Raw genomic sequence first — 55412 nt, forward strand, 5'->3', positions numbered from 1 at the left:
GCACCGCTGCCCGATGGGCCCTTGGGCCTGTGGCAAGCTCGGGATCACAAACACCGACTACTGGGACGTGACATTGTGCAGAAAACATCGTTGACCGCGCTCGCAAGAACCGAATTGGAAGCGGCCCTGACCGCTCCCAGCGGACGAAGTGCAAAGACCGTGTACGGCGGTCACGAGCACCTGCTTCGCCAGACCGTGATCGCTCTTCGGGCGGGTGAAAAGCTGGCCGAACACGAGAATCCGGGCGAAGCGACCGTGCAGGTGCTGCACGGTCGCGTGATGCTCACGGCGGGTGACGACTCCTGGTCGGGGTGGGATGGCGACTTGATCACCATTCCGAACTCACGCCATTCGCTGACGGCGGTGGAGGATTCGACCATCTTGCTCACCGTGGTCAAGCATCGGTAAGTCGTGCAAGCCAGTTAGGCCGCAGCTTCACCACTCGAGATCGCGCCGTATGAGGCCCTGACGAGGATGGGGATGTGATCTGAGGAGCCGCGCGGCATGGTCTGCACATCCTCGATCGTGAAGCCCTGCGACGTTACGAAGTCGAAGTGGCCGCGGAAGAACTTGTACGCCGTATACGTCTGGCGGTCGCTCAAGGTCAGGTCGTAGCCGGATTTCGCGACCCGGTTGGACAGCCCGTCCTTGAAGAGCGGGTAGTTGTAGTCACCGACCATGAGGATGGGCACGCCTGAACCGAGTTCCTGCAGCAACTCGTGAGCGGCCTTGATCTGCTTACGGCGAAGCGAGTTGAGTGCCGTCAGCGGCGCGGCATGGAACGATGCGAGCACAAGTTCGTGCCCCGAGTCCCGGTCGAGCAGCTTGGTGCCGACGAGTCGTTCCGGGGTCGGCGTGAAGATCAGGTCATGGAGCGATTTCTTCAACTCGAAAGACTTGCTTGCTATCTGCTCGTATCGGTCTTTGCGGTAGTACACCGCAAGACCCAGCCTGTTGCGCTTAGTTGAATCGGCGAGGTGGAGGTTGCCGATCTCGGCCGGCAATTCAGACGCAATGCATTCCTGAAGGCAGAGAGCGTCGAGGTCTGGTGTCTTCGCGAGTTCCGCGAGTTCGATGCTCGCCCGGTTCTTGCGGAGGTTGTAACTAATGACGCGGATCACGATGCTGAATCCCTCTTTCCTCACGCGAAGACACCAGCTTAAGGTGTCTACGTCTATTCGAAGTCACCGACTCGAGCGACTGGTTATTTTCGGGCCTCGATGAAGGCTCGCTCGCCCCTGGACACAAATGATCCATGCTGGGCGATGTGCTCGTGCATCGCGCGCAACCTGTCGCGGTACTTCTCCGCCGAGAAGTCGGGCACGGTCCAGATCACCTTGCGCAGGAAAACGACCACCGCTGCAACGTCAAAGAATTCCAGGCGCGGCGACTCCTGTCGGAGGTCGACGACAGCGAGTCCCGCCGCCCGCGCACCAGTTTCCAGCCGTTCGATCGTAGAAACGGGATCGACCCATTGCGGGCCCATCATGAACTCGTACAGGTCACGATTGGTTCCATGACCGACCTGTTGGGAGAGAAAAGTACCTCCCGGTCGAAGCACCCGGGCGATTTCGGTCCAGGGGGTGATGGTGGGCAGTCGCGACATCACCACATCGAACGTCTCGTCCTCGTACGGCAGCGGTGCGTCATTGGCGACCTCGGCCACGCTTCCGCCGAGCGGTGCGAGCCGCGCCCTGGCGATGGCCAGGTTGGGAGGCCAGGCCTCGGTGGCGGCGATCACGTCTGGTTTGTTGACGGCCCGGTTGAGGGCAAAGGAGTACACCTCAGCGCCGCCGGTCTCAATGTCGAGGCTGGCGCTGGCCGCACTGAGCCGCGCCGAGGCCATCGTCGCGTAGCCCCAGGACGTGCGTTGCTCGGTGGCGCGACCGTGAAACCACGAGAAATCCCAGCCGTCGACATCGACAGACTCACCCTCAGCCAGAAGTTCGTCGAACGTCACGATGTCAACGTTAGCTCTGGTGTCAGACGAACCGAACGCCATCCGCGACACGCGTGCGGACGTCGAAGAGCTCGTTGCCGCCGATGGGCGCAGACCCCGGGATTCCCTGGCGCAGCAGCATCGCGAGGGACGTCTGAGTCACAGCGAGGGTGGCGGCACCGCGCACGCTGCCCAGTTGCGTAACGGACTCGGCGAGTGCGTCATCCGGAAGCACGATGACCAGTCCGGTGAATCGCACCCGCAACTGCCGGGACAGCACCTTCGCGCGGACGGCGAGCTCATGCATGGGGCGCTCCCCCGCAATGACGTCGCCGATCAGCTCTCCTCTGCGGATGCGCACCGGCCCACCGAAGTCTTCGGAGAGCATCGCGAACAAGCCGGTCGGCCCGAGAACCACATGGTCGATCTTCGACTCGGGCTCCCCCGTCGAGACGTCATGCCATACCGTGAACCCGATGCCGAGCGTGCTGAGGGTTCGAGCGGTGGACTCCTCGGCAAGCGCGTCTGCCAGTGTGCGCCTGATCTCGCGAGGGGCGCTTCGCACTAACGCGGGGTCGTAGGGGTCGGTGATCTCGACTCCCCTGCCCACCCACTCCCGCAACTGGCCGAGAAACTTCTCGCGTCTCCACCCTCCCGGGTGCCCGTGTGAGCGGGCCTTTGGCCTGGTGTCCTGGCGCGGTCGGGCGGCCTGTGTCGTGAATGTCTCGTGCGTGCGGGAATGGATGCCACGACCACTGTCGTACGCCGCCCGCTTCTGTGCGGTCCCGACGTAATCCCACGCCTCCTGCACGGCATTGAAGCGACCGGGATCGCCGCCCGTGTCAGGGTGAGTCTCCCGCAGCGCCTTGCGGAATGCGCGACGAAGCTCATCATCCGAGGCGGATGCCGCGACGCCGAGCACCTCGTAGGGGCTCGCCGACAGGGGGCTCTCTGGCATTCGATCACTTTCGACGGGATTTGCGGGCGTGCCCACACTACCCAGCCAGCGTGGGTGATTGCTGGTACGCCCTGCTGTTCGGCGCTGAACACGCGACCGAAGTCGAGGATTTGCCGCGTACACACAGGTGACCGGCGTACGTTGTTGTCGTGACCACTATCTCCGACATTCCCCTCACCACAATCGACGGAAACACCACGAGCCTCGCTGAATTCGGTGACAAGGTGGTGCTCATCGTCAACGTCGCATCCCGTTGCGGCCTCGCGCCCCAATACGAGAAGCTCGAGGCGCTGCAGAAGGCGTACGGTGAGCGCGGTTTCACGGTCCTGGGCTTCCCCAGCAACCAGTTTTTGCAGGAGTTGAGCACTGAGGACAAGATCAAGGAGTACTGCTCCATGACCTGGGGCGTTACCTTCCCTATGTTTGAGAAGGTGAAACTCAACGGCAAGGATGCTCATCCGCTCTTCCAGGAGCTCACGAAGACTGCCGACGCCGCCGGCAAGGCCGGTAAGGTCAAGTGGAATTTCGAGAAGTTTGTCGTCACCCCCCACGGTGATGTTCACAGGTTCCGTCCCATGGTCGAACCTGATGCTCCCGAAATCGTTGCTCTGATCGAGGGTTCCCTGCCCGCCCCGGCATAGTCTTCTCTCGTGCGTCTACTTCTCATCAGGCATGGCCAAACCCCGGCGAACGTCGAGGGACGACTCGACACCGCACGGCCGGGCCCCGGGCTCACCGAACTCGGGACGCGCCAGGCGGCCGCCCTCCCCGAGGCTCTGAGAAACGACGTGGTCGACGGAATCTACGTCAGCTCGCTCGTGCGCACCCACCTCACCGCCGCGCCGTTGGCCGCCGATCGTGGCCTTGAGCCGATCGAACTGCCAGGCATCCACGAAATCGGTGCCGGGGACCTGGAAAACAACAACGACGCAGAGTCAATTCGGATCTACCATCGCACCGCATTTGCGTGGGGCCTCGGAGACCTCGATGTCACCATGCCCGGCGGCGCGGATGGACACGAATTCTTTGCTCGCTATGACGCAGACATCGCGCGTGTTTTTGCCGACCTCGAGCCAGCAGACGACGACAGTCCGGGTGTTTCTCGCTCTGCCGTGGTCATCAGCCACGGAGCGGCCATTCGCGTGTGGGTGGCAGCCCGCGTCACCAATGTGCCGCCGAGCTTCTCGGGCGAGAACGAGATCGGCAACACTGGCGTTATTGAGCTTGAAGGTAACCCGGTCGACGGCTGGGTGTTGCTCTCCTGGCAGGGCAGCCCGGTGGGTGGCTCAGACCTTGTGGATTCCGCGGCGATTGACCCCACAGGCGAATCGCTGCTCGACTGACGCTGATCCGGCCAGGCTTGGCAGAGTCCGGCTAGCGGCCTCCGCCCCCGCCTCCGCCGCCTCCTCCTCCGGAGAACCCGCCGCCGGATGAACCTCCGCTGAACGAACCACCGCCACTCCCGCCCCAACTCGAGGTCGAGGCTGGCGGGGTCATTGCCGTCGAGAAACCGCGCAGGGTGTTCGAGAATACGACGGCGTTAAATCCGTTGGTACCCACAAACCAGTCTGGCTGTTCGGGCTGCGCTTGCACGCGCACCTCGAGCTCGCGCATCCATTGGTCTTCCACGCCCCAGAGCACCGCCCAGGGCAGGAGTTTCTCGTACAGCTTGATCATCTCGAGGTTGTTTCCGACATCGACGCGAACGGCACCACTGGGACTTTGCAGCGCCCTCAGCCTGTCTTTCTCGGCGAGGGTCAGATACATACGCATCCCCTCGAGGTATTCGCGCGCTTCCGCGCCCTGGCGGGTCGGACGCAGTGGCCGGATCGACAGGGCGATGCTCACGATCAAGGCGACCACGCCGAAAGCCATCACCGGCAGCAGTATCGGGCTGGAGTTGAGATAGATCTCGCTCGTGATGATGAGGATGGCGATCGCGATGACGCCAAGGATGATTTGCCCCGCGACGATCGCGCCGCCCACGCCGCGCCCTGGGGTTGGCTCCAGAAAGCCCGAAGCCGTGAGTGACGATTTTGCGTCGGATGACCTCTTCGTCAATGACGACATGAGACCCGTCTCGCCCTGGCCGAATTCGCGCAAAGCACCGGGTTCGGGAGCAGAACCGAACAGCACTCTGAGCAACTCGGCATCCTCGGGGTTCGTGCCCTGATCCCCGAGATACTGCAGGGTGTACGGCTCACCACCGGCCTTGACTGCGTACGCCAGAATGCGGATATTCCTGCGGACCGCCAGTCTCACCAGAGCGGCGGGAATTACAGTTTGTGCGCGGCCCATGAGGTGAGCGGACTGCATGATCGTGATGTTGCCAGGCTCGCTGTATTGAGGGATGACGATGCCTCGTCCCTTTGCGCCTCGCCCAGCGCGTATGCGCGAGACGATGGCCGCGACCACTCCGCCGAGACTGAACAGCCCCACCCCTCCCGCAGCCAGGTCGAAGCCGAGGGGAACCGCCCGGGGAACGTTGACCGTGGGTTCCGGTGTGACGAAGGTGTCCGGGTTGAACCCGATGGCAACGGTCAGGGTCTGGCGGGGCGAGAGGTTCGCTGCGCTCGCCGTGAAGGTGCGCTCGGACCCGGAAGCCGTTTCATCGATCGGGCAGGTCGCTCCATCGCCCTGGAATCCCACGTAGCATGCCGCGTTTCCGGTGTACTCCCCCGCAACCGAACCGTCGACATGCACCACGGCGGTGACGCTCCCAAAAGGCTGATCCCATCCGACTCCGTTGACGTCCCAATAGAACTCGTCAGAGGCGGTGTCGTCGAACGACCGCACGACGTTCTGTTGTGAATACGAGATCACATAGGTCACTGCACCGTGAACGAAATCGTCTGTACCCAGTGCGAGCTGCACAAAACCGTCTGAGTATTCCTGGGCGAACGGCACGGCCGTTCCATTCTCATCGGTGACCGAGCTCACGGTGGTGCGAAGATCAACGCCATCGAAATCGTCCGGAATGGCTCGAATGATCCCCCGGTTCTGGTCGAAGTCAGGAAACCTCGCGACGATCGTCTCAATCACTTCGAGTTGGGATGTGCCATCGGCGAGGCGACTCAGCGTGTAGTCAGCATCGAAGGAGTCGAACGTGAAGTCGCTGGTATCGGCCGCGGCTGGCAGCGGCGCCGATAGTGCAACAACACCGCCGACCAGCAGGAGGAAGGCTGACGTGAGTAGTTTTCGCATCGATGCGAGCCTAACTGTCAGCACCAGCATCACGCGGATATTATTCTGGGTGCATGTCGAAGATCTTCACCCATGAGCCGGATGCGAGCCGCTATACGCTCACAATCGAGGGGCAGCTTGTCGCACTGGCCGACTACCGGATCAACGGGAATTCAATTTCGTTCAACCACACATTCACGCAGCCGAACCACCGGGGACGAGGCTTAGCGGGAGAGCTGGTCGAGTTCGCCATCAACGATGTCGAGGCAATGTCAGAGCGCCGGATCGTGCCGATGTGCTGGTATGTGGCCGACTGGTTCGACGCTCGACCGGCACGCGGCGGGCTCCTGACTCGCTAGCACGAGCATCGACGGCCGGGGGCAGCCGTAGCACTCATTCGGAGGTAGACAGCTGACTTCACCCTTGTAATGGGGATCGTATGGCTTCGAATCGGTGCCTAATGTCGTAGCTAAGAACTACGGCGGGGGGCCGAAAATGTCACTAATTCAACACGCACACGTGCCGGCTGGCTGGTATCCCGACGGGGTAGCAGACGACAGCTTGCGATGGTGGGATGGCACAGACTGGACCAACGATGTCCGTTCAGTCGCCGCACCCATCCTCGTCGCTGTGCCACCCATGGATGTTGAGTATGTACCCGCGGAGTCGCTGGCCATTGAGCCCACTCCCGTCACCGCGCCCGAGGCGGTATCCGAACTTCTGACGCCTGTCCCCGAACGACAGGCGTCAGATCAGCATGCAGACGCCCCGGTACTCAGCCGCCGCCAGTTGCGCGAGATGCTGGGTGGCCCGCTCGTGACCGAAACGCCGATCAACCTGTAGGGCTATCCCGATCATTGCTCGGGCTAGTTGACAGCGAATTCCAGCGAGCTCCGTTGCGCACGGTGGCACGCCACGACTCAACCACCGCGAGTGTTCCGGTCACGGATGCCACGTGCTGTGCGACCTGCGCCGCGATGTCGTCATCGTCGGCCGTGAATCGCACCACGATCCGAGCCTGGCCGCTCACCACGTGAAGGTCGACAGCCTCGACGACGACCAACTCCAGAGCAGCGGCCTTCGCAGCCGGGAGCACGCTGTCAGGAGCTACACCGGCTGCCAGCGCGCCGATGGCCATGGTCACTCGATATGAGGGCATGCTCGCTACCCTAGAGGTGATGACTATCACTGCTGCTGCCGACGGTTCCGCGCTGGGCAACCCTGGGCCCGCCGGGTGGGCCTGGTACATCGACGATGAGACCTGGGCTGCGGGTGGCTGGCCCCATGGCACGAACAATATGGGCGAGTTGAAGGCAGTTCTCGAGTTGTTTCGGGCTACCGCCAGCATTGACGACGACCTGCACATCCTTTGTGACAGCCAGTACGTCATCAACTCCGTGACCAAGTGGATGCCGGGCTGGAAGAAGAAGGGCTGGCGCAAGGGTGACGGCAAGCAAGTGATGAATCTCGACCTGCTTATGGAGCTCGACGAGGCGATCGCGGGTCGGCGGTACAGATTCGAGTGGGTCAAGGGACACGTCGGTCACGTTCTCAATGAAGCAGCGGATGTGCGTGCCCGAGGTGCTGCCGAGGCGTATCAGCGCCGCGCCCCGGTGCCAGAAGGCCCCGGATTCCCCGGTGCGGCAGCGACCCGTCCGGCCTCACCCACCACTGCCGCGGTGCAGGCGCCCAGCCTGTTCGAGTTGGATGAACCGGACCACCCGGTAACCGTGAACTTCAGCTCGAGTGAATACTCGCGGTTGGTTGCGAGAGCGACGAGTGCGGGAATTACCGTCGACGAGTTGATTCGCGGTCTCGCGTAACTTCCGACGCCTACCTCTGCTTCTGCAGTTGCGCGAGCAGAGTGGGTCCTCGGCGGTCGAGGATGGCTCCGCCCTGCCGAATGCCGATGACCAACAGGGTGGAACCCAGGGTGATCCCCACAACAAGCGATAGCCACCCCAGCGCGGCGATGTCGAGAGCGAATCCGACGACCGCCAACACCAGCTCGGGAAGGATCAGAATTCCCAGGATGCTCCACGTCGCGAACATCGACAGCATCAAGCTGACGCCCCCTCCGGGCTTTGAGGTGAACGGACTCTCCCCCGGTGCCGGAACCATGAAGACAAACCGCGCAGAGATCACTGACGACACACCGAATCCAGTGAGCAAAATGCCGATCGTGATGCCAAGAAGTCCGGGCAGGATCTCCCAGGTGTTGGCCGCCCAGACGGAGCCGATGGCAAGCACGACACACACCGGGACGGCGAAGACGGCGAGAGCAAGCACCCGTCCGACGCGATCGGCTCGACCACTGACACCTGTTTGCAGGTGCAACGCGAACGCAGTGTTGTCGTACGAAACGTCTGTGTAGATCGACAGAGAGAGAAGCACGGCGATGATCGGGGCCACAACGTTCAGCGGCGCCAGGTTTCCGTTAGTCCCCGCGTAAACGAAGATCAATATCGGCACCAGCGGAACCGTGATGAGGGACTGCGCATAGCGAGGATCACGCATCCAGTACGTGAGCGCTCTGGAGGCAACCGCACCAGATGGTGTGTCGGGGAAGATGGCGAACAGCCCGAGCCCTCGTGCAGCGGCCCTCGTCTGTGTCGAGTGATGTGGAGACTCCAGCGCACGGGCCAGCCCCCAACGCCAGAGCAGGAGAAACGCGCCGAGTGTGCCGATTCCGATCAGAAACTCAAGTCCGGCCCGGCCGGGATTCCCGGAGGCGATATCTGCAGGCACAGCCCAGATCGCGCCCAGCGGGGTCCACGACACAACATTCGCGATTCGAGGCAGCAGGTCAGCGGCATCCCTGAACTGCTGGGAGACCCACAGGATGATCGGCCCGAGCATCAGGAGAGGGACGAAAATCAGGATGCCTTTCGCCTCGCGGGCGCGGCGACCCGCACTGATCCGCGAGCTCAGGGCTACGAGCATCCGTGACCCCACTACGCACGTGAGCACGCCAATAACGGCACACACGACCGCGGCAAGTGCGGCCAGCGGGTGACCCCACCACGTGCCAGCCGTGGCCAAAGCTGCGACGAGCGTCACCAGTCCCGGAACGCCCAGTACCCCACTGATCGCCAATGACAGCAGCAGGGTATTGAGAGGGATGGGGAAGGTCGCGAGCCTGGCGGGTTCTACCGTCTGGTCGATGCCGGAGGTCAGCACGGGCAGGACGGTCCACCCCACGACGAGCGCAGCGCCCGCCAGGACGGTGACCGAGCGGGCAAATTCGATATCGGCGAATCTCAAGACGAACAGCCCGGCGATGGCGAGCACGAGCAATCCGAGTCCGTAGAGTCCGCCAAGAATGACGGCAACCAGCTGCCACGGGCTTTTCCTGAGCGAGTTCGCCAGCAGAAGGAAGCGCAATTTTACGAGAGTCGCAACCATGCCGGCCCCTCCCCCGTGCGGCGACCGCCCACCAGCTCGACGAACCGGTCTTCCAGCGTCGAATCGCCGCGAATCTCATCGATCGTTCCCGCCGCGAGCACTCGACCCTGGGCGATGATCGCGACGTGGTCGCACATCCGTTGCACCAGATCCATTGCATGGCTCGACACGATGACGGTGCCACCTGATGCCACGAATCCCTCGAGGATGTCCCGAATGTTCGCCGAAGACACGGGATCGACAGATTCGAAGGGTTCATCCAGCACGAGCAGTTTCGGGGCGTGCACGAGAGCGCAGGCGAGAGCGATTTTCTTGATCATGCCCGCCGAGTAGTCGATGACCAACGTGCCTCCTGCACCCTCGAGGTCGAGGAGTTGCAAAAGGTCATGCGCTCGCTCGACCACGACTTCCCGGGTCATCCCGCTCAGAAGACCGGCATAGGTGACCAGCTGCAGACCGGTGAGCCGGTCAAAAAGTCTCACTCCATCGCTGAGGTTGCCCACCAGTCGCTTCGCTTCCACGAGGTGTGACCACACGTCGACACCATGGACGCTCACCTGGCCGGCATCCGGCCTCAGCAAACCTGTGGCCATCGACAGCGTCGTGGTTTTGCCTGCCCCATTGGGGCCGACAAGTCCGAAGAACGAACCACTGGGCACCGTCAGGTCGAGATTGTCGACGGCCGGCTTGTCGCCGAAATATTTGACGAGACCGCGAATGGACAGAGCCGGAATGGGGTGCATTGCGAGTTCATCCGATCCTGAGGAATTCTGGGTCATCACAACCCTACGCGGGAGCTATCAACTCACCGTGGTGTGAGAACGACTCTCGCCTGGACAGGAAGGTGATCTGACCCCACCACACCGGCAAGAGTGGCCGGATTGATCCCGATCGCCCGCACATCGACCCCTCCGTTGGTGAGGATCCAGTCGATGCGTTTTCGGCCCAGAGTGGGTGGGCGGTAGTTCGGGTACGTGCCCCACGCCGGGGTGAGTTGTGTGCCTGCGGTGACCCACGCGTCCAGCAACTTTCCGTCCAGCACCAGTTCGCTGTACGGCGTCGTGCCGATCGACGTATTGAAGTCGCCTGTCACGATGGCCGGTCCGATGCTGGCGTCGACGAGTTGGCGCACCATCCCAGCGGCACGCACGCGGGACCGGCGTGATTGATGGTCGAGGTGGGTGTTGAGCATGCGGAACTCGGTGCCGGTGGCCAGATCGGCGAAGAGAGCCCAGACGAGAATGCGCGGGATGCGGTTGCCCCAGCTCCTCGACCCCGGAACGCGGGGCGTGTCGGACAACGCAACCTGCCTCCACTGCTGCAATTCGACGCGGCGGGCATCGTAGAAGATGGGGCAGGCCTCGCCCGTGCCGTCCGCGTCGCGACCGCTGCCCACCCACCGGTAGTGGCTGCCCAGGCTGTGACCTATGAAATCAGACTGGTCGGGAAGGGCTTCCTGCACTCCGAGGATGGTGGGCTGTTCCGTCGACAGCATGTGCAGCAACGCGGGCGCCCGATGGGTCCAGCGATCGGCGCGGCGCGGTCTGGGCATCCTTCGGCGGATGTTGTACGTCATGACGTGCAATTCAGGCTCATCGATCGGGCCGATGAGCGGCGAGTCCACCATGAACCAAGCGTATGTCGTCATGGCGCCTCTCACGGGCCACCCAGCCTGTGCTGGGAGACTCACACAATGTCGACTCCACATCACACCCCCCTTCGCGTAGCCATCCTGGGCGGCAGCGGCAAGGTCGCTCACGAGCTGATCGTGCAGCTTCGACGTCGCGGCGACGATGCCGTACCCATTTTTCGCAATGCCGACAGAGTCGATGAACTGTTGGAGCTTGGCGCGATTCCGGTCGTTCTCGACATCGAGAAGGCCACCACCGCGCAGTTGGCCACAGCACTGGCCGGCTCCGATGCTGTGGTGTTCGCAGCTGGGGCTGGCGGCGGCAACCCTGCCCGCACCCGCGCCGTTGACTACGAAGGGGCAGTGCTGGCAATGGCGGCAGCATCCGCAGTGAAGGTCAGCCGCTTTGTGATGGTCTCTTCCGTCGGTGCCGGAGGGCCGGTGCCCACCGAAGGTGACATGGCGCCGTACCTTCAGGCCAAGCATGATGCCGACGAGAAACTCAAGGCGACCGAATTGCGCTGGACCATCCTGCGACCCGGCGCGTTGACCGATGAGCCGGCCACGGGGCTGGTGCATCTCGCGGATACCGTGGACGGTGGCTCAATTCCCCGCGCGGATGTTGCGGCGGTGATCCTCGCCGCTCTCGACGAGAGAAGCGCCGTGGGCCAGGTGTGGGAATTTGTGAGCGGCTCCCAGCCCATCGCAGACGCCCTCGGCGCGCAAAGCTAGTCTTCCCCCCAAAGGGGGGCATGCCCCAAACGCGCTGATCTCGTAGTGTCAACTGTGTAACGACGGTCGGGGGGCCACGCTATGACACATTCGGGAATGTCATCTTCAGCACTACACACAGCAGGTCCAGCAGCAGGCTGGTACCGGGATCCGGTTGACCGCGGTTCCGCGCGTTGGTGGGACGGTGCAGCCTGGACCGGACATACACGCAACATCGCTCCGCTGGTCGCGGTCGACAACGTGTCAGCCAGTCCAACGCGTCGTTCGCTGCGCTAGCAGGTTCGCCGGCGGGTATGGGAGATTCCCAGCCGCCCGATCGTAGTCTTCAAGGATGACTTCATTGAATATTTCTCTGTACGGTGCCGACTGGTGCGGCGACTGCATCCGGGCGAAAGCTCTTCTCGATGCACGCTCGATTGACTACACCTATTTCGACCTCATCGCGACGCCCGAGCACGCTGATGCTGCCCTCGCGATCAGCGGGCGCACGAATATCCCCGTGATCACCTTTCCCGACGGCAGCCACCTGGTCGAGCCAAGTAACGCCCAGCTCGAGGCAAAGCTCACAGAGGTCGGCGCTCTCTAAGAGCGCGATCGTGGCGCTCCGGGCTGGCTAGCGTGCGAGTTCGATGAAAGTCGAGCGTCGGTGTGACGGCTTCGGGGCGAAACGAAGGAAACGACCGAGGAACCCGCGTCGTTTGGGGATCAGCGACAAATGCCGGACGGCAGCCATCGGCTGAGAGACTGAAACCGTTGTAGTGGTCATGGCACTCCTCACAGGGGATGTCAGTGATTCGGAGTGGCCGCTGCGATCGGATTGCTCGTAAGCGGAAAGTTACCTCACCGTGACGGTGATCTTCGCTGACGCTGCGGTTCGACTAGAACCAGACCGAGAGCCACGGCGCGCGCGACGAATGGAACAACGCATCCAGGCGCGCGACAGATTCCTCAGCGCCAACGATGATTCCCGCGGCGGCAAGCGTGGTGGCCGATACTCCGCCGAGGTAGAGCGCAGACAGGGCGCTCACCGGCAGCGAGATCACATCCGCATCATCGCTATCGCTGTGCGCCGTCACGCGACCAACACCGGCCCCATCCACGTCGAGCAGGAATGTGCCTGCGGCGTAGCCGAGGTCATCCTGCACACGAAGCACACATCGACCCTCACATGAGAATGAGCGGGCTTCGAGGGTCTCCTTGACGTTCAGGATGCGCAGCCAGAGGTGATCCCACGTGGAAAGCGTCGCGGCACGCCTGTCGCTGAGGTTCCACGACAGGGGTTCGTCAACCGAACGAAGGCCAGCTCTCACCGTGCCGACCAGGTCCATCTCGATGAGGTAGCGCCACAGGGCCGAGTAGGCGTCATCCGTCTCGTGTGACAGGTATTCGACGGTGAGGGTGTGCCTGGCGAAATCGATGGCGTCGTCACTGCTATCGCCGACGACGCGGTAGAGGGCCAGGCCGCGCACCTTTCCGTGCTGATCGTCATAGCGCACAGCACGCAGGTTCGCATTCTTCGACGGGTCATCATCGGTGAGTCCCGCCAGCCTGTCCCAGAGCCGGTCCCACCCGACAATCTGACCGGGGCTGTCGAGACGCATCCGTTCGTGCATCGTGGCGACATCCATTCGGAATTGCTCTCGGGTGATGAAGTGCACGCGACCGGGCACGTCGGGGCCGATCCATCTCGCACGGGTTGTGTCGATCGTCAGATCGGTTGCGAAAGCGGCAGGCGCGAATCCAAAACGGCCGTAGATGGTCGATTCGGACACGGTGAGTGTGGCCATCGGAACGCCCGCCGTGTGGGCCGTGCGCAACTCGGCCTCGAGAAGGGCGCGAGCGATGCCCTTGCGACGATGCGTCGGCGAGACTGTGACGGAACTGATTGCCCACGCGTCGATTTTGCGGCGGCCGGGCACGGACAGCTCAAGTGGCCATGAACTCACGGTAGCGACAGGCAGAGACGCGTGCGGCACGCTTGAATCCCACACGCCGGTGGTGCGCCTGTCTGCCAGGCCCGCTATCGAAAGGGCGATTGTCTCGCTGCTCGGTTCTGAACCGTGGAACCCGCGCACGTCTGCGCGTAGCCATGCCTCGAACTCCGCCGGATGCGACGTGTCTACCAGAGCGAGTTCCAGCCCCTTCGACGCCAGCGTTGTCGAGGAAATCTGATCCAGAGGGGCCTTAATGAGCTCAGTCATCTTTCCACGGTAGCTGCTCAGCGCCGAGAATTGACAGTTCTCGGGTGGGCCTTGTTATCGTCGGATGGTGAGTGAGTTCCGCGTGCAGAGACGAGCCAGTCTCGAGGTTCTGCGCGCAGAAGCGTCAGAGGAACGAGACACTGTCGTGCATGAGCGGCTGCTCGCCGGGGGCGACCCCTGGGAGTTCATGGAAGAACTTCCGACCGTCGATGAGCTGGTCATCTACCTGCTGCGCGCCGAGGCGATTATCACCAACGCAGGAATGTCGCCGTCGCCGACGAGGGAATACCGGGTGCTGAGGCAAATTGCGCTCGAACACCCGGCGCTCACCAGAACCGTGTGGAGGATGATCGGCCAGTTCGCCGAGCAATAGCTCCTATGGTGCGGATTGGAACCAGGGCGGGTAGACGACAACTTTGGTCGATGTCATCTTCTTGACACGATCCCGCACCCGATCGTTCGATACGCCGATCAACTGCACAGACTCGAACGGGAATGGACCGACGGCGAGAGCCTCGGCCTCCTGAACGTCTTCACTGTCATGGAGCCGTTCGAGCATACGCGTGAGCGAATCGCCCGTAGCGAAGCGGGTCAGGCTGTGCGCGGCGTCGCCGTCGGCAATAACGGAGCCATCGCCCAGCGCCTCAACGGTGCTCACCAGGAACACAAAATCGGAGGACACAGCGGCGCGCGCTGCCGGAGACCACCGGGTCTCATCGTCCGCGCCTTCGCGCAGCTGCTCCCAGAGCGTCGCGCTCGGAGTGAGATAAAACGGAATGTATTCAGACACCGTCGGTCCACCGGCGCTCACGTGTGCGGTGTTGCGCAGCTCCCGAGTCAGCTCGGTGCTCAGATCAACGGAAGGCGTGGCGTCCGCGAGGAGGGCTCCGGTGCTGAGGATGGCCTCAAGATTGTTGATGTGTGTGACGTGATAGACGCGTTGCGCGCCGGTGTTGATGGATTTTCTGGATGTCGACACTGAAGCGACTCGAGGCGTTCGTGAGCTCGCGCGCACGACTTTCGGTTTCTCTGGAACGGCCTTCGGGAAACAGCTGTCGCACAGCGGAATCTCGAGCCCGTGGATGCAATCTGGCACTGCTGTCCTCTCGAGACATGATTGGCGTCTCGACTAACGGTACGGCTAATCCCGGCCACGGGTCGACCAGAGCTTCGAAAAATTAGAAAATCGAATGCTCGCCGCAGGAGTCAAGCTGGCCCGCCATGATCGGAGCGACCACCGCTGCCCAGCTGGCGTAACGCTCCTCTGATGAGGTGGATGCGGGCGTTCGCGTACCGCTCAGGGGGACGAAGGTCGCATTTCTCCGGGATTGGGTAGCTCGAAGCGCTTCCCGATCAAGGTCCCTGAAAAGTTTGTTGGTGAACCACCGTGCGATGGGCGGCATCGCGATGATCGACGAAAGGGGAACCAGCCCGACCACAAATACTGTGACGCTTGCCGGAGCACCTTCGGTGACGCGATCAATGATGGAATTGACCCGGCGGTGGTAGACGGCAGGGGGAAGCATGAGAAGAGAATCGATGTCCCCCGGGGTGATGACCACCGCGTCGGTGGACCGTAGTTTCGCGGTCACTGACCGAGCAGGACCCTCCTCGCCGGCAAGGAAATCGTCGATGGTGACGTTCGCTTCGACGCCACGGCCCGTCAGCTCAGAAATGAACTTTGCCAGTCGGCCGGGAAAAGTGGTGTCTTGAGAGTCCAGACCCCATCCGGTAGCGACGCCACCGCCCATCACCAGCATTCGGTCAGGGTCTGGACCAGCGACGGTGATCTGCACCATGCTGCCTGGGGACGGGCGCGTCGCCACCGATGATCCAGACGTGGTGAGCCATCGACTGACGGCCGGTCTCACAACGAGCTCGTGGAGCTTCTCGAGCATTCGATGACCCCTCGACGGACGGCATGGGCGGATGGCAACGGAACTGCACTGAGTATATTGCGAGTTAGGCTCACGTTGTCTACCCTTCGAGGGGTCGTGCGATAAAACTAGCGGCCGCTTCCACCCTTGCGGGCCTCAGCTTTGGCCGCGCGCTCCGACTTAATGCGGGCGTTGTCGTCCTGGACCGCAGCATGAGTAGCGCGTTCCACGACGAGCCATTCCGGCTTTTGCTCGAGAAGACCCTTGATCTCTGACGAGGTCATCGTGTCTGGTGCGCCGGCCCTTGCGAGCCCCGAGGTGGAGATTCCCAACTTTCGGGCGACTTCCTGCCGAGGATGCGGGCCGTTCTTACGCAGTTCTAGGAGCCACTCCGGCGGCGTCGACTGCAGTTCGAGGAATTGACTGCGGGTGATCTCCCCCTCCTGGAACTCTGCAGGTGTCGCGGGGAGGTAGATACCGAGCTTCTTTGCCGCTGTCGCGGGCTTCATGGTCTGGTCTGGCACAGTGCAAGGGTAGCCTGTGGCAATGGTCCAGCCTGATAACCCAGCCTTCGGCGCCACTTTGCGGGTCGCATTCGTGGTTGGAGTGACCCCGGGAAAGTGGTCGAAAGTCTGGGCCGAGCGGCTGCCGCGCACCTACCTTGAACTGCTCCCCTCCACCGCAGACGCCGCAGTGAAAGCGGTGGAGGACGGCGCCGCCGACGCCGCGCTGGTGCGCCTCCCCGTTGCAGGCGAGCACCTCTCGAGCATCCCTCTTTATGTCGAGCTCTCTGTCGTCGTCGCGCCCAAGGATCACGCGATTGAGGCGGTCGACTCCGTCAGCATGGCCGATCTCGCCGCAGAGACGATGCTGTCGAACGATGTCAGGGGTGACGACTGGGCGGCGGTCGTCGATCTGGTCGCCACTGGCGCCGGGGTCGCCGTCATGCCCCAGTCCGTCGCGCGAGCGCTGAGTCGCCGCGATGTGGTCGCCCGGCCCGTGACTGACGGGCCCGAGACTCGAATTGCTCTTGCCTGGCTGGCCGCCAACAACAACTTCCTTGTCGAGGAATTTATCGGGATCGTTCGGGGCCGCACCGCGAACAGTTCTCGTGGTGCGCAGCCGAAAGCGGAGAAGAAGCCGAAAGTGGCCAAACCGCGGACGCCAGATCGCAGACCGAGTCGCCGACGCTAGTTGCTGGCGGCATCCACTCGAACCTCAAGCTCACGAATCACCATCGCGGCAAGGTCCACCAGGGTAGCCAGCCCTGCGGCATCGATGGTGTGGGGCTCTGTGTCGAGAACGCAGAGCGTACCGATCGCCACATCGTCAGCGGCGAGCAACGGAACTCCGGCATAAAACCTGAACTCCTCTGCGGCGGGGTGAGCGGGAGCGAGCAGAGGATGTGACGCTGCGCGTGGATCGTCCCTGGCATCCTCAATCACCAACGGACCGAGCTCGAGCAGCTCACGCGCGTTGACGGCGGCATCGACCCCTATACGCGTCACATCCAGATCGTGCCGTGAGGTGAACCAGACGCGGTCGTGGCCAACGATGCTGATGATCGCCAGAGGAACCGCGGCAACTCTTGCCGCCATTGCGGTGATCCGGTCGAACGTCTCATCGGGGAGGGATTCCGGCAGCACAGGGCTGTCACGGATCTCCGGCATTTTGTGGCGTCCCGACTCGGAGAAGGACAATTGCCTGAGCGCGTGGGCCACGTCGTGGATGTCCGGGCGGTCCGACGCCTCCCGTGCCGTCATTGCCCGCAGCAACACTCGCCATTCATGAGGAACCTCCTCGGGAATGGCCGGATCGTCGAGTAGCCGCGCCATCGCCGAGTATTGGGCAGGGCCGGGGAAGGCAAGCTTCGCGGTGAGGCACTGCAGCAACACGAGCCCGAGCGCGTACACATCGCTCGCGGGCCCGACCTCCTCGCCCCGCGCCTGCTCGGGACTGAAGTACGCCACGGTGCCCGTGACGTGATCATCGTCAGAAATGGCCTCGGCGTTGCCGATCGATGCGATTCCGAAGTCTCCCAATTGCGCTTCGATCGTCGACCCGTCGTTGCTGAGGGCGGTGAGGATGTTGGCGGGCTTTACGTCGCGGTGCACAATCCCAAGCCCGTGCACATATTCGAGCGCACCCGCCACCCAATATCCGACCTGCGCCACCTGGCGAATTTTGAGCGGCCCCGAATCGAGCCTGCGTTTGAGGTCGGTGCCTTCCACGAGCTCCATCACGTAGAAGACGCGGGCGTTGCCGGGATCAGTGTGGTCGACGCCCGCATCCAGAAGAGTGACAAGGTTCGGATGATTCAAACCCGCCAGCACGTTGACCTCGACCTCCTGGTTACGAAAGTCCGACTCGGTGGTCGCCGTTGCCCTGAACAGTTTTACCGCGACATCCCTGCCAAGAAATTCGTCGCGAGCCTTATAGACGTCGGCGAACCCTCCATGGGCGATGAGCGACAGCGCGGTGTAGCGTCGCCGGAGCCGGGCCGGCCAGTCGGCAGGTTCGTTTGCCATTGTGGCTCCCCCGTTCGCTCGGGTTGATGGATGTCTGCTCACAGGATAGGGATCTGCCCGAATATCACGCAGGGGATTCCCTGCGTGGCGCGTTCACGATAAAGGGAGTGATCCTTGCTCGCGTTACTATGAACGTGAGATGTCATTCACGCGACGGAGCTTCCTGGTGGGCGCGGGGGCCAGTACCTCGCTGCTGGTACTCACCGCTTGTACCGACACGTCGCCTGTGCCAACGGCCAAGCCCACTCCCCAACCCACGAATTCCGTTCCCGCGCCAACGAGCGTGCGGCGAAGCGACTGGTCAAATGACCCGTTCGCGCTCGGAGCCGTGAGCTTCCTTCCCGTGGGAGCCACTCCCCTGCACCGCGCAAATCTGGCCCAGAGCGTGATGGATCGCGTTTTCTTCGCTGGCGAGGCGACGGCGGATGACCCATCCACCGTCCGCGGCGCACGGGACACTGGGGCGCGAGCGGCTGCCGAGGTCCTGGAGGTTGTCGGCCCAGGCGAGCGTGTCGCTGTGATCGGCGCAGGTGCAGCCGGCGCCGAGTGCGCGAGGCGGCTGGCGGCATTGGGCGTCGACGTGGTGGTACTCGAGGCGCGTGATCGCACCGGGGGGCGCATTCACAGCATCAAGGGCAGTGATGGACAGTTCACCGAACTGGGCGCATGGCGGCTCGGCGTCGATAGTGACGCGGAGGTCATTGCGACGCTGGCGCGGCTTGACGTTGCCACGGCCCCTCACGCTGGACCCGATCTGATTCGAGAATCTGGCAGCGACGCAGAGGTCCTGACGCCAGCAGGCACGACACCGGCCAACACCGTCGGCGCCACCGCTGTGGCCAGGGCCACGGAATGGGCCGTCAGTCAGGTTGCCGATTCCACCCTTGCCGACGCGCTGGATGCGTCAGGGGCACTGGGCGCCGCGGCTTCTGCCAGCCAGGGCGACCTGGGCGGCGAGGAGCTACTACAGCAGTATCTGCGCTCTCTTTCCGCGACGACAGGAGCCGAGGCATCCACGCTCTCTGCCTGGTTCACTCCCCCGCAGCAGACGGAAGAGAACCTGCGGGTCACCGGATCATTCGTGTCGCTCATCGACAGCGACCTCAGTGGCGTTGAGACGTTCCTCTCCAACGTCGTCGTCGGGGTCTCGTACGACGAAAACGGGGTTCGGTTGCGACTCGGCACCGGAGAGTCGCTCAGCGTCGCCCGGCTGGTCGTCACGGCGCCTCTCGGCGTGCTGAAGTCGGCCGCCATCGAGTTTGCTCCCCTGCTGCCGTTCGGTCACCGCGCGGCCATCAATGCGATCTCGGTCGGCGCCATTGACCTCATCCACGTGAGATTCGACGAACCATTCTGGACGACGGATGCCGTCAACTGGAGTCTGGTGGGAACCGACGACCTCATCACCACCTGGGTGAACCTGATGCCGGGCACCGGCGAACCAGTGCTCATCGGTCTCGTCGGTGGCGATGCAGCGATCGCCCTTGCCGGGCTCACGGAGAAGGAGCTTGCCGAACTGGTGAGGACGAGCCTCGAGCCTTTCGCCGAACCCGTGTGAGCCACACCATCCCGATGCCCACCACCGCAAACACCAGAAGCGCCAGCCCCGTCATCGTGAAGAACTCTTCAGGCCCGGTGAGCTGCCCCGGATCGAGGAAGTAGTAGGGGTACCACCCCACAAGGGTGCCGCGCAGCATCGTCAGTCCGCCCCATGTCACCGTGTAGCCAAGCACGAACACGACAACGCGCCAGGCCGCTCGCCCGCGTCCTGGCGACAGCAACCACTCGAGCACAGCAAGCGGTGGCAACCAGAAGTGCAGCACGAGGTCGGAGGGCGGAACATCGATCGGCACCGTGTCCGAGCCGGCCTGCTGCACGATGATGGCGAAGACGATCCCGGCGGTGACGGTGCAGGTGAGAATGCACGCCCGCAGGCCTGTGAGCCAGACGGGGTCGCGGTTCGCCCGCATCGCCACCGCGCCCGCGATCGCCATCACGATGACGAAAGCGATATTGCTCTGAATCGTGAGGTAGGCGTAATAGTTGTTCGGTGTGAATGTGGCCGAACCGAGCCCCCAGTTGTAACGCTCGACCAGGGCGATCGCGCAGACCACAGCAAAGGCGATCCGGACGGCACCCACAAGCAAACGCGGGCGTAACGCCCTGAGCGGTGGGGGTAGAAGTTTGGCGAAATCCAGCACGCGGGTGGAGGTCAACCGCGGGGATCTACCGGCGGAAAACTCATCCTTTGAGCCTACGCCCCCGCGGATGCCCTCATCCGCAAAACCGCCTAGTTCTCGACAGAACCCCGCCAGGCGCCGTCGGGGGTGCCCTGCTTCTCGATGTATTTCTTGAAGTTGTCGAGTTCGTTTTTCACGACGTGGTCGGGGATGTCGAGTGCGGCGCCAGCCTTCTCGACGAGCCCACTGGGTTCCCAGTCGATCTGAACGGCGACGCGCGATGTGGTGTCGCTGAGCTTATGGAACGTGACGACTCCGGCGTGGTCAACTTCACCGCCGGTGCTCGTCCAGGCGATGCGGTCATCCGGAACCTGTTCACTGATCACCGTGTCAAATTCACGGGTGTTTCCGGCGATGGTCACCACCCAGTGATTGTGCTTGTCATCCTGCTGGGTGATCGACTCAACGACGCTCAGGAACTTCGGGAACTCCTCGAACTGGGTCCACTGGTTGTACGAGAGGTTCACGGGAACATCAACGTCGATCGTCTGCAGTACTTGTGCCATGGTGGGCTCCTTCGTGTGCGTGGTTGTCGTTCCACGTTAGGCACAATGGCCCGTGGATGAACGGGGCTTGATCCTGAGGCCGACGACGGCTATAGGCTCTGAGCCGTCAGGCCGACGTGACCCGCAGGGCGGCGAGCTTGCGCTCCCGCATCGCAAGAAACAGTGGGAAGGTGAACGCGAAAGCGGTGATGCCTGACAGCACGATGTAGAGCCACGCGTGCTTCATCCCGAGCCTGCGTGATTCGACCACGATCAGAATGCAGCCCGCCACCGCGACGACCAGCAGATCGACGGTCAGCGACGAGACGGCGGGACCGCTGGTCACCCAGTCGCCGAAGAAGTCGCGCAGTTGGATGATCGCCAGCGTGTTGAACGTCCAGGTGCCGATGAGGCCGGCGACGGCCAGTGCGAGCCAGATGATGGCGAGAGGAGTCCAGTTCTTCGTCATACGACATTGTTGCGCGTCGAGCCGAGTTTGCCGCTCGGGGCGACACGCCGCTCAAATGTCACCCGCAATTGACACAATCGAACGTATGTTCGAATATGGAGTTATGACTCCGGCAGCCGCGACCCTCGACAGTGCTGAGCACGCTGTCGAGAGCAGCGCGCCCGGCAGGGTTGCCGAGCTGCAGGCTCGGATCCGGTCGATGCAGGCAACGAAACTCGACTCGAAACTGATCCCCACGCATCCAGCGATCGCCGGCTTGCTGCCCGGTGGTGGGCTTCAACAGGGTGCCGCATACTCCATCGATAGTTCGGCGATGCTGCTCATGACCCTTCTGGCTGCGCCCTCGGCAGCAGGTTCGTGGTGTGCGGTCGTGGGCATCCCCGAATTTGGGGTCGAGGCGGCCGGTCATGCCGGCGTCGACCTCGACCGGCTGGTGCTGGTGCCCCGCCCGGCAGAGCAATGGCTCACCGTCACAGCCGCCATCGCAGATGTCATGAGTATCGTCGTCACCCGGCCGCCCAAGCGCGCGACAGACTCGAGCGTTGCGCGGCTCGCCGCCAGGTTGCGCCAACGCGGAACCACCCTTCTCGTGCTCGGAAGCTGGCCCCAGACCGAAGCGATGCTGTCGCTCTCCCAGAGCACATGGCACGGCATCGGGGACGGCCATGGGCACCTGTCATCACGCGAGGTGACCATCACGGTGACCAGCCGTATGACGGGCCGACCGCGCAGCACGAGACTGTGGCTGCCCGACACGGGAGCGGTGGTGAGGCGAGCCGAAACACTTGTCGACGACACCCGCAGGTACGGAACATGACGTGGGAACCCCCGAGGGTCGCCCTGCTGTGGTGCCCTGACTGGCCGGTGACCGCGGCCGCCCAGCACGCAAAACTTCCCGTGGATGCCGCGATCGCCCTGGTTTCGAACGGAGTAGTGCACGCATCGTCGGCCGCAGCTCGCGTTGAGGGGATTCGACGGGGTCTGCGACTGCGTGAAGCGCAGGCCCGCCACCCCGAACTCGCTGTGCTCGACTACGACGCAGCTCTCGACAATCGGGCATTCGAACCCATCATCACGGCCCTCGAGTCACTGGTGCCCGGGGTGCAGGTACTCAGGCCGGGGCTGTGCGCCGTTCGGGTGCGAGGAGCTGCCCGCTACTACGGGGGCGAACTGTCTGCCGGGCTCTTTCTCGCGGGCAGGGCAGACGACGAGGGGGCGGGAGGTGCCAGGGTTGGCATCGCCGACGGAATTTTCACGGCAGATCAGGCAGCACGCAGAACCGGTGCGCAGGGCAAAGACACTGTGCATGTCGTGGCGGCAGGGCACTCGGCCGATTTTCTTGCTCCGCTCGGCATCGGATTGCTCGACGACCAGCAGGGGCCGGAAGGTGCCGCGGCGATCGTCACCCTGCTTCGCCGGCTCGGCATCCGCACCCTCGGCGATTTTGCCGCGTTGCCCGCCGACGATGTGACGGCCAGGTTCGGTTCGACCGGTGCGAGACTGCACGCGCTGGCGAGTGGTCGCGATTCGTGGCCGGTCACCCCGCGCACTCCCCCGCGAGACCTGGATGTGACTGTCGACTTCGAACCGGCCCTCGAGCGCGTCGACCAGGTCGCATTCGGCGTTCGTGCCGCAGCCGAGCGGTTCATCCTCGACATCACAGCAGCGAAGCTCGTGTGCACGGCGATCCGCGTCGAACTCGACTCAGACTCCGGCGAACTGTCCGAGCGGGTGTGGCTGCATCCTCGCTCCTTCACCGCTGGTGACGTCGTCGATCGTGTGCGGTGGCAGCTGCAGGGCTCGGGCGAGGTCGGGCTGAGCTCCGGAATCACCCGGGTGCTGGTGTCGCCAGACGCGGTCGATGCGATCGGCAATCACGAGAGCGGGCTGTGGGGGCAGGGTCCCGATGAACGCATCCACCACGGATTGTCGCGCGTGCAGAGCATGCTCGGTCACGGCGCGGTGCTGATGCCCGGGGTCGGCGGCGGTCGCACCCTGCGCGACCGGCAGCAGTTTGTGGCGTGGGGCGACAGGCTCGTGGGTGACCGGCCGGCAGAGCAACCATGGCCAGGGCAGCTGCCCACTCCACTGCCCGGCACCGTCTTCTCGCCGCGGCATCCTGTGCATGTTTTTTCGGGCAGCGGAGACTCGGTCTCCGTCGATGAGCGCGGTGCCCTCTCGGCGACTCCCGCCATGTTCTCGGCCACGGGAACACCATCGCGCACGCTCACGGCGTGGGCAGGTCCGTGGCCGATTGATGAACGCTGGTGGAGCGAAGATGCGACCAACGCGTGGCGTTTTCAGGCCGTCGACGAGACGGGATGCGCCTGGCTTCTGGTGCTCGACGCCGGCGGCTGGTGGGCCGAAGCGAGGTATGACTGATGGGCTGGAACAACCCGCCGGTCTCATGGTCGGAGTTCGAGAAGAAGCTGAGCGATGCGTCGCGCCCCGGCACAGCTCCCCCGGTCGGCGCCGATGGCGGCGACAGCCCCGCCTGGTCTCTGAAGCGCAAGGCCTATCAGGCGCCTGCAGATATCACAGACGCGGGTGGCACTTCTCGCGGAGCCTCCGTGCCGTACGCCGAACTGCACGCCCACTCGAGCTTCAGCTTTCTCGACGGCGCGAGCATGCCGGAGTCGCTGGCGGAAGAGGCGGCGCGGCTCGGGCTGCACGCCCTCGCCCTCACCGACCACGACGGCCTGTACGGCATCGTCAGGATGGCCGAGGCTGCCGCCGAGATCGGAACCACCGCCACAGTCTTCGGTGCCGAACTGTCGCTCGGTCTTCGAAAGCCGCAGAATGGCTCACCCGATCCCGAGGGCATCCATCTGCTGGTGCTGGCCAGAAAGGAGGAGGGCTACCACCGGCTCGCCTCAGCCATCACCCGCGCGCAGCTGCGCGGAGGGGAGAAGGGCAGGCCCGTCTACGATCTCGAGGAGCTGGCCGCGCAGGCAGATGGCCACTGGATCGTGCTCACCGGTTGTCGCAAAGGTGCGGTGCGGCGTTCGCTCTCCCAGGGAGATGCCGAAGCAGAGCTCGACCACCTCGTAGGGCTGTTCGGCTCTCAGAATGTCGTGGTCGAACTCTTCGACCACGGCAATCCGCTCGACAGCGCGCACAATGATGCTCTGTTCGACCTCGCCAACCGGAAAGGCCTCAGGGCCGTCGCCACCGGCAATGTTCACTACGCCACCCCGGCTCAAAACCGGCTGCACACGGCCCTGGCTGCGGTGAGGGCACATCGCAGTCTCGACGAGATGGATGGCTGGCTTCCCGCTTCGGGGTCTGCACACCTGCGCTCCGGCGCCGAGATGGCGGCCAGGTTTGCGCGCTACCCCGGTGTGATCGAGAACACCGTCATCATCGCCGACGAGCTCAGCTTCGAGCTGAGGTCAGCCAAGCCAGACCTGCCGCTGCAGGACGTCCCAGACGGTCACACCCCCATGAGCTATCTGCGCGAACTCGTCTGGCTGGGGGTCGGTTTGAGGTCAATGGAGATGGATGACGCCAAGCGCGTCCGAATCGAGCGTGAACTCGATGTCATCGAAGAGAAACACTTCGCCGGATACTTCCTGATCGTGTGGGATATCGTGCGCTACGCCCGCAGCCGCGGCATCCTGTGCCAGGGTCGTGGCTCTGCCGCAAACTCGGCAGTCTGCTACCTGCTGATGATCACCGCCATCGACTCGATCTACTACAAGCTTCCCTTCGAGAGGTTCATCTCGGCGATGCGGGAAGAGGAGCCAGACATCGATGTCGACTTCGACTCTGAGCGTCGCGAGGAGGTGATCCAGTATGTGTTCGAGAAATATGGTCGCGAGAACGCCGCGCAGGTTGCCAATGTGATCCAGTACCGGCCGAAGTTTGCCGTCCGCGACATGGCCAAGGCCCTCGGGCACAGTCCCGGCCAGCAGGATGCCTGGTCGAAGCAGGTGGAGCGCTGGGGCGCCACCATCTCAAGCGCCGAGCATGACATCCCGCGGAATGTGGTCGATCTCGCGATCGAGGTGATGAAGTTCCCCCGGCACCTGGGCATCCACTCGGGAGGCATGGTGCTTACTCGGCGGCCCGTGGGAGAGGTGGTGCCGATCGAGCATGCACGCAAAGAGAATCGCACAGTCGTGCAGTGGGACAAAGACGACTGCGCCTGGATGGGTCTGGTCAAATTCGACCTGCTGGGGCTCGGCATGTTGTCTGCGCTGCAGTACAGCTTCGACATGGTGCGGGAAACCTTCGGTGAGACGTGGGACCTCGGCTCCCTGCCTCGCGAAGAGCAGGGTGTGTACGACCAGTTGTGCAGGGCCGATGCGATCGGCGTGTTCCAGGTCGAGAGTCGCGCGCAGATGGGGCTGCTCCCCCGCCTCCAACCGCGGGAGTTCTACCATCTGGTGGTCGAGATTGCGCTCGTGCGGCCAGGCCCGATCCAGGGTGGGGCCGTGCATCCGTACGTCCGCCGCAAGATGGGCACAGAACCTGTCACCTACCTGCATCCCCGGCTCAAAGAGCCTCTGGAGCGCACCCTCGGCGTGCCGATCTTCCAGGAGCAGCTCATGCAGATCGCCGTGGCCGTGGGCGGCTGCACCCCCGATGACGCAGACCTGCTGCGCCGGGCGATGGGGTCGAAGCGTGGCATCGAGAAGATCGAGAAGCTGCGCGACAAGCTCTACCTCGGCATGGCCAGCAACGGCATCACCGGCGACGATGCCGACAAGATCTATGGCAGCATCCAGGCTTTCGCTGGGTTCGGGTTTGCCGAAAGTCACGCGCTCAGCTTCGGCCTGCTCGTCTACGCCAGTGCCTGGATGCGCCTGCACTATCCCGCAGCGTTCCTCGCCGCGATGCTCCGTGCCCAGCCGATGGGCTTCTACTCGCCGCAGTCTTTGGTCGCGGATGCCCGCCGCCACGGTGTGCAGGTGCTGAGGCCAGACATCCAGGGCTCGGGGGTGTACGCGGGGCTTGAGTCGCTGGCTGGCGCTACCAGCGCCACCGGGCGAGACTCTTGTCTTGCGCGGGAGCAGCCGCCGGTGGGTCCGTTCGACCGTGACGCTCACTTCGACACGGACGACCATCGCCGCGATGGTGCGTTCGCGGTGCGGCTCGGTCTCGACGAGGTCAGCGGCATCGGCATCCCGGTGGCTGAGAAGATCGTGGAGGAGCGAGCCCGCGCCGGCGATTTTCTGAGTATGAACGATCTTGTGCGCCGGGTGGGCCTCACGACCGCGCAGCTGGAGGTACTCGCCGCGGCCGGCGCGTTCGACTGTTTCGGGCTGAGCCGGCGCGAAGCCATGTGGAACGCCGGCAACGCGGCCCAGGATCGCTCCGAGTTTCTGCCCGGCAGCATCATCACGGTGCAGCCACCGCTGTTCGCGCTGCCTTCCTCCGTAGACGAGCTCATGTCAGACCTGTGGGCGACGGGGGTGTCGACCAACAGCCACCCGGTCGAGCACCTGCGCCCTGCACTACGGCGGCGGGGCATCCTGTCTGCGGCCGACTTGGCCACGGCGGAGTCTGGTCGACGCATCGAGATCGGCGGGGTCGTGACACATCGCCAGCGTCCAGCGACAGCCAGCGGCATCACCTTTGTGAACATCGAGGATGAGACGGGGTTGATCAACGTGATCTGCAGCGTCGGCGTGTGGACGCACTACCGGCGGGTGGTGCGAGAGGCGCCCGCGCTGGTCATCCGCGGCATTCTGGAGCGATCCGCAGAGGGCGTGACCAACGTTCTGGCCGACCGATTCGAACTGCTCGACATGGCTCCGAAGACCAGATCTCGCGATTTCCGGTAACGCCCCGAAAAACTCGTTTGATTAAAATCTCGCACCATTTCCGTAATACATGGCGAACTCCGGCAAGTACTGCTATAGCCTAGGAACATCGTCTTCGTTTCTTTGTAAACGGGATGTGGCCTCGACTGTCGGGGCTAGAAGAACGCTCCTGGAGGAGTTTTACATGGCATTAGGCACCGTTAAGTGGTTCAACGCGGAAAAGGGCTTTGGTTTCATCGCCCCTGAGGACGGAAGTCCTGACGTGTTCGCTCACTACTCGGCCATCGCAACCGGTGGTTACAAGTCGCTCGACGAGAACCAGAAGGTTGAGTTCGACATCACACAGGGACCGAAGGGTCCCCAGGCGGAGAACATTCGCCCCCTCTGATCTTGATAGTTCAGTAACGGAAACGCCCCGGTCCATACCGGGGCGTTTTCTTTTGCCCAAAAACGTCTTGTGCCCGAAGTGGGCCGCTGCTTAGCCGTGGATGCCGCGACGCAGGTAGTCGATCCGCGCTTGCAACTGAGTGACGGTCGCCTGCGCCACGGCCGGTCCGCCGCACACGCGCCGGAGCTCGGCGTGAATGATGCCGTGCGGCTCGTTCGACATTTTCGCGCGGATGCCAACAAGAGCGTTGAGCACCTTGCGCTGCTCCTTCAGGTTGCGGAAGAGCGCCTGCGGCTGCTCCTCCTTCGGCCTGCTCGCAGATCGCTTCGACTGCCGCGTCTGCCGCTGTGTGAGAAGCTCCCGCAGTTGATCGGGCTCGAGGATTCCCGGAAGGCCGATGAAGTCGAGCTCCTCGTCGCTGCCCGTCTCGGCCGCGAACCCGAATTCGTCCCCGTCGAAGAGCACCCGGTCGAAGTTGGCGTCAGATTCGAGCGCCTCCCACACGAACTCGTTGGCCAGCTCGTCTGAAGTGGTCTCTTCACGGTTTTCCTGGTCGAGCAGTCCGTCGTCGAGCAGTCCGTCGTCGTCCTTCGATTCACGGTCGAGAGCATGGTCACGCTCCAGCTCCATGAGACCGGCGAGGGTGATGAGCGACGGCACACTCGGCAGGAAGATGGAGGCGGTCTCGTGGCTTCGTCGAGCCCTCACAAAGCGGCCGACGGCCTGGGCGAAATACAGCGGCGTCGAGGCGGACGTCGCGTAGACGCCGACAGCGAGCCGTGGAACGTCCACGCCCTCCGACACCATGCGCACCGCGACCATCCAGCGGGACTCCCCCTCGGAGAAAGTCTCGATCCTGGACGAAGATTCCTTTTCGTCAGACAGCACGACGGTGGGCATCTCGCCCGTGATCTCGTGCAGCAATTTGGCGTAGGACCGCGCGGTCGTCTGGTCGGTCGCGATGACCAGTCCCCCAGCATCCGGGATCGAATGGCGCACCTCGGTCAGCCGTCGATCGGCGGCCCGCAGCACGGCCTGCATCCACTCCCCGCCGGGGGCGAGTGCCGTGCGCCATGCTTGGGCGGTCACATCCTTCGTGTCACCCTCGCCGAGCCTGGCCTCCATTTCGTCGCCCATTTTGGTGCGCCAGCGCATCTTGCCGGCATACGCCATGAACATCACCGGGCGAACGACACCATCGGCCAATGCGCGCCCATAGCCGTACGAATAGTCGGTGACGGAGGTGCGAATGCCCTTGTTGTCCGGGGCGTAGGTAACGAACGGGATCGGGGCGGTATCGCTGCGGAACGGCGTACCGGTGAGAGAGAGCCTTCGTGTGGCCCGCTCAAAGGACTCACGAATCGCGTCGCCCCAGCTCAGGGCGTCGCCGCCGTGATGAACCTCATCGAGAATCACGAGAGTGCGAGCGGATTCGGTGATCTCCTTATGCAGGGATGCCCGCACGGCGACCTGTGCGTACGTCACGGCCATGCCGTGGAACCGCCGACCGCCGTAGCCGTCTCCGTTGGAGTAGCCGGGGTCGAGCCGCAGTCCCACCCGATGCGCGGCGTCGGCCCACTGGCGCTTGAGGTGATCGGTCGGGGCGACCACGGTCACACGATCCACCACCCGCTGCGCGATGAGTTCGACGGCGAGGCGCAGGGCGAAGGTCGTTTTCCCGGCGCCGGGCGTTGCTGCGGCAAGAAAATCGCGGGGGTTTCTCTCGAAATAGATGTCGAGAGCTTCGGCTTGCCAGGCGCGAAGGGCGGTGGCTGTACCGCGCGCCGCCCTGTCCGGGAATGACGGCGACAGGTGCTCTGCAGCGAACGTGCCCACCGTGGGCGTGAAAACGCCGGGGTTGGAAGCTGCGCTATTCACTTAACGAAACTTTACGCGACCCTACCGACAGTCGGCGCCGACTCGGTGTGGTGCGGGGTTCGAGTTCAGTCGCGCTGGCCGAGCCTCGGCCGCTCGTCCTGTGTGTGTCCGATGAGTCTGGCCTGCTTCACGGCGCCTTTGCCGAATCGTGCGCTGGCGGCATCCATCACATCTTCGGCGTCGCGCCAGGCCTCCGATTCGTCCCACAGCCCCTGAGGTACCGTGGCCGAATCCAGCAGCTGCTCGGCCCTCACCCCGACGAGCCTGATGGCGGCATTCTGACGACCCTGGGCCTCATAGACCTGACCGATCTCCTCGTAGATCGTGCGACCGAGATCGGTGGGTTCGCTGATGGTCCGTGATCGGGTAATCGTGGTGAAGTCTGAAAACCGCAATTTCAGCACGACGGTGCGGGCCACAAATCCGCCGGTACGCAGGCGGACCGCGACCATGTTCGACATTCTGAGCAGTTCGCGCCTGATCACCTGCGCGTCGGTGACGTCGGTCTCGAAGGTGATCTCGTGACCGATGCTCTTTTCGTCGGCGCGAGTCTGGACCGTTCGTGGATCGATGCCCCAGGCGAGCTCGTGCAGTCGTTCGGCGCCGGCGTCACCGATGACACGCCGAAGTTCGGAGACGGGCGCTGCGGCGATGTCACCGATCGTGTTGAACCCTCGACCCCGCAGGATCTCTTCTGTCTTTGCTCCGACTCCCCACAGCTTTGCAATCGGGAGTGGATGAAGCAGCGCCACGGTCTTGTCGGCCGGCACCACGAGCAGCCCATCGGGCTTACAGAGCCCCGAGGCCAGCTTCGCCACGAACTTGGAGGCTGCCGCACCAACCGAGCAATTCAGCCGTGTCTCCTGACGAACGCGCTGGCGAATGAGCTGGGCGACCTGCATTGGTGAACCAAAAACGTTGCGGGCTCCCGCGACATCCAGGAATGCCTCGTCGATGCCGAGACGTTCCACCTTGGGCGTCATATCGTCGAAGATCGACATGACCTGACGGGAGAAATGCTGATATCGCTCGAAGTGTGGCTCGAGCACGATCGCCTCGGGGCAGCGCTTGAGTGCGATCGCCATCGGCAGAGCGGAGTTCACGCCGAACTTGCGCGCCTCGTAGGTGGCGGCGGTGACGATCGATCTCGCCGACTTGTGGCCCACGATCACGGGCTTACCGACGAGCTCAGGATGATCGAGCAGTTCGACGGAGGCGAAGAAGGCATCCATGTCGACATGCAGGATTGTCGCCGTGCTGTCGTCGATGGGCCCGATGGTGACCTGCCGGTCGCTGCCATCCTGTTTGCCCATGTCTCCATCTTCTCAGCCGCCACCGACCACCACGATGCTGAGCGGGTTAAACGCCGATGGGCGGCATGCCGAAGCATGCCGCCCATGGAGTCGAGGGTTACGCCCTGCGGCTACCGCGTGTAACGAGGCCGTAGATGAGCAACACGAGGATGGATCCACCGATTGCCAGCAGCCACGTCTGGATGGAGAAGAAGTCCTCCAGCGGTGCATTGAACAGTGCGCTTCCGATGAAGCCACCAAGCAATGCTCCGACGACGCCAAGGATCAGCGTGATGAGCCAACCGCCGCCCTGTGAGCCAGGAAGGATTGCCTTCGCAATTGCTCCTGCGGCGAGGCCTAATACGATCCAGCCGATGATTCCCATGGTGACCTCCCAGTCGATCGAACTTGCCCCGGATTCAGGGCCGTGACCGATTCAAGCACGGACACTCGTTTGGGGGATGCCCCTTGTGTGCTCCTATCTGTCAGTGGTATTGGTGACAAACTTGAGAGATGGACCAGAAACACCCGTGGAGCCGGTATGTGGCGATCGGCGATTCCTTCACTGAGGGAATCGGTGATCCCGAGCCTCTCAGCCCCGGCGGACACCGGGGCTGGGCAGACCGGGTTGCCGAGGTCCTGGCGGCGGGAACCGAGGGGTTCAGCTACGCGAATCTCGCCATCCGTGGTCGGTTGCTGCAGCAGATCTCCGACGAGCAAGTGGATGCCGCTATCGCCCTGAAACCGGATTTGATCAGCATTTCTGCTGGGGGCAACGACATCATCCGACCCGGCACCGACGCCGACGAGATCTCAGTACGTTTCGAGGAGGTGATCGAGCGCCTGGGCGTCGACGGTGCCACCGTCATCATGTTCAATGGGCCCGATATCGGTATGACTCCTGTGCTCAATCGCCTGCGCGGAAAGGTGGCGATTTACAACGAGAACCTGCGCGCCATCGCCCAGCGACATGATGCGATTGTGGCCGACATGTGGGCTTTGCGCGAACTGTCTGACGCGCGGATGTGGGCCCCGGATCGACTGCACTTCTCCCCCATTGGCCACAACACGATCGCGGCGATGGTGCTGGATTCTTTGGCGGTCGAGCACTCGCTTGAACCGTTCAGCCCCGAGCCACTTCCGGCGATCCGCTGGCGCGATGCGAGGGTCGGCGACATCGGTTGGGCGCGCGAGTATCTCGTGCCCTGGGTGCTCAGACGCGTTCGGCACCAGTCATCCGGAGATGACATGGTGCCGAAACGACCGAGCTACTAGGGCAGGTCAGGTTGCGCTGTAGCCACCGCGAGCGGCTCCAGGGCAGTCGAAGGGATCGACGCTGCGACCAACCTCATTGAGGTAGCTGACGACGGTGCCGTAGGCGGGAAGCAGGTGGACCTCCGTGTAGAGGATGCCCTTAGCCGCACAGTATTCGCGCACGATCTCGCCAGCGCGTCGCAGGTGGGGCCTGGCCATGCTCGGGAAGAGGTGGTGCTCGATCTGGTAGTTGAGGCCGCCCATGAAGTGGTTCATGAAGTGGCCGCCCTTGATGTTGCGGCTGGTCAGTACCTGTCGGCGCAGGAAGTCGACCTTCGAGCCCTTGGGAAGCACCGGCATCCCGATGTGGTTCGGGGCGAATGATGCGCCCATGTACAGACCGAAGATGGCGAGCTGCACGCCGAGGAACGCAAAGGCCATCCCGAGCGGCATGAAGGTAAACAGCACCGCGATGTAGCCGACGTTCCTGACGGTTAGCAGCACGATTTCAAGCGCACGCTTGTCGACCTTGCCCTTGGTGAACACGGTCTGGAAGGCGTGCCGGTGAAGGTTGATCCCCTCGAGAAGCAGCACCGGGAAGAATAGGTAACCCTGTCGCTTGGCCAGGAACTTCGACACTCCGGTTAGTCCGACTGCGGCCTCTTTGTGGAACACGATGAAGTCGGTTTCGACGTCGGGGTCGCGTCCGATGGTGTTCGAGCCAGCGTGATGGCGCGAGTGCTTGCTCATCCACCAGGAATAGCTGATTCCCACCACGAGGTCGGCCATGATGCGGCCGGCGAAGTCGTTGATCTTGTTGGACGAGAACACCTGGCGGTGCGAGAGCTCATGGGTGATGAAGGCGTACTGGGTGAACAGCACCCCCATGACCGCGGCGATGATGAGCAGGTACCAGGTGTCGTGCAGCAGCGCGAAGCCGACCCAGGCGCCGATCATCGCTACGGTGATCGCCGAGAACGTGAGCGCGTAGAAGGTCTTGCTGCGCCGCAACAGGCCGGCATCGCGAACCGTGTGCAGCAGGGCAGAGAATTCCGAAATCGGATTCCCGATACCTCGTGGCCCGGTCTTGATGATGCGGGACGGTTCAGCAGCAGTAGTCACGTGACCTCAGAAGTTAAGATGACTTCTCACAGTCACACAAAGGGAGCAGATGCTCGAGATACGGTAAGCGTAGCGGTGAAGGCTGTGAACGACGTGCGACTCTCAGAAGAGTTCCAGCGGATGTGACAAACGCCACCACGGTCCCGGGTCATCGATTGTGGTCGCCAGCTCCAGTGGCACGTCGAAGCTGCGGTCGCCGACCGTGAAGTGAAGCGCTCCCACTTCGGTGCCGGCGTCCGCCAGGCGAACGGGTTCGGATGTCAGGTCGACAGTGATGGGGGTGGCGTCCCACACCACGACAGAGAGTTCGGATGCCGCGACCGCTGTCGAGGCATCCCCCCACTCCGTGGCATACGAACCAAACTGCTGGCCCTCGGTGGTGAGGCTTATCTCGTGAAAGCCTGCGTTGGCCTCTGCGAGCAACGACTGGATGGCGGCGTCGATGGTGTCGTGGTCGGGGCCACCGAGCACCACTCCGACGAGCGTGATGGTGGTGTCTCCCACCACGAAATCCTGTGAGAACAGCAGGCAGGATCCCGCCTCATCGAGCGTGCCCGTCTTGATTCCGTCCACCCCACCCACGCCCAGAAGTGCGTTCGTGTTCTCATACTGGCCGAGTTCGGGGATGTCGATGCTGGGGGTCGCCACGATCTCGGCCACCACCGGATTCGCCAGAGCGAGTCTGGCGAGCTCGACGAGGTCGGACGAGGTGCTGACGTTGCTGGGTGACACCCCGGTGGGTTCCACGATGGCGGTGTTGGTGAGTCCGGCACTCGCGATCCACGCTGTCGCGGCCGTCGCGAAGGCCTCCTGCGAGCCGAACGCCCATTGCGCGATCGATTCGGCGTAGTTGTTGGCTGAGGCGATGAGCATCACGTTCATCGCTGTGCGCTGCGACATCACCTGACCCGAATAGACCGCCGCGACGCTGCCGTTCTGGGCAACCTGTGCGTAGTAGAGCTGCACATCGGCATCGGTGAAGGTGATGTCGGGCCCCGACTCCCCCACGGCAAGGGGGTGAGCGTCGAGAACCACGAGTGACGTGATGACCTTGGAGATGGAGGCGATCGGCAGCGCGTCGGTGGACCCGCCACTGGCCAGGACGCCGGGATAGCCGATTGCGCCGATGGCCGATGCGCCGTACTCCGGGAAGGTGAGGGTCGGTTTGGCAGGCACGGGCGCTTCGTACTGGATGACCTCTGCGCTCACCGCCTGCAATGGGGCAAGCAGGGTGATCGGCAGGTAGAACACCGTGCTGAGGGCGACCAGTCCGCCCCCGAACACCGCCAACCGTCGTCGGAAGTAGATCTGGCGTCGAGTCAGCGGCATCCGCCCATGCTAAAGGACGTAGATTCGGTGCATGCGCAGTGTGGGATTCGAGGATGCGGCGCTCACGACCTACCCCACCCGTTTGCTGTGGGATGCTGCGGCCGGCGACCTCGTCGCCTCCATGCTCGCTCGCTGGCGCCTGATCGCGGGCGAGCCGTACCGGCACGGCGAGTCTGGTGCCGTGCTGCGCGTGACCACAAGCGACGGTCGTCCTGCGGTACTGAAGGTTGGTTTTCCGCACTGGGAGGGTCGCTGGGAGGCCGTGGCGCTCGAGCTCTGGGGTGGGCAATTCGCGCCAGAGGTGCTGAAGCAGGATGCGTGGGCGTGGGCGATGCTGCTGGAGAGGGCGGAGCCTGGGGAGCCTCTCTCGCGCCTGCAGGCGTCCACCGAGCACGCGTTGGAGATCGCGGCGAGGCTCTACACGGAGGCCGTGATCGCGCGCTCCGCCTCGACCATTCCTGCTGGCATCCCGAGCCTCGCCGAGGTCGTCCGAAAATATGTGGCGGATGCGACAGCCCGGCTCCCCCACCACCATGCTGCTCTCTCGCAGTGGGGTGGATCGCAGGCTCTGGAGGCCGCCTTCTCGGACGCCATCGCTCTGGCCGCCGAGGACCGGCCGGGCGTGCTTCTGCATGGAGATTTCAACCCGGGAAACATCGTGCGACACGGCGAGCGGTGGCTTCTCGTCGACCCCAAACCCTTGGTTGGTGAGCCCGAGTTCGACCTGTTTCCGCTCATCGAACAGCTCGGTGCCCCGCTGAACCAACCACGGCCGGCTCTGGCGTTAGCCCACCATCTGGAGAGAGTCTCGGCGCTGGTGGGCTGCGACCCGGCCAGGACCGCACGGTGGTGCACCATCAGGGCCGCCCTCGCGGTGAGCTGGCACCTGGAGGACGGCAGGCTGGCGGCGGCGCACGCGGTCTTGCGCGAGCTGGGGTTGTGGCGCCAGCTCAGCGGGACCTGAGGGCGTAAAGCGCTACCGCGCTCGCGGAAGCAACGTTGAGGGAATCGACGCCGTGCATCATGGGAATGGTCACGATGGTGTCTGCGGCGTCGAGTGCGGCGCGACTCAGGCCGTCGCCCTCTGTACCGAGCACGATGGCGAGGCGCTCCGGAGCGTTGGCGGCGAACTCATCCAGCGATCGTGCGTTGTCTGCCAGCGCGAGGGCAGCGATGTGAAAGCCCGCCGCGCGAAGTTCGGTCGCGCCGTCTGGCCAGTCAGGCAGCCTCGTCCACGGCACCTGGAGAACGGTTCCCATGCTGACCCTCACGCTGCGCCGATAGAGCGGATCCGCGCATCGGGGGGTCACGAGCACGGCGTCAGCGCCGAGACCGGCCACGGAACGGAAGATCGCTCCCACGTTGGTGTGGTCGACGATGTCTTCCAGCACGACCACGCGGCGGGCATCCCGCAACAGGTCTGACACCGGCGTCAGGGGCGGCCGGTGCATGGATGCCAGTGCTCCACGATGCAGGTTGAAGCCGGTAAGGGACTCGAGAAGCTCAGACTCCCCCACGAAGACCGGCACGTCCAGGCCGTCGAGCAGCGGTCTCAGGTCGTCGAGCCACTGCTGCAACACGAGGACGGCGCGCGGGCGGTGACCCGCGGCGAGGGCGCGGGAGATCACCTTTGGCGACTCGGCGATGTAGAGGCCGCCAGCGGGCTCCGTGCGGCGTCTCAGCGCGACATCCGTGAGATTGGCGAAGTCGCCCAGCCTCTCGTCGGTGAGATTGTCAATATGAATAACGTGGATGAGGTGCTCCCAGGGTGCGACCGACTAGACAGCCGTAAAGTTTTGCCAGCATTCGGAAACATATCGGAAAGCTGCTGCGTTTATTCTTGGAGCAGACGCCCAACGGCAAGGAGGTGCAATGACGAACGTGATCCCGTCGACTTCCGCGTCCGCCGCTGACGACTCTCTTGACCTGGCGACAGACGCACTGGCAGGCCGCACGCTCGCCGTTCTCACCGGCGCAGGAGTCAGCACCGACTCCGGAATACCCGACTACCGTGGCGCGGGTGCGCCCGCGCGCTCGCCGATGACGTTTGAGCAGTTCCTCACCGACACTGACTACCGCAAGCGATACTGGGCCGGAAGCCACCTCGGCTGGAAGCGGTTCTCGGCCGCACAGCCCAACGCCGGCCATGCCGCTCTCGTCGAGCTTGAGCTGGCCGGCATCGTGGACGGCATCATCACCCAGAACGTAGATGGGCTGCACCTCAGGGCGGGTTCGCAGCGGGTCGTCGACCTCCACGGCACCATGGATCGGGTGCGCTGCCTGACCTGCGGTCAGTACTACGCGCGCCAGGGCATCGCCGACCAGATCACCGAGACCAACCCCTGGATCGACACCAGCGAGGCTTTCGACCTCTCCCCCGACGGCGATGTGGAGGTTCGCGATATCGATGCGTTCCTCATTCCCGATTGCACAGTGTGTGGGGGCATCCTGAAGCCGGATGTGGTGTTCTTTGGCGAGTTCGTGCCGAAAGAGAAGTTCGCGGAGGCTTCGGCGCTCATGCAGTCTGCCGACGCCCTCGTGATCGCCGGTTCTTCTCTGATCGTCAATTCGGGCATCCGGCTGCTGGAGCAGGCCAGCCGTCGCAAGCTGCCGATCGTGATCATCAATCGTGGGGTCACCAAAGGTGACAACAGGGCGACCGTGAAGGTGGATGCCGGAATCTCAGAGACACTGCAGTCGTTGCTGCTCAGGCTCCAGGCGTGAGTTCTCTGATCTATTTCGTTCGTCACGGCGAGACCGAGTGGAACCGCCAGCAGCGCATCCAGGGCAGCACTGACATCCCGCTCAACGACACGGGACGCGCGCAGGCGCTCGCCGCCGCGGCTCGGTTGAGCGATTCGGCCCCGGATCTGATTGTCGCGAGTCCCCTGATGCGAGCGTTCGAGACGGCCACGATTATCGGTGACTCGCTGGGGCTGAACGGTCCCACCGCTGACCCCGATCTGGTCGAACGCAACTATGGCGAAGCCGAGGGGATGAACTATCGGCAGATCGAGGATCGCTTTCCCGATCGTGCACTCATCCGTGGCCACGAGTCACACGAGCGACTCGCTGCCCGGTCGTTGGGCGCGCTGCACCGGCTCGCGCGTTCCCACGACGGAGCATCCATGGTGGTGGTAGCGCACGGCGGAGTGATCCGCGCGGTGCTGGGCGAGATCGATCAGGAGGGCACCCACGGCGCCATCCGGAATGGTTCGATCCACAGCCTCAGCTTCTCGGGCGACCAGTTCTCGCTGCTCGGCTTCGACGAGGTCACGCCGCGGCAGCCCGCGCGATCCTGACGGTCAGTGGCGTGCCGCGCGTCGTTGAACGGCGTCTGTGAGCACGTCGAGCAGAGCGCGAGCCGCGTCCGGCCAGTTGTAGCGTTTAGCCCACTCGACGGAGGCCGACGACCGACGGGACCACTCGGTAACATCCTCGAGTTCACGAACGGCGGCGACGAACGACGCGGGGCTGGACGGATCGAAGAAGCCTGCAGGTGCTCCCCCGATCTCGCGGAAGATAGGGGTGTCGCTGAGCAGCACGGGCGTTCCGAGAGCCTGTGCCTCGACGACCGGAAGGCCGAAGCCCTCGTCTCGCGAGGCTGAGACCAGGGCGGTCGCGCCGAGCGTCGCCGCGGCGTACTCCTCATCGCTCGCACCGTTGAAGAATTCGAGCGAACCCGCGGGCGCCAGGGCCGTCAGCCTGGCCTTCTCGTCGTCAGTGATGCGACTCATCAGTTGCAGCCGATAGTCGGGCAGGTCATGCAGCGCGGCGACGATGAGGTCGACGTTCTTGTACGGCATGAACGAACCCATGTAGACGAGATTTTTGGATGCCGGGGCAGTCCGCTCGGGAGAAACCTCAGACTGCTCGGTGCCGAGAAGCACAACTGTCATGGGATTACGCGTCAGCCGGTGTTCGGCCATCAGGTCCCGAGTGGTCTCCGAGTCGACGAGGTGCGCGTCAGCCTTGTTCAGGAGGCTGCGCTGGAACCCCCACCAGAGGTGATATCCGCGCCACAGCAGTCTCAGCGCGGGATTGAGGTCGCGTGGCGGCGTGCGGTGCGTGTAGTAGATCAGGTCGTGCACGGTGGTCACGAGCGCGTAGTCCCGACCCCCGGGGCCCATGGTCTGCATGGGAGTGAAGACGACATCCGGAGCGTGCCTGTTGACCTGCCGCGCGATCCAGGGTTCTTTTGCCGAGGTCGGATCTGAGCCCATGACCCACGGCAGATCGGGCAGCATCTCGAGCTGGCGCCGGTCGGAGATCAGCATCGTCACGGGGTGGAGTTTCGACAGTTCCTCCACGAGCCTGGCGCCGTAGCGACTGATGCCGTCGTGGCGCCCGATGCGTGTGTAGCGGCAATCAAAGATGATCTTCACGCGAGCGAACCTTCCCCGACGAAGTCGAGAATGAGGGCGGCCGCTTCGCGGGGTTTCTCGTAGTGCACGAGGTGCCCGACGCCCGCGAGAATCTCGAGGCGGGCGCTGGGGAACAGGGCTGCCAACTCCTCTTGAGCTGCGACCGTGGTGATGGGGTCGCGATCAGCGCCGATCAGCAGGGTAGGAACCGCAATCTGTGCCGCGAACATGCTGGCGTCGCTGGATATGGATGCCTCGAAGCCTTCGACGACCGTGTCGCGGTTGGCGTAGCGGCTGAAGTAGCTGTGGTGTTGCGCGTGAATCCAGCGGCGCAGGGCCGGGTCTTTGGATTGCGCGAGGAACACACTCATAAATCGGACGATGAGCCAGCTGCTCAACAGACTCTTGCCCACCCTCTCGGGAAGTGCCCGGCCAGCGCGGTAATACAGCAGCGTCAGTCGACTCATGAAGCCGTTCGGCCCTTCGAGGGCGGGGGCCGCGATCGGATTCACAAGGATGAGTCTGGGGGTGGGCAGCCCTCCGGCCACCGCCGACGAGACCACGATCGAGCCGAAGGAGTGGCCAAGAATGATGGCGGTGCCCGTTACGCCCATCCGGTCGACGAACTGACCGAGCCACTGCGAGTAACCGCTGATGTCGTGCCGCTGGCCAACCAGCGCGGTCGATTCCCCAAAGCCCGGCAGGTCGGGGCTGATGATGCGGATGCCCCGCAGTTGCGCTATCACGGGCTCGAGACCGTGGTGCTCACCCCGGTAACCGTGTACGACGACGACGACGGTAGAGGCATCCTCCGGTCCGTACTCCCAGTAGTGGGTGCTGCTGCCGAGCACGTCGACGACGCCCCGACGGGCGGGGATTTCGGCAAGAAGGGCGGCGTAGGGCGATTCGACGGTCATCGAGACGATTCTACGAGGATGCTCCGGATCGGGGATCACACACCGACGGCGCGCGCCGAGCCGGGTCTGGACACAGGCGAAGGTCTCCGCCATAGACTCGACGTGTGACTTTTACCGCGCCCATCCAGCTGCCCGGACTAGCCCTCGACCCGCAGTGGTACCGCCGCGCGGTCTTCTACGAGGTGATGGTCAGGTCGTTCTACGACAGCAACGGCGACGGCTCTGGCGACATCGCGGGGCTCATTTCCAAGCTCGACTACCTGCAGTGGCTCGGTGTCGACGCGTTGTGGATCCCCCCGTTCTACAGTTCGCCACTGCGCGATGGTGGCTACGACGTTTCGGACTTCACCACGGTGCTGCCCGAATTCGGCACGCTCGACGAGTTCAAAGAGCTGGTCACCAAAGCACACGAGCGAAACATGCGCGTCGTCATCGACTACCCGCTGAACCACACCTCGGATGCTCATGACTGGTTCCAGCAGTCGCGCGAAGACCCAGAGGGACCGTACGGCGACTACTACGTCTGGAGCGACACAGACGAGAAGTACCCCAACATTCGCATCATCTTCGTCGACACCGAGGAGTCGAACTGGACGTTCGACCCGGTACGTCGACAGTTCTTCTTCCACAGGTTCTTCTCGCACCAGCCCGACCTGAACTTCGAGCACCCTGCCGTGCGCGAGGCAGTGCTCGACACGATCAGGCACTGGATGGACCTGGGAGTGGACGGTGTGCGCCTTGATGCCATCCCGTACCTGTTTGAGTCTGAAGACGGCAACGGTGAGGGCGAGCCCAAGACCCACGCGTTCATCAAAGAGATCCGCGCCATGGTCGACCGGGAATACCCGGGCCGTGTGCTGATCGCCGAGGCGAACCAATGGCCCCAGGAGGTCGTGGCGTTCTTCGGAACGGAAGAAGAGCCCGAGTGCCACATGGCATTCGACTTCCCCGTCATGCCCCGAATCTTCTACTCTCTCCGCTCCCAGAACGCCGGCGAATTGGTGCGGGTGCTCGCCGAGACGACCGACATGCCCGAGGGCGCGGCGTGGGGCGTATTCCTGCGCAACCACGACGAGCTCACCCTCGAGATGGTGAGCGAGGAATACCGCCAGGCGATGTACGGCTGGTACGCCTACGACCCGAGGATGAGGTCGAACGTGGGAATCCGCCGCAGGCTGGCGCCGCTTCTCGACAATTCGCGCGCCGAACTGGAGCTTGCCCACGCGCTGCTGTTCTCGCTGCAGGGCAGCCCCTTCCTGTTCTACGGCGACGAGATCGGGATGGGTGACAACATCTGGCTGCCCGACCGAGACTCCTCCAGGACGCCCATGCAGTGGACACCGGACCGCAACGCCGGCTTCTCGCACGCGGACCCGGGAAAGCTCTTCCTGCCGGTAGTGCAGTCATTGGTCTACAACTACAACCTCGTCAACGTCGAATCGCAGCTGGCGCAGTCCCGCTCGCTCCTGCACTGGGTGCGCAACGTCATCCATGTGCGTAAGGGGCACCCGACCTTCGGGCTTGGTTCTTTGCGGGTGCTGCAGACAAACCACGAGTCTGTGCTTGCGTTCGTTCGCGAATACGAGGGGGCGGGAACCCAGTTCGGCGACTCCCCCGAGTCAATCCTGTGTGTCTTCAGCTTTGCTCATAATCCCGTGTCGGCGACCATCCAGGTCGAGGGATATGCGGGAGCCACCTCGTTCGACCTTTTCGGTGGAGGCGAGTTCCCGCCGGTCGGCGAGGACGGATCCCTCACCCTCACTCTCGGCACGCAAAGCTTCTACTGGCTGCATCTGGGCGATTCCCGATTCGCAGGCAGCCGCGTCTAGCGCCGGCACGTGATCGCGCTCGGGCAGCGAGCCTGCGCGGCGTGATCACCCGCCAGCCCTAGCCTGAGGTCATGAACAATTGGGGCCAACTCGGCGTCTTCGATCTCGAGACCACCGGGGTCGATGTCGACACCGCACGGATCGTGTCAGCCTGCATCGCAATCCTCCGCCCGGACGGCTCGGTCGTTGCCAGATGGGATTGGCTCGCCGACCCCGGTATCGAGATCCCGGCGGGCGCCTCGGCCGTCCACGGCATCACGACGGAGCGTGCCCGGTCGCTCGGCCGAAACGCCAAAGACGTCGTCGCCGAAATCAGTCAGAGCCTGCGGGTGCTTTTCGCGCTCGACATTCCCCTCGTCGTCTACAACGCGCCCTATGACCTCACCCTTCTCGACCGCGAGTGCCGACGCCACGGGATTGAACCCCTCGCTGTGGCGTCCCCGGTAATCGACCCGCTGGTGCTCGACAAGTTCGTTGACAAGTTCCGCAAAGGTAAGCGCACGCTGGAAGCCGCGGCAGCGCTCTACGGTGTCGAGCTGGATGAGGCGCACGACGCCGGCGCTGACGCGATCGCCGCCGGTCGGGTGGCGCTCGCGCTCGGCGCCGCGTATCCCGATCAGTTGGATGTGTCCCCAGCCGAACTGCATGTCAGCCAGGTCACGTGGTACGCCGATCAGGCGGCGAGTTTCGCCGACTACATCCGCCGGGTAAAGGGTGACAAAGACTTCGTCGCCGACACGATCTGGCCGGTGCGCACGACAGACCTTTCCGCGAGCATCCAGGACACCCAGCCAATCGCGGCGCCTTCGCCCCGACCCAGCCTGCGCGTGCCTCACCTCGACTTTGATACCGGAGTGCTCGTATTCGACAGGGTCGCGCTCGAAGCTGCGCCTGTACGGGCGAGCGCGAGCGTGTCTGAGGTGGAGGCCGTGCAGTTCCGCGACGTGGAACCCGTAATCGCGCCCGACGAACCCACTGACACGGTCGAGCCGGACGAGTTCGATCGCCTCATCGAGCCGGATGTCTCCGACTCTGGCCCTGAGGCCGGCTATGAGCCCCTGGTGCTCGTGGAGCCATTCGTCGAGGAGCCACAAGCATCCGGCGACGACCCCGACCTCCTGTGGAACGTGTTCGACCTTGATGCCCTTGCGGATGAGCCAGGCCCGGACGCAGAGCCAGCATCGTTTGACCAGCAACTCGATCTCGACCCAGTCTCAGCAGACTCTGACAACCAGGATGCGGCACCACCCGCGCGCCCGACGCTTCGCCCGACGGTGCTTCGGGTCGCTGCCGCCATCATCACTGATCCGGATGGGCGGACGCTGCTCGTGCGCAAGCGAGGAAGTTCCTCGTTCATGCAGGCTGGCGGCAAGATCGAACGCGGCGAGAGTGCCGTCGTGGCGCTGTCACGTGAACTTCTCGAAGAGATCGGGCTCGAACTGGATCTCGGTGAGACCGAATACCTCGGTAGCTTCAGGGCCGAGGCTGCCAACGAGTCGGACACGGTAATCCGGGCCGAAGTATTTGCGATGATGACCTCCCTCACCCCCATCGCTTCGGGCGAGATCGAGGAACTCATCTGGATCGACAGCGATGAGCCAGCTGGAATCGAGCTCGCACCTCTCACGCGCGACACGATCCTGCCCCTCTGGGTGACTCGCCGCGCCTCCAGGTTCTAGACGCGGGATAACCACCCTCTGCCGGTCTCGGGGCCGCGCCATTAACGACGAAAGGCGGCCCGAGGGCCGCCTTTCTGTGGAACCTGAGGAACTAGTCCTTCTTGGTGCCGAAACCTGAGTAACGCGAGTTGAACTTCTCAACGCGTCCGGCGGAGTCCATGATGCGCTGCTTGCCGGTGTAGAACGGGTGCGACTCTGACGAGATCTCGACGTCGATTACGGGGTACGTGACACCGTCGAGGTCGATCGTCTTCTCGCTGGTGGCGGTCGAACGGGTAAGGAACGTGGCGCCCGACGCGAGGTCGCGGAAAACGATCGCGTTGTACGTGGGGTGGATGTCGGTCTTCATGAACGTTCCTTCAAATAGATGTCTTGCGCGAGAGGATCTTGCGCGAGGGAGAGCTTGATGAATGAGGGAGCGACGAGCGCTCAAGGCCAGCTCACGCGGAGCCGACATAACAGACTACCAAATATTCAGGCAGACCGCGCGGTGAATCGCTCGTTCTCGTGGGTGACGACCAGAGGGAGTCCGAAAACCTCCGTGAGGTTCTCGGAGGTGATGACGTCGCCGATCGGCCCTGCGGCCCTAACCTCGCCGTGAGAGAGCAGCATTGCGTGGCCGAAGCCGGGCGGAATCTCTTCGACGTGGTGCGTGACCATGACGATCGCCGGCGAGGTGTCTTCCGAGGCGAATCCGCCAAGCAGGCCAACGAGTTCTTCGCGTGCGCCGAGATCGAGACTCGCTGCTGGCTCGTCGAGCAGCAGGAGTTCAGGATCCGTCATCACAGAGCGGGCAATCTGCACCCGCTTCTGCTCGCCGTCACTCAGATCGCCGAAGCGGCGATCTTCGAGATGGGTGAGCTTCCACTCGGCCAGGACGCGCTGGGCGCGCTTGGTGTCGACCTCTTCGTAAGTCTCGTTCCAGCGGCCCGTCACCGAGTACGCCGCGGTGAGAACAACGTCGATGACTCGCTCATCGCGCGGGACCTTGCGTGCCAGGGCGCTCGACGCGAAGCCGATCCTGGGACGCAGCTCGAAGACATCGGCGTGACCCAGGCTGTCGTCAAGAATCTGCACGCGGCCGGAGCTGGGATGCATCTGTGCAGCAGCAAGCTGCAACAGGGTGGTCTTCCCAGCGCCGTTGGGCCCCAAAATCACCCAACGGTCGGCAGAATCCACCGTCCAGTTCGCGGAATTGAGGATCGGATTGCCGTCGCGAACGACGGTGACGTCAGAGAACTGCAAAACACTTGCCATGATCCCTCAGCCTACGGCGTGACGACCGGGACCTAGGTGAGACTCGCGTATATCTCTTGAGTGCGAGCTGCGATTGTCACCCAGCTGAAGTCGGTTTCGGCCCGAACGCGACCAGCGGCGCCCATCTTCTTGGCGTTGACCGGGTCACTGACGACCTCGGCCAGTGCCGCGGCGAGGTCGGCGACGAACCGGTCGGGGTCGGTCGGGGTGCCGGTGCCGTCCTCAACCTGATCGATCGGAACCAACCTGCCGGTCACGCCGTCGACAATCACCTCGGGGATTCCGCCAGTGGCGGTGCCCACCACGGGAACCCCGCAGGCCATCGCCTCAAGATTCACGATCCCCAGCGGTTCGTACACGGACGGGCACACAAAGGTGGTGGCCTGGGTGAGCACGGCCGAGAGGTCGTGCTGGCTTAGCAACTTGTCGATCCACACCACTCCGGAACGCTCGGCCTGAAGGGCCTGCACGCCTGCCTGCACTTCTGCAAGGATCTCCGGGGTGTCGGGCGCGCCCGCGCAGAGCACGAGCTGTACTTCCGGCGGGAGCATCGCGGCGGCGCGAAGCAGGTATGGGAGCCCCTTTTGGCGCGTAATCCTGCCGACGAACACGACGGAGGGGCGGTCGGGGTCGATCCCGAGCTCGCGCACGATGGTGTCATCGTCCACCGGCTTCCACCGCGCCAGGTCGATGCCGTTGTGGACGGTGATCACCTTCTGCTCGTCCAGCGATGGGTAGCAGCGCAGGATGTCGCGACGCATGCCCTCGCTGACGGCGATGACCGCCGCCGCCCCCTCAAAAGCTGTGCGTTCGATCCAGCTCGACACGCGGTAGCCGCCGCCGAGCTGCTCAGCCTTCCAGGGACGCAGCGGTTCGAGGCTGTGTGCGGTGGCTACGTGAGGAATCCCATGCAGCATCGAGGCGAGGTGGCCTGCGGCGTTGGCGTACCAGGTGTGGGAGTGAACGATGTCGGCTCCGGCCACATCCTGTGCGATCTGCAGGTCGACGCCGAGTGTCGCAAGCGCGGAGTTTGCTGCACCAAGCTCGGATGGCACACCGTAGGCGTGCACGTCTGGTTCATCGCGCGGCGCTCCGAAGCAACGTACGACGACATCGAGATCGCCGCGCAGAGCCCTTACGAGTTCGGCGACGTGCACTCCAGCTCCGCCATACACCTCAGGTGGATATTCCTTGCTGATCAGATCTACTCGCATGGCAAGACGCTACTCCACATGAGTGCAACAAAACCGCTCGCACCTCCCCTAGTGTTGCCTCATGTCATCAAAGAAGATATTCGGCATCGTCCTCGCTGGCGGTGAAGGTAAGCGCCTCATGCCCCTCACAGCTGACAGGGCCAAACCCGCAGTGCCGTTCGCGGGCGGCTATCGACTTATCGACTTTGCGCTGAGCAACCTCATCAACTCGGGGTTGCGTCAGATCGTGGTGCTCACCCAGTACAAGTCCCACAGCCTCGACAGGCACGTGTCGCAGACCTGGCGTCTCAGCCAGGTGCTCAACGCCTACGTCGCCTCAGTTCCGGCTCAGCAGCGACTGGGCAAGCGCTGGTTCAGCGGTTCGGCCGATGCCATCCTTCAGAGCCTCAACCTGCTTCGCGATGAGAAGCCGGACATCGTGATCGTCGTTGGCGCCGACCACGTCTACCGCATGGACTTCAGCCAAATGGTCGAGGCGCACATCGCCTCAGGTTTCGGGGTCACGGTGGCAGCCATCCGCCAGCCGATCGCCCTCGCTGATCAATTCGGTGTGATCGAAGTCGATTCTGAGAACCCCGCAAAGATTGCCGCATTTCACGAGAAGCCGAAGAAACCGATTGGGCTCGCTGACTCTCCTGAAGAGGTGCTTGCGTCGATGGGTAACTACATCTTCGACGCAGACGTGCTCATGGATGCCGTGCAGCGAGACGGTGAGCGCTCGGACTCCAACCACGACATGGGCGGCGACATCGTTCCCGACTTCGTCTCGCGCGGCCTTGCCGGTGTGTACGACCTGAACCGGAATGAAGTGCCTGGCTCCACCGAACGCGACCGCTTCTACTGGCGCGATGTCGGTACGATCGAGTCATTCTTCGATGCTCACCAGGATCTGATCGCTGCACTGCCGATCTTCAACCTGTACAACACCGAGTGGCCGATTTTCAGCCAGCAGCTCAACTCTCCCCCGGCCAAGTTCGTGCGTGACGCCCAAGGCAACCAGGGCACCATGATCGACTCGATCATCTCGCTCGGCTGCGTCATCTCCGGCGCACAAATCGAGCGCAGCATGATCGGCCCATGGGTGGTCGCAGGGTCTGGTGCGAGTGTCGTCGACTCGGTCGTCTTCGAGAAGGTACGCATCGAGCCAAACTCAACGGTCCGACGCGCTATTCTCGACAAAGAGGTCGTCATCACCGAGGGCGCCTCCGTCGGCGTCGACCATGATGCCGATCGTGCGCGCGGCTTTACGGTTACCGAAACGGGAATCACCGTTGTCGGAAAGGGCGTTGTCGTCACCTGATCCACGCCCTGCGGAAGGCCACGTCTATGCCCAGCTTCCTTGTCGTGCTCGACGTCGATTCGACCCTCATCGAGGATGAGGTCATCGAGTTGCTCGCCGCGCACTCCGGTTCTCTCACGGAAGTTGAGGCGATCACCCGCCAGGCGATGAACGGCGAGCTGGACTTCGCAGAGAGCCTTCGGGCGCGGGTTGCGACCCTTAAAGGTCTTCCGGAGTCGGTGTTCGCAACGGTTCGAGCCGAGGTAACCGTGACTCGCGGTGTGCCCGAGATGGTTGCGGCCATTCACGCTGCAGACGGGTGCGTAGGGGTCGTCTCAGGCGGCTTCCACGAGATCATCGACCCCGTGGCGGCCGAACTCGGTCTCGACTACTGCCGGGCCAACCGGCTTGAGGTCACCGACGGCGTTCTCACCGGCGGCGTCATCGGCCAGATTGTGGATGCCGCAGCAAAAGCCACCACGTTGAAGCAGTGGGCCGACGACTGTGGGGTGCCGCTCTCCCGAACCGTCGCCGTCGGAGATGGCGCCAACGACCTCGAAATGATGGCCATTGCCGGGCTCGCGGTGGGGTTCGACGCGAAAGCTCCGGTGCGAGACCTCGCTGGCGTGCTGATCGATGAGCGCGACCTTGCACAAGTGCTGCCCCTTCTGGGCTTGCGCGGCTGATTTCAGAACGTCGGGGCGTCGCTGCAGCGTGAGTTAGTGACCCATCCCAAGTCCACCATCGACGGGGATGACAGCGCCGGAGATGTAGCCGGCCTCGTCACCTGCGAGCCAGCGAATCACCCTGGCGACCTCGAGCGGACTGGCGAACCTGCCCGCCGGAATTTGCTTCAGGTACGCCTTCTGCTGCTCGTCCGGCAACGCGGCCGTCATGTCGGTTTCGATGAATCCGGGAGCAACGACGTTGGCGGTGATGCCTCGGCTGCCCAATTCTCTCGTCACGGAACGGGCGAGGCCCACAAGCCCGCTCTTCGATGCCGAATAGTTCACCTGTCCGGCCGATCCGAGCAGGCCGACCACGCTCGAAACCAGGATGATGCGTCCAAATCTGGCCTTCATCATCCCCTTGGAGGCGCGTTTGACGACCCGGAACGCTCCGCTCAGGTTGGTGTCGATCACGTCAGTGAAATCGTCGTCAGACATGCGCATGAGCAGGGTGTCCCTGGTGATCCCTGCATTGGCGACGAGAATTTCCACTGCGCCAAGCTGAGCTTCGATTTCGGCGAATGCGGCATCGAGGCTCGCGGAATCCGTCACGTCGGCGATGACGGTGAGCGATCCGTCCGGACCGCTCCCTGAGCGTGCCGTGACGGCGACTCTGTGGCCCGCTGCCACGAAATCTTCTGCGATGGCCCATCCGATTCCGCGGTTGCCGCCGGTCACAAGGACGGTGCGTGGAATGAAGTCTGCTGGGAGTTCTCCGCTGGTCATGCGCTCCAGCATATAGTCGCGCGATTGCGACGTAGGCTTGTAAGGAGGTGTCAGCCGACCCTCAGGTGGCCGCGTCTGGGACTTCGTGGGCCAGGTAGCAGAGCAGGAATTGTGAACCAGAAGCAGTCGATCACGTCGCTCCCAGAATCACCCCAGGATGACCAGCGCAGGCGGGTCATTCGGTACTCGGTTGCCATGAGCATTCGCGTCGCCTGTGTCATAGCCTGTTTCTTCGCGCAGGGATGGTGGCTGCTAGCCTGCGTAATCGGCGCACTCGTTCTGCCGTACATTGCTGTGGTTATCGCGAATGTCGGCGGCAAAGAGGGTGACGCGGTCGAGCGGCCGGGATCGATCCTGCCGGTGTATAGAGCACCGGGGGCTCACCACGAGTGAATGGCCGGTCCACACATGAAAGGTACTGACACGTGATTGGCGCGGAGGGCCCTCTCATCGACCGATGCTCCCGGGCGGGATGCACGAATCCCGCGTCGGCAAAGGTCAATTGGCGCAATCCGCGAATCCACACCGAGGATCGTGTCAAGATCTGGCTCGCGTGCGACGAACACAGCGAATTCCTGCGCGATTATCTTGCTTCGCGTAGTTTCCCCGTGCTCGTCACTGGCCTCGACCAGGACGTGAGTGTGGTGCCGACATGAAGAACTGGGGCTTTGCCTTCTCGCGGCGGTGGCTCGGGTATCTCGCGCTCGTCATCGTCTTCGCCATCGGCTGCGCAGGGTTGTCGTACTGGCAGGTGGCGCGTCGGGACGAGGCCAGGGCGGAGATTACCCGCGTCGATGCAAACTGGGCGTCAGCGCCCAGGCCCGTGACCGAGGTGCTTTTCACGCTGGATGCCTTCGACCCTGACGACAAATGGACGCCGGTCACCATGACCGGCCACTATCTTGCCGATGACGAGTTGCTCGCCCGCGGACGCCCACTCGACAGCAACGCCGGCTTTGAGCAGCTCGTACCCTTCGAACTCGACGACGGCTCGGTCTTCATTGTCGACCGTGGCTGGATTCGGGCGGGCAATGAACAGGATGCCCCGGATTCGGTCCCGCAGGTTCCGGCGGGCGAGATCACGGTGGTCGCCCGTCTGAAGGCCGGCGAGCCCAACATCCCCGGTCGGTCGGCTCCCGATGGACAGGTCGCCACCATTAATCTGACGACCATCGCCGACATCATTGACCGGCCGATCTTCACCGGCGCGTACGGGCTCATGGCCAGCGAAGATCCTGCTCCAGCAGTCCGGCCCGTGGCCGTCACCAAGCCCGTCGCCGACGAAGGCCCTCACCTTTCGTACGCGTTCCAGTGGATCGTGTTCGGGCTCATGGCGTTCGTCGGGCTGGGCTGGGCGATCAGGCAGGAGTACCGCGTCAGGAACGCCGACGATCCGCAGGAGCGTGAGCGTGCAGAGGCGCGACGCCTCAAGGCTGAAGCGAAGGCTCCCACCGATGCCGAGATCGAAGACGCAATTCTGGATCGCGTCGACCGTTAGGCGAGCGAGATGAGCTCCGCGTAGTCCTTGTTCCAGTGATCCTCGATGCCGTCAGGCAGGATGAGTACTCTTTCGGGGTTGAGAGCCTCAACGGCGCCCTCATCGTGACTCACCAACACCACGGCGCCGCTGTAGCTCGCCAGGGCGCCCAGGATCTCTTCACGGCTTGCCGGGTCGAGGTTGTTGGTCGGCTCATCCAGCAGCAGCACGTTGGCTCCACTGACGACGATCATGGCCAGTGCGAGTCGTGTCTTCTCGCCGCCGGAGAGAACTCCCGCGAGCTTGTGGCCGTCGTCGCCCGTGAAGAGGAACGAGCCGAGTACACGACGCGCCTCCATCTCGGTGATGCTCAGTGAGGACGACACCATGTTTTGCAGCACGGTTCGCTTGACGTCGATGGTCTCGTGCTCCTGCGCGTAGTACCCGACGCGCAACCCGTGTCCCGGTTCGATCTGGCCGGTGTCTGGTTTGTCGACGCCAGCCAGCATCCTGAGCAGGGTCGTCTTGCCTGCACCGTTGAAGCCGAGGATGACGACCTTGGAGCCACGGTCGATCGCGAGGTCCACCGCGGTAAAGATCTCCAGTGAGCCGTAGCTCTTGCTGAGATTGGATGCCATGAGGGGCGTTCGACCGCACGGTGCCGGCTCCGGGAATCGCAGCTTTGCGACCCTGTCGACGCTTCTGACCTCATCAAGGCCGGCGAGCAGCTTCTCGGCGCGGGCGACCATCTGGTGGGCGGCCGCTGCTTTCGAGGCCTTCGCCCCGAATTTCGCTGCCTGCGTGGTGAGCACGCCAGCCTTTTTCTCGGCGTTGACGCGCTCTTTTTTGCGGCGCTCTTCGTCGGCCGCGCGCTGCTTGTGGTAATTCTTCCAGCCCATGTTGTACTGGTCGATCGTCTGTCGGTTCGCGTCGAGGTAGAAGACCTTGTTGACGGTCTCTTCCACGAGAGCCACATCGTGAGTGATCACGATGAGTCCGCCGGAGAACCCTTTCAGGAACTCCCGCAGCCAGACGACCGAATCGGCGTCGAGGTGGTTGGTCGGCTCATCCAGGAGCATGGTGTCTGCCCCGGAGAAGAGAATGCGGGCGAGCTCGATGCGTCGGCGCTGCCCACCGGAGAGGGTCGAGAGCTTCTGATCCAGGATGTGGTCGGGCAGGCTCAGGTTGCTCGCGATCGACGCAGCCTCGGCCTCGGCGGCATAGCCACCGAGCGCGGTGAAGCGTTCCTCGAGATTGCCGTACTTCTTCATGGCCGCTGCGCTGAGCGCTGCATCCGGGTTGGCCATGTCTTCCATCGACTTAGCCATACCCACAACGATCGATCCCAGACCGCGGGCGTCGAGGATTCGGGTGCGAGCAAGGTCTTCGGGATTACCCGAGCGCGGGTCTTGCGGCAGGTAGCCAATCTCGCCGGTGCGGTCGATTCGACCCGCTGCCGGCTGCAACTCCCCCGCCAGGGTCTTGGTGAGGGTGGTCTTGCCGGCGCCATTACGCCCGACCAGACCGATCTTGTCTCCGCGGTCAACGCGGAAAGAGACCTCGTCCATCAGGAGGCGTGCGCCGACGCGTAGCTCGAGATCGTGCACAGAAAGCACAGTGGAAATCCTTTAGTAATAAAGAACGGCCAGTTCTTTTGGAGGGGAAGGGTACGGTCCAACAGCGCACCAGCCAGCTAGTCTACTTCGTGGAGCGGTGCACATGGCCCCGATCCGTTTTCAGATCTTCGAGGAGCAACTTTGAGCAACCTGTCCCTGGCCCTCGGGCGACCAACTCTGGCTGACCGCGTCATTAGTCGCACTCTTGCGCGGGATGTCGCTCTCGTCGTTGCAGGAGCCGCCCTGACTGCCGTTTCAGCCCAGATCGCCGTGCCACTGTGGCCCGTGCCCGTCACCGGCCAGACTCTGGCTGTATTGCTTGTCGGAGTGACGCTGGGTGCTGTGCGCGGTGGCGTTTCGATGGTGCTGTACGCCCTGCTCGGAATCGTCGGTCTGCCCGTGTTCAGCGAGTCCTCGTCGGGCTGGGGTGTCGTTGCCGGTCCCACCGGCGGATACATCATCGGGTTCATCTTCGCCGCGATTCTCACCGGATGGCTCGCCCAGCGCGAATGGGATCGCAAACTCTTGCGAGCATTTGTGGCGTTTGTGGCCGGATCCGTCGTGACCTTCGCCTTCGGTCTGCCCTGGCTCGCCGCCTACCTGGGCGCCGTCGGCGCACCCACCGACCTCAACTACGTGCTCAGCGCTGGCTTGTACCCGTTCATCCTCGGTGGTGTGGTGAAAGCTGTCCTCGGCGCTGGCATCATCACTCTCGCGTGGGCGGCAGTCGGCCGTCGCGACAGGAAGAACGCGCAGCACCAGTAAGCACCGCAGCGAACGCGAACGGCCCGTGCGAAGCATCGCACGGGCCGTTTTGCAGTTCGGGGAGTTTAGATCGAGAATCCGAGCGCGCGCATCATGTCGCGCCCATCGTCGGTGATCTTCTCGGCGCCCCACGGCGGCATCCACACCCAATTGATGCGGAAAGCGTCGACGATGCCATCGAGCGACTGCGCGATCTGCTCCTCGATCACATCGGTGAGCGGACAACCGGCCGAGGTCAGCGTCATGCTGATGATGAGAGCGTTGCTCTCGTCATCCCAGCTGAGGTCGTAAATCAGACCGAGGTCAACGATGTTCACCCCGAGCTCGGGATCCATCACATCTTTCAGTCCCTCTTCGACCTGATCGAAGAGTGCGGGCGCTAGGGCGGTCGACATGGGGCTAGATTACGCTCGTGTCGGCGAGAAAGCGATCATAGCCCTCGTTCTCAAGGCGCTCGGCAAGCTCGGGCCCGCCCTCCTCGGCGATGCGCCCGTCGACGAACACGTGAACGAAGTCCGGAGTGATATAACGCAGGATGCGCGTGTAGTGGGTGATCAGCAGCACGCCGAGGTTGTTAGCTTCCTTGGCGCGGTTGACACCCTCCGAGACCACCTTCAGTGCGTCGACGTCGAGACCGGAGTCGGTCTCGTCGAGGATTGCGAACTTCGGCTTGAGAAGCTCGAGCTGCAGGATCTCGTGACGCTTCTTCTCGCCGCCCGAAAAGCCCTCGTTGACGTTGCGCTCCGAGAAGGCCTTGTCCATGCGCAGATCCTTCATGGCCGCGGCCACTTCCTTGATCCAGGGGCGCAGGGCGGGTGCTTCGCCGTCGAGGGCAGTCTTGGCGGTGCGCAGGAAGTCTGCCATGCGCACACCCGGAATTTCGACCGGGTACTGCATCGCGAGGAAGAGGCCGGCGCGGGCGCGCTCATCGACGCTCATCGTGAGCACCTCGACGCCATCCAGCAGCACGGAGCCGCCTTCGACGTGGTACTTCGGGTGGCCGGCGATCGAATAGGCAAGAGTCGACTTGCCTGAGCCGTTTGGCCCCATGACCGCGTGGATCTCACCCTGCGCGATCCTGAGATCAACACCCTTCAGAATCTGCTTGGTGCCCTGTTCGGTCTCGACACTGACGTGGAGATCCTTCACTTCAAGAATTGACATTGCTCTGTTTCCTGTTGGGGCCGTGACCGTGCTGGGTCAGGAGGCCAGTGTCTTGTTGGCAGGGTCGATGTATACGACGCCTGAGTCGTCGACGTTGACGTCGAAGACCGGTACCGGCTCATAGGCCGGAAGGTTGAGGGGCTTGCCCGTTGCGAGCGAGAACTGCGACCCATGGGCCCAGCATTCGATGGCGTCGTCTTCGACGAAGCCTTCAGCCAGCGAGATGTCGCCATGGGTGCACGTATCACCGATCGCATGCACGGCGCCGCTCGAGTCTTTGACCACGACGATTGCCGTGCCATCCAGCACCACCCTGAATGCTTTGTTCTCTTCGAGCTCTGCGGTGGTGCAGACCCGCACGGCGGTCACAGTGCCACTGCCGCGGTGAGCGACAGCTCAGCCTCGATCGCGGAGTGCAGGCGGGCTTCGAGCTCGGCGTTGCCCACCTTCTGAACAATCTCAGAAAGGAAGCCGATGACGACGAGCCGGCGCGCCTCTGCCTCGCTGACGCCTCGCGACTGGAGGTAGAACAACTGCTCGTCATCGAAACGTCCCGTGGCGCTGGCGTGGCCAGCCCCGAGGATATCGCCGGTCTCGATCTCAAGGTTCGGGATCGAATCAGCGCGGGTGCCCTCGGTGAGCACGAGGTTGCGGTTCTGCTCGTAGCTGTCCGTGCCGGCGGCGTCTGGGCCGATCAACACATCGCCCACCCAGACCGCGCGAGCGCCGGCACCCTGCAGAGCGCCCTTGTAGTTGACGCGGCCCCTGGTGTTCTGGCCGAGGTGGTGCAGGTAGACACGCTGCTCGAAATGCTGGCCGGCGTCGGCGAAGTAGAGGCCATACAGCTCGGCGTCAGAACCTTCTCCGGCGAGATGCACAGATGGGTTGAGCCGCACGACTGCACCGCTGAGTGAAATCACCATGTGCTTGAGCACCGCGTCGCGACCGACCGTCGCGAAGTGACTCGAGAGCTGGAGGGCATCGTTCGACCACTCCTGGAGCGAGATGACTGTCAGTTTCGCACCATCCTCCACGACGATTTCGACGTTCTCGCTCAGCGTTGCCGAGCCAGTCGACTGCAGGATGATCGTGGAGTCGCTGTTCGCCTTCGCGGTGATCACCGTGTGGGCTGCTCGCGGTGAGGTCCCGAGAGCGGAGCGTGAGACTGTGACGTCGACGTGCTCCTCGGAGGTCACCGTGATCGCGAGAGCTTTCTCGAAGCTCGACCAGGCGTTCGCGGATGCGCGGTCCTCGGGGGTTCCGGCACGGCCGATGCTGGCATCGTCGCGGTCGGCCCACTCGATGGCGACGCCCTGCACCTCGCTGGCGACATAGTCATAGGGGGAACCGTCGAGTTTGCCGTCGATGAGGTCGCGGACGAGCTTGACCGGGGTGAGCTTCCAGTCGACTTCAAGGCCGGTAACGGCCGGGAAATCGTCGTGGTTGACCGACGTGAAGCGCGCAGAGCGGGTCTGCACGGGAACGTATCCCGGTTCGCCCCATCCGCCGTCGCTGTGGGCCGTCGCCCCGTGCTGTTCGGGTGTGGTTACTACGGTCACTATCCGACAGTTCCTTTCGAGGTTAGGAGGAAGGTCATCCCACACTGCCTTCCATGCTCATTTCGATGAGCTTGTTGAGTTCGAGCGCGTACTCCATCGGCAGTTCACGAGCGATGGGCTCAATGAATCCACGAACGATCATCGCCATGGCTTCGTCTTC

Annotated in this window: 62 protein-coding genes (1 of these 62 cut by a window edge); 28 read left to right on the top strand and 34 right to left on the bottom strand. The window is 63.5% G+C overall.

Annotated features, from left to right (window positions below; all coding sequences use genetic code 11):
- The first annotated feature begins 75 nt into the window (after positions 1-75).
- Positions 76-408 carry a cupin domain-containing protein gene (locus tag QMG83_RS07460; protein WP_283504752.1) on the top strand — a complete coding sequence of 111 codons (333 nt, stop codon included), beginning with the start codon at positions 76-78 and terminating at the stop codon, positions 406-408.
- Between the two features lie 14 nt (positions 409-422).
- On the opposite strand, the gene QMG83_RS07465 is transcribed toward QMG83_RS07460, so the two are convergent.
- The 3 genes from QMG83_RS07465 to QMG83_RS07475 form a co-directional block, all read right to left on the bottom strand.
- A complete protein-coding gene (locus QMG83_RS07465) occupies positions 423-1118 on the bottom strand; it encodes an endonuclease/exonuclease/phosphatase family protein (protein ID WP_283505527.1) in 696 nt (231 codons plus the stop codon).
- An 86-nt stretch (positions 1119-1204) separates the two neighbouring features.
- Positions 1205-1960: a class I SAM-dependent methyltransferase gene (locus tag QMG83_RS07470; protein WP_283504753.1), complete on the bottom strand. Its 756-nt coding sequence runs from the start codon at positions 1958-1960 to the stop codon at positions 1205-1207.
- 22 nt (positions 1961-1982) lie between these two features.
- Positions 1983-2897 carry a J domain-containing protein gene (locus QMG83_RS07475; protein ID WP_283504754.1) on the bottom strand — a complete coding sequence of 305 codons (915 nt, stop codon included), beginning with the start codon at positions 2895-2897 and terminating at the stop codon, positions 1983-1985.
- Between the two features lie 149 nt (positions 2898-3046).
- Between QMG83_RS07475 and QMG83_RS07480 the strand changes: the two genes are divergently transcribed.
- Together QMG83_RS07480 and QMG83_RS07485 are read left to right on the top strand one after the other, a co-directional pair.
- Complete coding sequence (locus QMG83_RS07480; RefSeq protein WP_283504755.1) at positions 3047-3538, top strand: glutathione peroxidase; 492 nt, start codon at positions 3047-3049, stop codon at positions 3536-3538.
- A gap of 9 nt (positions 3539-3547) precedes the next feature.
- Positions 3548-4240 (top strand): histidine phosphatase family protein, encoded by a 693-nt coding sequence (locus QMG83_RS07485; protein ID WP_283504756.1) that lies wholly within the window; start codon positions 3548-3550, stop codon positions 4238-4240.
- A 31-nt stretch (positions 4241-4271) separates the two neighbouring features.
- Here QMG83_RS07485 and QMG83_RS07490 read toward each other — a convergent pair whose 3' ends face one another.
- Positions 4272-6101 (bottom strand): DUF2207 domain-containing protein, encoded by a 1830-nt coding sequence (locus tag QMG83_RS07490; RefSeq protein WP_283504757.1) that lies wholly within the window; start codon positions 6099-6101, stop codon positions 4272-4274.
- Positions 6102-6154: 53 nt separating this feature from the next.
- Here QMG83_RS07490 and QMG83_RS07495 point away from each other — a divergent pair, with 53 nt between their 5' ends.
- Both QMG83_RS07495 and QMG83_RS07500 read left to right on the top strand, forming a co-directional pair.
- A complete protein-coding gene (locus tag QMG83_RS07495) occupies positions 6155-6439 on the top strand; it encodes a GNAT family N-acetyltransferase (RefSeq protein ID WP_283504758.1) in 285 nt (94 codons plus the stop codon).
- Positions 6440-6575: 136 nt separating this feature from the next.
- Positions 6576-6923: a DUF2510 domain-containing protein gene (locus tag QMG83_RS07500; RefSeq protein ID WP_283504759.1), complete on the top strand. Its 348-nt coding sequence runs from the start codon at positions 6576-6578 to the stop codon at positions 6921-6923.
- Here the strand turns inward: QMG83_RS07500 and QMG83_RS07505 are convergent.
- Complete coding sequence (locus tag QMG83_RS07505; protein ID WP_283504760.1) at positions 6913-7239, bottom strand: hypothetical protein; 327 nt, start codon at positions 7237-7239, stop codon at positions 6913-6915. The two genes, QMG83_RS07500 and QMG83_RS07505, sit on opposite strands and share 11 nt — an antisense overlap.
- A gap of 19 nt (positions 7240-7258) precedes the next feature.
- Here QMG83_RS07505 and QMG83_RS07510 point away from each other — a divergent pair, with 19 nt between their 5' ends.
- Positions 7259-7903: a ribonuclease H family protein gene (locus tag QMG83_RS07510; RefSeq protein ID WP_283504761.1), complete on the top strand. Its 645-nt coding sequence runs from the start codon at positions 7259-7261 to the stop codon at positions 7901-7903.
- Between the two features lie 10 nt (positions 7904-7913).
- Here QMG83_RS07510 and QMG83_RS07515 read toward each other — a convergent pair whose 3' ends face one another.
- Genes QMG83_RS07515 through QMG83_RS07525 form a run of 3 tightly spaced genes read right to left on the bottom strand, consistent with a single transcriptional unit; the run spans position 7914 to position 11133 of the window.
- The gene (locus QMG83_RS07515; RefSeq protein ID WP_283504762.1) at positions 7914-9485 is read right to left on the bottom strand and encodes a transporter; all 1572 of its coding nucleotides are present in this window, start codon (positions 9483-9485) and stop codon (positions 7914-7916) included.
- On the bottom strand, positions 9467-10264 hold the full coding sequence (locus QMG83_RS07520) for an ABC transporter ATP-binding protein (RefSeq protein ID WP_283504763.1): 798 nt from the start codon (positions 10262-10264) through the stop codon (positions 9467-9469). The genes QMG83_RS07515 and QMG83_RS07520 overlap by 19 nt, the downstream gene beginning before the upstream one ends.
- Before the next feature lie 26 nt (positions 10265-10290).
- On the bottom strand, positions 10291-11133 hold the full coding sequence (locus tag QMG83_RS07525) for an endonuclease/exonuclease/phosphatase family protein (protein WP_283504764.1): 843 nt from the start codon (positions 11131-11133) through the stop codon (positions 10291-10293).
- 45 nt (positions 11134-11178) lie between these two features.
- Here QMG83_RS07525 and QMG83_RS07530 point away from each other — a divergent pair, with 45 nt between their 5' ends.
- The 3 genes from QMG83_RS07530 (at position 11179) to QMG83_RS07535 (ending at position 12433) form a co-directional block, all read left to right on the top strand.
- The gene (locus tag QMG83_RS07530; RefSeq protein WP_283504765.1) at positions 11179-11847 is read left to right on the top strand and encodes an NAD(P)H-binding protein; all 669 of its coding nucleotides are present in this window, start codon (positions 11179-11181) and stop codon (positions 11845-11847) included.
- 96 nt (positions 11848-11943) lie between these two features.
- Positions 11944-12123, top strand: a complete 180-nt coding sequence (locus QMG83_RS15455) for a DUF2510 domain-containing protein (protein ID WP_502949013.1) — start codon at positions 11944-11946, stop codon at positions 12121-12123.
- 55 nt (positions 12124-12178) lie between these two features.
- Positions 12179-12433, top strand: a complete 255-nt coding sequence (locus QMG83_RS07535; RefSeq protein WP_283504766.1) for a glutaredoxin family protein — start codon at positions 12179-12181, stop codon at positions 12431-12433.
- Positions 12434-12725: 292 nt separating this feature from the next.
- Here the strand turns inward: QMG83_RS07535 and QMG83_RS07540 are convergent, their stop codons facing one another.
- Positions 12726-14048 (bottom strand): GNAT family N-acetyltransferase, encoded by a 1323-nt coding sequence (locus QMG83_RS07540; RefSeq protein ID WP_283504767.1) that lies wholly within the window; start codon positions 14046-14048, stop codon positions 12726-12728.
- 64 nt (positions 14049-14112) lie between these two features.
- On the opposite strand from QMG83_RS07540, the gene QMG83_RS07545 reads away from it, so the two are divergent.
- On the top strand, positions 14113-14421 hold the full coding sequence (locus tag QMG83_RS07545; RefSeq protein WP_283504768.1) for a tryptophan synthase subunit alpha: 309 nt from the start codon (positions 14113-14115) through the stop codon (positions 14419-14421).
- Between the two features lie 3 nt (positions 14422-14424).
- Here the strand turns inward: QMG83_RS07545 and QMG83_RS07550 are convergent, their stop codons facing one another.
- From QMG83_RS07550 to QMG83_RS07560, 3 genes are all read right to left on the bottom strand, one after another.
- On the bottom strand, positions 14425-15027 hold the full coding sequence (locus tag QMG83_RS07550; RefSeq protein WP_283504769.1) for a DarT ssDNA thymidine ADP-ribosyltransferase family protein: 603 nt from the start codon (positions 15025-15027) through the stop codon (positions 14425-14427).
- A gap of 199 nt (positions 15028-15226) precedes the next feature.
- Positions 15227-15946, bottom strand: a complete 720-nt coding sequence (locus tag QMG83_RS07555) for an SGNH/GDSL hydrolase family protein (protein WP_283504770.1) — start codon at positions 15944-15946, stop codon at positions 15227-15229.
- 107 nt (positions 15947-16053) lie between these two features.
- Complete coding sequence (locus tag QMG83_RS07560) at positions 16054-16434, bottom strand: DUF5997 family protein (RefSeq protein ID WP_283505528.1); 381 nt, start codon at positions 16432-16434, stop codon at positions 16054-16056.
- A gap of 37 nt (positions 16435-16471) precedes the next feature.
- Between QMG83_RS07560 and QMG83_RS07565 the strand changes: the two genes are divergently transcribed.
- Positions 16472-17119, top strand: a complete 648-nt coding sequence (locus tag QMG83_RS07565) for a LysR family substrate-binding domain-containing protein (protein WP_283504771.1) — start codon at positions 16472-16474, stop codon at positions 17117-17119.
- Here QMG83_RS07565 and QMG83_RS07570 read toward each other — a convergent pair.
- The gene (locus tag QMG83_RS07570) at positions 17116-18453 is read right to left on the bottom strand and encodes a protein kinase domain-containing protein (RefSeq protein ID WP_283504772.1); all 1338 of its coding nucleotides are present in this window, start codon (positions 18451-18453) and stop codon (positions 17116-17118) included. The two genes, QMG83_RS07565 and QMG83_RS07570, sit on opposite strands and share 4 nt — an antisense overlap.
- 139 nt (positions 18454-18592) lie before the next feature.
- Here QMG83_RS07570 and QMG83_RS07575 point away from each other — a divergent pair, with 139 nt between their 5' ends.
- Positions 18593-20011: a flavin monoamine oxidase family protein gene (locus QMG83_RS07575; RefSeq protein ID WP_283504773.1), complete on the top strand. Its 1419-nt coding sequence runs from the start codon at positions 18593-18595 to the stop codon at positions 20009-20011.
- Here the strand turns inward: QMG83_RS07575 and QMG83_RS07580 are convergent.
- From QMG83_RS07580 to QMG83_RS07590, 3 genes are all read right to left on the bottom strand, one after another.
- Positions 19947-20669, bottom strand: coding sequence for a Pr6Pr family membrane protein (locus QMG83_RS07580; protein WP_283504774.1), 723 nt, complete (start codon positions 20667-20669; stop codon positions 19947-19949). The two genes, QMG83_RS07575 and QMG83_RS07580, sit on opposite strands and share 65 nt — an antisense overlap.
- Before the next feature lie 74 nt (positions 20670-20743).
- Positions 20744-21199: an SRPBCC family protein gene (locus QMG83_RS07585; protein ID WP_283504775.1), complete on the bottom strand. Its 456-nt coding sequence runs from the start codon at positions 21197-21199 to the stop codon at positions 20744-20746.
- A gap of 106 nt (positions 21200-21305) precedes the next feature.
- Positions 21306-21647 carry a DUF2834 domain-containing protein gene (locus QMG83_RS07590; RefSeq protein WP_283504776.1) on the bottom strand — a complete coding sequence of 114 codons (342 nt, stop codon included), beginning with the start codon at positions 21645-21647 and terminating at the stop codon, positions 21306-21308.
- A 103-nt stretch (positions 21648-21750) separates the two neighbouring features.
- Between QMG83_RS07590 and imuA' the strand changes: the two genes are divergently transcribed.
- The 4 genes from imuA' to QMG83_RS07610 all read left to right on the top strand — a co-directional run bounded on the left by imuA' (position 21751) and on the right by QMG83_RS07610 (position 27803).
- On the top strand, positions 21751-22464 hold the full coding sequence (gene imuA', locus QMG83_RS07595) for a DnaE2-dependent mutagenesis accessory factor ImuA' (RefSeq protein ID WP_283504777.1): 714 nt from the start codon (positions 21751-21753) through the stop codon (positions 22462-22464).
- A complete protein-coding gene (locus tag QMG83_RS07600; RefSeq protein ID WP_283504778.1) occupies positions 22461-24029 on the top strand; it encodes a DNA polymerase Y family protein in 1569 nt (522 codons plus the stop codon). The genes imuA' and QMG83_RS07600 overlap by 4 nt, the downstream gene beginning before the upstream one ends.
- Positions 24029-27436, top strand: a complete 3408-nt coding sequence (locus tag QMG83_RS07605) for an error-prone DNA polymerase (protein ID WP_283504779.1) — start codon at positions 24029-24031, stop codon at positions 27434-27436. The genes QMG83_RS07600 and QMG83_RS07605 overlap by 1 nt, the downstream gene beginning before the upstream one ends.
- Positions 27437-27599: 163 nt before the next feature.
- Complete coding sequence (locus tag QMG83_RS07610; RefSeq protein ID WP_097061923.1) at positions 27600-27803, top strand: cold-shock protein; 204 nt, start codon at positions 27600-27602, stop codon at positions 27801-27803.
- A 90-nt stretch (positions 27804-27893) separates the two neighbouring features.
- Here the strand turns inward: QMG83_RS07610 and QMG83_RS07615 are convergent, their stop codons facing one another.
- The 3 genes from QMG83_RS07615 to QMG83_RS07625 all read right to left on the bottom strand — a co-directional run bounded on the left by QMG83_RS07615 (position 27894) and on the right by QMG83_RS07625 (position 31358).
- On the bottom strand, positions 27894-29681 hold the full coding sequence (locus tag QMG83_RS07615; protein ID WP_283504780.1) for a DEAD/DEAH box helicase: 1788 nt from the start codon (positions 29679-29681) through the stop codon (positions 27894-27896).
- A 65-nt stretch (positions 29682-29746) separates the two neighbouring features.
- Complete coding sequence (dinB, locus tag QMG83_RS07620) at positions 29747-30994, bottom strand: DNA polymerase IV (protein WP_283504781.1); 1248 nt, start codon at positions 30992-30994, stop codon at positions 29747-29749.
- A 97-nt stretch (positions 30995-31091) separates the two neighbouring features.
- On the bottom strand, positions 31092-31358 hold the full coding sequence (locus tag QMG83_RS07625) for a GlsB/YeaQ/YmgE family stress response membrane protein (RefSeq protein ID WP_283504782.1): 267 nt from the start codon (positions 31356-31358) through the stop codon (positions 31092-31094).
- A gap of 128 nt (positions 31359-31486) precedes the next feature.
- Between QMG83_RS07625 and QMG83_RS07630 the strand changes: the two genes are divergently transcribed.
- Positions 31487-32248 (top strand): SGNH/GDSL hydrolase family protein, encoded by a 762-nt coding sequence (locus tag QMG83_RS07630; RefSeq protein ID WP_283504783.1) that lies wholly within the window; start codon positions 31487-31489, stop codon positions 32246-32248.
- A gap of 6 nt (positions 32249-32254) precedes the next feature.
- Here QMG83_RS07630 and QMG83_RS07635 read toward each other — a convergent pair whose 3' ends face one another.
- Together QMG83_RS07635 and QMG83_RS07640 are read right to left on the bottom strand one after the other, a co-directional pair.
- A complete protein-coding gene (locus QMG83_RS07635) occupies positions 32255-33349 on the bottom strand; it encodes a fatty acid desaturase family protein (protein ID WP_283504784.1) in 1095 nt (364 codons plus the stop codon).
- A 102-nt stretch (positions 33350-33451) separates the two neighbouring features.
- A complete protein-coding gene (locus QMG83_RS07640; RefSeq protein ID WP_283504785.1) occupies positions 33452-34678 on the bottom strand; it encodes a D-alanyl-D-alanine carboxypeptidase family protein in 1227 nt (408 codons plus the stop codon).
- A gap of 31 nt (positions 34679-34709) precedes the next feature.
- On the opposite strand from QMG83_RS07640, the gene QMG83_RS07645 reads away from it, so the two are divergent.
- Entirely contained in the window at positions 34710-35642 is a 933-nt protein-coding gene (locus QMG83_RS07645; protein ID WP_283504786.1) for an aminoglycoside phosphotransferase family protein, read from the top strand.
- On the opposite strand, the gene QMG83_RS07650 is transcribed toward QMG83_RS07645, so the two are convergent.
- Positions 35629-36432: a TrmH family RNA methyltransferase gene (locus QMG83_RS07650; protein ID WP_283505529.1), complete on the bottom strand. Its 804-nt coding sequence runs from the start codon at positions 36430-36432 to the stop codon at positions 35629-35631. The genes QMG83_RS07645 and QMG83_RS07650 overlap by 14 nt on opposite strands.
- Positions 36433-36550: 118 nt before the next feature.
- Here QMG83_RS07650 and QMG83_RS07655 point away from each other — a divergent pair, with 118 nt between their 5' ends.
- Positions 36551-37402, top strand: a complete 852-nt coding sequence (locus tag QMG83_RS07655) for an NAD-dependent protein deacetylase (protein WP_283504787.1) — start codon at positions 36551-36553, stop codon at positions 37400-37402.
- The gene (locus QMG83_RS07660) at positions 37399-37980 is read left to right on the top strand and encodes a histidine phosphatase family protein (protein ID WP_283504788.1); all 582 of its coding nucleotides are present in this window, start codon (positions 37399-37401) and stop codon (positions 37978-37980) included. Before QMG83_RS07655 ends, QMG83_RS07660 begins: the two co-directional genes overlap by 4 nt.
- A 3-nt stretch (positions 37981-37983) precedes the next feature.
- Here the strand turns inward: QMG83_RS07660 and QMG83_RS07665 are convergent, their stop codons facing one another.
- A complete protein-coding gene (locus QMG83_RS07665; protein WP_283504789.1) occupies positions 37984-39063 on the bottom strand; it encodes a glycosyltransferase family 4 protein in 1080 nt (359 codons plus the stop codon).
- Positions 39060-39959 carry an alpha/beta fold hydrolase gene (locus tag QMG83_RS07670; RefSeq protein WP_283504790.1) on the bottom strand — a complete coding sequence of 300 codons (900 nt, stop codon included), beginning with the start codon at positions 39957-39959 and terminating at the stop codon, positions 39060-39062. Before QMG83_RS07670 ends, QMG83_RS07665 begins: the two co-directional genes overlap by 4 nt.
- Positions 39960-40063: 104 nt before the next feature.
- On the opposite strand from QMG83_RS07670, the gene treS reads away from it, so the two are divergent.
- Entirely contained in the window at positions 40064-41788 is a 1725-nt protein-coding gene (treS, locus tag QMG83_RS07675; protein ID WP_283504791.1) for a maltose alpha-D-glucosyltransferase, read from the top strand.
- 71 nt (positions 41789-41859) lie between these two features.
- Positions 41860-43467, top strand: a complete 1608-nt coding sequence (locus QMG83_RS15415) for an exonuclease domain-containing protein (protein ID WP_349357627.1) — start codon at positions 41860-41862, stop codon at positions 43465-43467.
- A gap of 91 nt (positions 43468-43558) precedes the next feature.
- On the opposite strand, the gene QMG83_RS07690 is transcribed toward QMG83_RS15415, so the two are convergent.
- The 3 genes from QMG83_RS07690 to glgA form a co-directional block, all read right to left on the bottom strand.
- Positions 43559-43816, bottom strand: a complete 258-nt coding sequence (locus tag QMG83_RS07690) for a type B 50S ribosomal protein L31 (RefSeq protein WP_283504792.1) — start codon at positions 43814-43816, stop codon at positions 43559-43561.
- A gap of 125 nt (positions 43817-43941) precedes the next feature.
- Entirely contained in the window at positions 43942-44724 is a 783-nt protein-coding gene (locus QMG83_RS07695) for an ABC transporter ATP-binding protein (RefSeq protein ID WP_283504793.1), read from the bottom strand.
- Between the two features lie 32 nt (positions 44725-44756).
- Positions 44757-45938: a glycogen synthase gene (gene glgA, locus QMG83_RS07700; protein WP_283504794.1), complete on the bottom strand. Its 1182-nt coding sequence runs from the start codon at positions 45936-45938 to the stop codon at positions 44757-44759.
- Positions 45939-45999: 61 nt separating this feature from the next.
- Between glgA and QMG83_RS07705 the strand changes: the two genes are divergently transcribed.
- Together QMG83_RS07705 and serB are read left to right on the top strand one after the other, a co-directional pair.
- Entirely contained in the window at positions 46000-47238 is a 1239-nt protein-coding gene (locus tag QMG83_RS07705) for a glucose-1-phosphate adenylyltransferase (RefSeq protein ID WP_283504795.1), read from the top strand.
- A 26-nt stretch (positions 47239-47264) separates the two neighbouring features.
- A complete protein-coding gene (serB, locus tag QMG83_RS07710) occupies positions 47265-47903 on the top strand; it encodes a phosphoserine phosphatase SerB (RefSeq protein WP_283504796.1) in 639 nt (212 codons plus the stop codon).
- A 33-nt stretch (positions 47904-47936) separates the two neighbouring features.
- Here serB and QMG83_RS07715 read toward each other — a convergent pair whose 3' ends face one another.
- Positions 47937-48671, bottom strand: a complete 735-nt coding sequence (locus tag QMG83_RS07715) for a beta-ketoacyl-ACP reductase (protein WP_283504797.1) — start codon at positions 48669-48671, stop codon at positions 47937-47939.
- A 111-nt stretch (positions 48672-48782) separates the two neighbouring features.
- Between QMG83_RS07715 and QMG83_RS07720 the strand changes: the two genes are divergently transcribed.
- Genes QMG83_RS07720 through QMG83_RS07730 form a run of 3 tightly spaced genes read left to right on the top strand, consistent with a single transcriptional unit; the run spans position 48783 to position 50169 of the window.
- The gene (locus QMG83_RS07720; protein ID WP_283504798.1) at positions 48783-49064 is read left to right on the top strand and encodes a DUF3099 domain-containing protein; all 282 of its coding nucleotides are present in this window, start codon (positions 48783-48785) and stop codon (positions 49062-49064) included.
- A gap of 32 nt (positions 49065-49096) precedes the next feature.
- Positions 49097-49327 carry a hypothetical protein gene (locus tag QMG83_RS07725; RefSeq protein ID WP_502949014.1) on the top strand — a complete coding sequence of 77 codons (231 nt, stop codon included), beginning with the start codon at positions 49097-49099 and terminating at the stop codon, positions 49325-49327.
- A complete protein-coding gene (locus QMG83_RS07730; RefSeq protein WP_283504799.1) occupies positions 49324-50169 on the top strand; it encodes an SURF1 family cytochrome oxidase biogenesis protein in 846 nt (281 codons plus the stop codon). Before QMG83_RS07725 ends, QMG83_RS07730 begins: the two co-directional genes overlap by 4 nt.
- On the opposite strand, the gene QMG83_RS07735 is transcribed toward QMG83_RS07730, so the two are convergent.
- Complete coding sequence (locus tag QMG83_RS07735) at positions 50166-51764, bottom strand: ABC-F family ATP-binding cassette domain-containing protein (RefSeq protein WP_283504800.1); 1599 nt, start codon at positions 51762-51764, stop codon at positions 50166-50168. The two genes, QMG83_RS07730 and QMG83_RS07735, sit on opposite strands and share 4 nt — an antisense overlap.
- A gap of 141 nt (positions 51765-51905) precedes the next feature.
- On the opposite strand from QMG83_RS07735, the gene QMG83_RS07740 reads away from it, so the two are divergent.
- Positions 51906-52529: a biotin transporter BioY gene (locus QMG83_RS07740; protein WP_283504801.1), complete on the top strand. Its 624-nt coding sequence runs from the start codon at positions 51906-51908 to the stop codon at positions 52527-52529.
- A gap of 65 nt (positions 52530-52594) precedes the next feature.
- On the opposite strand, the gene QMG83_RS07745 is transcribed toward QMG83_RS07740, so the two are convergent.
- The 5 genes in view from QMG83_RS07745 to sufB are tightly spaced (at most 36 nt apart) and all read right to left on the bottom strand, a layout consistent with a single transcriptional unit that may run on beyond the window.
- Entirely contained in the window at positions 52595-52924 is a 330-nt protein-coding gene (locus QMG83_RS07745) for a metal-sulfur cluster assembly factor (protein WP_283504802.1), read from the bottom strand.
- A gap of 4 nt (positions 52925-52928) precedes the next feature.
- The gene (gene sufC, locus QMG83_RS07750; protein ID WP_283504803.1) at positions 52929-53693 is read right to left on the bottom strand and encodes a Fe-S cluster assembly ATPase SufC; all 765 of its coding nucleotides are present in this window, start codon (positions 53691-53693) and stop codon (positions 52929-52931) included.
- A 36-nt stretch (positions 53694-53729) separates the two neighbouring features.
- Positions 53730-54062, bottom strand: a complete 333-nt coding sequence (locus tag QMG83_RS07755) for a non-heme iron oxygenase ferredoxin subunit (protein WP_283504804.1) — start codon at positions 54060-54062, stop codon at positions 53730-53732.
- A complete protein-coding gene (gene sufD, locus QMG83_RS07760) occupies positions 54059-55255 on the bottom strand; it encodes a Fe-S cluster assembly protein SufD (RefSeq protein WP_502949027.1) in 1197 nt (398 codons plus the stop codon). Before sufD ends, QMG83_RS07755 begins: the two co-directional genes overlap by 4 nt.
- Before the next feature lie 31 nt (positions 55256-55286).
- Positions 55287-55412 carry the end of a Fe-S cluster assembly protein SufB gene (sufB, locus tag QMG83_RS07765; RefSeq protein ID WP_283504806.1) on the bottom strand. The gene runs 1293 nt beyond the window's last position, so only the last 126 of its 1419 coding nucleotides appear in the window; the start codon falls outside the window, past its right edge — the gene reads right to left on this strand; its stop codon occupies positions 55287-55289.

This window comes from Salinibacterium sp. G-O1 (assembly GCF_030063305.1).
Taxonomy (GTDB): Bacteria; Actinomycetota; Actinomycetes; order Actinomycetales; family Microbacteriaceae; genus Rhodoglobus.

Bases quoted from the DNA above. Each gene is read 5' to 3' on its own strand.
- glgA (WP_283504794.1), bottom strand. From the start codon at position 45,938: ATGCGAGTAGATCTGATCAGCAAGGAATATCCACCTGAGGTGTATGGC.
- QMG83_RS15455 (WP_502949013.1), top strand. From the start codon at position 11,944: ATGTCATCTTCAGCACTACACACAGCAGGTCCAGCAGCAGGCTGGTAC.
- QMG83_RS07695 (WP_283504793.1), bottom strand. From the start codon at position 44,724: ATGGCAAGTGTTTTGCAGTTCTCTGACGTCACCGTCGTTCGCGACGGC.
- QMG83_RS07590 (WP_283504776.1), bottom strand. From the start codon at position 21,647: ATGACGAAGAACTGGACTCCTCTCGCCATCATCTGGCTCGCACTGGCC.
- QMG83_RS07530 (WP_283504765.1), top strand. From the start codon at position 11,179: ATGTCGACTCCACATCACACCCCCCTTCGCGTAGCCATCCTGGGCGGC.
- QMG83_RS07575 (WP_283504773.1), top strand. From the start codon at position 18,593: ATGTCATTCACGCGACGGAGCTTCCTGGTGGGCGCGGGGGCCAGTACC.
- QMG83_RS07640 (WP_283504785.1), bottom strand. From the start codon at position 34,678: ATGCCGCTGACTCGACGCCAGATCTACTTCCGACGACGGTTGGCGGTG.
- QMG83_RS07670 (WP_283504790.1), bottom strand. From the start codon at position 39,959: ATGACCGTCGAATCGCCCTACGCCGCCCTTCTTGCCGAAATCCCCGCC.
- QMG83_RS07565 (WP_283504771.1), top strand. From the start codon at position 16,472: ATGGTCCAGCCTGATAACCCAGCCTTCGGCGCCACTTTGCGGGTCGCA.
- QMG83_RS07690 (WP_283504792.1), bottom strand. From the start codon at position 43,816: ATGAAGACCGACATCCACCCCACGTACAACGCGATCGTTTTCCGCGAC.
- QMG83_RS07605 (WP_283504779.1), top strand. From the start codon at position 24,029: ATGGGCTGGAACAACCCGCCGGTCTCATGGTCGGAGTTCGAGAAGAAG.
- QMG83_RS07730 (WP_283504799.1), top strand. From the start codon at position 49,324: ATGAAGAACTGGGGCTTTGCCTTCTCGCGGCGGTGGCTCGGGTATCTC.
- QMG83_RS15415 (WP_349357627.1), top strand. From the start codon at position 41,860: ATGAACAATTGGGGCCAACTCGGCGTCTTCGATCTCGAGACCACCGGG.
- QMG83_RS07705 (WP_283504795.1), top strand. From the start codon at position 46,000: ATGTCATCAAAGAAGATATTCGGCATCGTCCTCGCTGGCGGTGAAGGT.
- QMG83_RS07515 (WP_283504762.1), bottom strand. From the start codon at position 9,485: ATGGTTGCGACTCTCGTAAAATTGCGCTTCCTTCTGCTGGCGAACTCG.
- QMG83_RS07555 (WP_283504770.1), bottom strand. From the start codon at position 15,946: ATGCTCGAGAAGCTCCACGAGCTCGTTGTGAGACCGGCCGTCAGTCGA.
- imuA' (WP_283504777.1), top strand. From the start codon at position 21,751: ATGACTCCGGCAGCCGCGACCCTCGACAGTGCTGAGCACGCTGTCGAG.
- sufC (WP_283504803.1), bottom strand. From the start codon at position 53,693: ATGTCAATTCTTGAAGTGAAGGATCTCCACGTCAGTGTCGAGACCGAA.
- QMG83_RS07745 (WP_283504802.1), bottom strand. From the start codon at position 52,924: ATGTCGACCGCCCTAGCGCCCGCACTCTTCGATCAGGTCGAAGAGGGA.
- QMG83_RS07505 (WP_283504760.1), bottom strand. From the start codon at position 7,239: ATGCCCTCATATCGAGTGACCATGGCCATCGGCGCGCTGGCAGCCGGT.
- QMG83_RS07525 (WP_283504764.1), bottom strand. From the start codon at position 11,133: ATGACGACATACGCTTGGTTCATGGTGGACTCGCCGCTCATCGGCCCG.
- QMG83_RS07655 (WP_283504787.1), top strand. From the start codon at position 36,551: ATGACGAACGTGATCCCGTCGACTTCCGCGTCCGCCGCTGACGACTCT.
- QMG83_RS07600 (WP_283504778.1), top strand. From the start codon at position 22,461: ATGACGTGGGAACCCCCGAGGGTCGCCCTGCTGTGGTGCCCTGACTGG.
- QMG83_RS07490 (WP_283504757.1), bottom strand. From the start codon at position 6,101: ATGCGAAAACTACTCACGTCAGCCTTCCTCCTGCTGGTCGGCGGTGTT.
- QMG83_RS07560 (WP_283505528.1), bottom strand. From the start codon at position 16,434: ATGAAGCCCGCGACAGCGGCAAAGAAGCTCGGTATCTACCTCCCCGCG.
- serB (WP_283504796.1), top strand. From the start codon at position 47,265: ATGCCCAGCTTCCTTGTCGTGCTCGACGTCGATTCGACCCTCATCGAG.
- QMG83_RS07610 (WP_097061923.1), top strand. From the start codon at position 27,600: ATGGCATTAGGCACCGTTAAGTGGTTCAACGCGGAAAAGGGCTTTGGT.
- QMG83_RS07510 (WP_283504761.1), top strand. From the start codon at position 7,259: ATGACTATCACTGCTGCTGCCGACGGTTCCGCGCTGGGCAACCCTGGG.
- QMG83_RS07475 (WP_283504754.1), bottom strand. From the start codon at position 2,897: ATGCCAGAGAGCCCCCTGTCGGCGAGCCCCTACGAGGTGCTCGGCGTC.
- QMG83_RS07495 (WP_283504758.1), top strand. From the start codon at position 6,155: ATGTCGAAGATCTTCACCCATGAGCCGGATGCGAGCCGCTATACGCTC.
- QMG83_RS07520 (WP_283504763.1), bottom strand. From the start codon at position 10,264: ATGACCCAGAATTCCTCAGGATCGGATGAACTCGCAATGCACCCCATT.
- QMG83_RS07570 (WP_283504772.1), bottom strand. From the start codon at position 18,453: ATGGCAAACGAACCTGCCGACTGGCCGGCCCGGCTCCGGCGACGCTAC.
- QMG83_RS07715 (WP_283504797.1), bottom strand. From the start codon at position 48,671: ATGACCAGCGGAGAACTCCCAGCAGACTTCATTCCACGCACCGTCCTT.
- QMG83_RS07585 (WP_283504775.1), bottom strand. From the start codon at position 21,199: ATGGCACAAGTACTGCAGACGATCGACGTTGATGTTCCCGTGAACCTC.
- dinB (WP_283504781.1), bottom strand. From the start codon at position 30,994: ATGGGCAAACAGGATGGCAGCGACCGGCAGGTCACCATCGGGCCCATC.
- QMG83_RS07535 (WP_283504766.1), top strand. From the start codon at position 12,179: ATGACTTCATTGAATATTTCTCTGTACGGTGCCGACTGGTGCGGCGAC.
- QMG83_RS07645 (WP_283504786.1), top strand. From the start codon at position 34,710: ATGCGCAGTGTGGGATTCGAGGATGCGGCGCTCACGACCTACCCCACC.
- QMG83_RS07545 (WP_283504768.1), top strand. From the start codon at position 14,113: ATGGTGAGTGAGTTCCGCGTGCAGAGACGAGCCAGTCTCGAGGTTCTG.
- QMG83_RS07500 (WP_283504759.1), top strand. From the start codon at position 6,576: ATGTCACTAATTCAACACGCACACGTGCCGGCTGGCTGGTATCCCGAC.
- QMG83_RS07625 (WP_283504782.1), bottom strand. From the start codon at position 31,358: ATGGGAATCATCGGCTGGATCGTATTAGGCCTCGCCGCAGGAGCAATT.
- QMG83_RS07630 (WP_283504783.1), top strand. From the start codon at position 31,487: ATGGACCAGAAACACCCGTGGAGCCGGTATGTGGCGATCGGCGATTCC.
- QMG83_RS07540 (WP_283504767.1), bottom strand. From the start codon at position 14,048: ATGACTGAGCTCATTAAGGCCCCTCTGGATCAGATTTCCTCGACAACG.